The sequence below is a fragment of the Methylobacterium sp. OAE515 genome, assembly GCF_041806315.1.
Lineage (GTDB): Bacteria > Pseudomonadota > Alphaproteobacteria > Rhizobiales > Beijerinckiaceae > Methylobacterium > Methylobacterium tardum.
Genome location: NZ_JBGMUV010000001.1, coordinates 2178444 through 2234108, shown reverse-complemented (window position 1 = coordinate 2234108; position 55665 = coordinate 2178444). Strand labels below are relative to the sequence as shown.

53 protein-coding genes, 1 tRNA gene and 1 riboswitch (2 of these 55 running past the window's edge) are annotated in these 55665 nt (G+C 69.1%); of the genes, 28 read left to right on the top strand and 26 right to left on the bottom strand.

Going from position 1 to position 55665, the window contains the following annotated elements; genetic code table 11:
* Nucleotides 1–905, bottom strand: partial view of a phosphoenolpyruvate carboxykinase gene (locus ABIE45_RS10935; protein WP_192706744.1) — the 5' portion only. The gene continues 715 nt to the left of window position 1, outside the view; the window shows 905 of its 1620 coding nt (coding positions 1–905); the start codon lies at nt 903–905; its stop codon lies off the left edge, out of view.
* A gap of 403 nt (nt 906–1308) precedes the next feature.
* On the opposite strand from ABIE45_RS10935, the gene recR reads away from it, so the two are divergent.
* The 4 genes from recR (at nt 1309) to truA (ending at nt 4453) form a co-directional block, all read left to right on the top strand.
* Nucleotides 1309–1914, top strand: coding sequence for a recombination mediator RecR (gene recR, locus ABIE45_RS10930; RefSeq protein ID WP_192706743.1), 606 nt, complete (start codon nt 1309–1311; stop codon nt 1912–1914).
* Between the two features lie 104 nt (nt 1915–2018).
* A complete protein-coding gene (locus ABIE45_RS10925) occupies nt 2019–2534 on the top strand; it encodes a peptide deformylase (protein WP_192706742.1) in 516 nt (171 codons plus the stop codon).
* Between the two features lie 7 nt (nt 2535–2541).
* Nucleotides 2542–3471, top strand: a complete 930-nt coding sequence (gene fmt, locus ABIE45_RS10920; protein WP_192706741.1) for a methionyl-tRNA formyltransferase — start codon at nt 2542–2544, stop codon at nt 3469–3471.
* A gap of 220 nt (nt 3472–3691) precedes the next feature.
* Nucleotides 3692–4453, top strand: coding sequence for a tRNA pseudouridine(38-40) synthase TruA (gene truA, locus ABIE45_RS10915; RefSeq protein ID WP_192706740.1), 762 nt, complete (start codon nt 3692–3694; stop codon nt 4451–4453).
* On the opposite strand, the gene dapE is transcribed toward truA, so the two are convergent.
* The 3 genes from dapE to ABIE45_RS10900 form a co-directional block, all read right to left on the bottom strand.
* Nucleotides 4435–5613: a succinyl-diaminopimelate desuccinylase gene (gene dapE, locus ABIE45_RS10910; RefSeq protein WP_192706739.1), complete on the bottom strand. Its 1179-nt coding sequence runs from the start codon at nt 5611–5613 to the stop codon at nt 4435–4437. The two genes, truA and dapE, sit on opposite strands and share 19 nt — an antisense overlap.
* Nucleotides 5614–5693: 80 nt before the next feature.
* The gene (locus ABIE45_RS10905) at nt 5694–8039 is read right to left on the bottom strand and encodes an amylo-alpha-1,6-glucosidase (RefSeq protein ID WP_192706738.1); all 2346 of its coding nucleotides are present in this window, start codon (nt 8037–8039) and stop codon (nt 5694–5696) included.
* A gap of 148 nt (nt 8040–8187) precedes the next feature.
* On the bottom strand, nt 8188–9318 hold the full coding sequence (locus tag ABIE45_RS10900) for a glycosyltransferase family 4 protein (protein WP_192706737.1): 1131 nt from the start codon (nt 9316–9318) through the stop codon (nt 8188–8190).
* Nucleotides 9319–9787: 469 nt separating this feature from the next.
* On the opposite strand from ABIE45_RS10900, the gene rpmI reads away from it, so the two are divergent.
* The 5 genes from rpmI (at nt 9788) to ABIE45_RS10875 (ending at nt 15041) form a co-directional block, all read left to right on the top strand.
* Nucleotides 9788–9991: a 50S ribosomal protein L35 gene (rpmI, locus tag ABIE45_RS10895; RefSeq protein ID WP_007561407.1), complete on the top strand. Its 204-nt coding sequence runs from the start codon at nt 9788–9790 to the stop codon at nt 9989–9991.
* Between the two features lie 51 nt (nt 9992–10042).
* Nucleotides 10043–10420 (top strand): 50S ribosomal protein L20, encoded by a 378-nt coding sequence (rplT, locus tag ABIE45_RS10890; protein WP_192706736.1) that lies wholly within the window; start codon nt 10043–10045, stop codon nt 10418–10420.
* A 156-nt stretch (nt 10421–10576) separates the two neighbouring features.
* Nucleotides 10577–11659, top strand: coding sequence for a phenylalanine--tRNA ligase subunit alpha (gene pheS, locus ABIE45_RS10885; RefSeq protein WP_192706735.1), 1083 nt, complete (start codon nt 10577–10579; stop codon nt 11657–11659).
* A gap of 70 nt (nt 11660–11729) precedes the next feature.
* Entirely contained in the window at nt 11730–14150 is a 2421-nt protein-coding gene (gene pheT, locus ABIE45_RS10880) for a phenylalanine--tRNA ligase subunit beta (protein ID WP_192706734.1), read from the top strand.
* A 9-nt stretch (nt 14151–14159) separates the two neighbouring features.
* The gene (locus tag ABIE45_RS10875; protein ID WP_192706733.1) at nt 14160–15041 is read left to right on the top strand and encodes a DUF1186 domain-containing protein; all 882 of its coding nucleotides are present in this window, start codon (nt 14160–14162) and stop codon (nt 15039–15041) included.
* Here ABIE45_RS10875 and ABIE45_RS10870 read toward each other — a convergent pair.
* From ABIE45_RS10870 to ABIE45_RS10860, 3 genes are all read right to left on the bottom strand, one after another.
* Nucleotides 15030–15815, bottom strand: coding sequence for a molybdopterin-synthase adenylyltransferase MoeB (locus tag ABIE45_RS10870; protein ID WP_192706732.1), 786 nt, complete (start codon nt 15813–15815; stop codon nt 15030–15032). The two genes, ABIE45_RS10875 and ABIE45_RS10870, sit on opposite strands and share 12 nt — an antisense overlap.
* Before the next feature lie 104 nt (nt 15816–15919).
* Entirely contained in the window at nt 15920–16441 is a 522-nt protein-coding gene (gene infC, locus ABIE45_RS10865) for a translation initiation factor IF-3 (protein WP_238194347.1), read from the bottom strand.
* A gap of 374 nt (nt 16442–16815) precedes the next feature.
* On the bottom strand, nt 16816–18066 hold the full coding sequence (locus tag ABIE45_RS10860) for a glycosyltransferase family 4 protein (RefSeq protein WP_373622294.1): 1251 nt from the start codon (nt 18064–18066) through the stop codon (nt 16816–16818).
* A gap of 143 nt (nt 18067–18209) precedes the next feature.
* Here ABIE45_RS10860 and ABIE45_RS10855 point away from each other — a divergent pair, with 143 nt between their 5' ends.
* Entirely contained in the window at nt 18210–18977 is a 768-nt protein-coding gene (locus ABIE45_RS10855; protein ID WP_192706730.1) for an alpha/beta fold hydrolase, read from the top strand.
* 29 nt (nt 18978–19006) lie between these two features.
* Here ABIE45_RS10855 and ABIE45_RS10850 read toward each other — a convergent pair whose 3' ends face one another.
* A complete protein-coding gene (locus ABIE45_RS10850; RefSeq protein WP_192706729.1) occupies nt 19007–19291 on the bottom strand; it encodes a DUF1150 domain-containing protein in 285 nt (94 codons plus the stop codon).
* 109 nt (nt 19292–19400) lie between these two features.
* Entirely contained in the window at nt 19401–19829 is a 429-nt protein-coding gene (locus ABIE45_RS10845; protein WP_192706728.1) for an Hsp20 family protein, read from the bottom strand.
* A 405-nt stretch (nt 19830–20234) separates the two neighbouring features.
* On the opposite strand from ABIE45_RS10845, the gene ABIE45_RS10840 reads away from it, so the two are divergent.
* The 7 genes from ABIE45_RS10840 (at nt 20235) to ABIE45_RS10810 (ending at nt 24530) form a co-directional block, all read left to right on the top strand.
* On the top strand, nt 20235–20726 hold the full coding sequence (locus ABIE45_RS10840; protein ID WP_192706727.1) for a hypothetical protein: 492 nt from the start codon (nt 20235–20237) through the stop codon (nt 20724–20726).
* A gap of 76 nt (nt 20727–20802) precedes the next feature.
* The gene (locus ABIE45_RS10835) at nt 20803–21279 is read left to right on the top strand and encodes a Tat pathway signal protein (RefSeq protein WP_192706726.1); all 477 of its coding nucleotides are present in this window, start codon (nt 20803–20805) and stop codon (nt 21277–21279) included.
* 132 nt (nt 21280–21411) lie between these two features.
* Entirely contained in the window at nt 21412–22101 is a 690-nt protein-coding gene (locus ABIE45_RS10830; RefSeq protein WP_192706725.1) for a MotA/TolQ/ExbB proton channel family protein, read from the top strand.
* Between the two features lie 55 nt (nt 22102–22156).
* Nucleotides 22157–22630 carry an ExbD/TolR family protein gene (locus tag ABIE45_RS10825; RefSeq protein WP_192706724.1) on the top strand — a complete coding sequence of 158 codons (474 nt, stop codon included), beginning with the start codon at nt 22157–22159 and terminating at the stop codon, nt 22628–22630.
* 4 nt (nt 22631–22634) lie between these two features.
* On the top strand, nt 22635–23633 hold the full coding sequence (locus ABIE45_RS10820; RefSeq protein WP_192706723.1) for a TonB family protein: 999 nt from the start codon (nt 22635–22637) through the stop codon (nt 23631–23633).
* A gap of 294 nt (nt 23634–23927) precedes the next feature.
* Nucleotides 23928–24257, top strand: coding sequence for a hypothetical protein (locus tag ABIE45_RS10815; RefSeq protein ID WP_192706722.1), 330 nt, complete (start codon nt 23928–23930; stop codon nt 24255–24257).
* Between the two features lie 6 nt (nt 24258–24263).
* Complete coding sequence (locus tag ABIE45_RS10810) at nt 24264–24530, top strand: BrnA antitoxin family protein (RefSeq protein WP_192706721.1); 267 nt, start codon at nt 24264–24266, stop codon at nt 24528–24530.
* A gap of 22 nt (nt 24531–24552) precedes the next feature.
* Here ABIE45_RS10810 and ABIE45_RS10805 read toward each other — a convergent pair whose 3' ends face one another.
* Genes ABIE45_RS10805 through ABIE45_RS10795 form a run of 3 tightly spaced genes read right to left on the bottom strand, consistent with a single transcriptional unit; the run spans nt 24553 to nt 26308 of the window.
* Nucleotides 24553–25035 carry a YaiI/YqxD family protein gene (locus tag ABIE45_RS10805; RefSeq protein ID WP_192706720.1) on the bottom strand — a complete coding sequence of 161 codons (483 nt, stop codon included), beginning with the start codon at nt 25033–25035 and terminating at the stop codon, nt 24553–24555.
* Nucleotides 25032–25235: a hypothetical protein gene (locus ABIE45_RS10800; RefSeq protein WP_192706719.1), complete on the bottom strand. Its 204-nt coding sequence runs from the start codon at nt 25233–25235 to the stop codon at nt 25032–25034. Before ABIE45_RS10800 ends, ABIE45_RS10805 begins: the two co-directional genes overlap by 4 nt.
* Nucleotides 25235–26308 carry an adenylate/guanylate cyclase domain-containing protein gene (locus tag ABIE45_RS10795; protein ID WP_192706718.1) on the bottom strand — a complete coding sequence of 358 codons (1074 nt, stop codon included), beginning with the start codon at nt 26306–26308 and terminating at the stop codon, nt 25235–25237. The genes ABIE45_RS10800 and ABIE45_RS10795 overlap by 1 nt, the downstream gene beginning before the upstream one ends.
* Before the next feature lie 279 nt (nt 26309–26587).
* Between ABIE45_RS10795 and ABIE45_RS10790 the strand changes: the two genes are divergently transcribed.
* Complete coding sequence (locus tag ABIE45_RS10790; protein WP_192706717.1) at nt 26588–27427, top strand: aldo/keto reductase; 840 nt, start codon at nt 26588–26590, stop codon at nt 27425–27427.
* Nucleotides 27428–27440: 13 nt separating this feature from the next.
* On the opposite strand, the gene ABIE45_RS10785 is transcribed toward ABIE45_RS10790, so the two are convergent.
* The 3 genes from ABIE45_RS10785 to ABIE45_RS10775 all read right to left on the bottom strand — a co-directional run bounded on the left by ABIE45_RS10785 (nt 27441) and on the right by ABIE45_RS10775 (nt 31969).
* On the bottom strand, nt 27441–28991 hold the full coding sequence (locus ABIE45_RS10785) for a sensor domain-containing diguanylate cyclase (RefSeq protein ID WP_192706716.1): 1551 nt from the start codon (nt 28989–28991) through the stop codon (nt 27441–27443).
* 276 nt (nt 28992–29267) lie between these two features.
* The gene (locus ABIE45_RS10780; protein ID WP_192706715.1) at nt 29268–31442 is read right to left on the bottom strand and encodes a transglycosylase domain-containing protein; all 2175 of its coding nucleotides are present in this window, start codon (nt 31440–31442) and stop codon (nt 29268–29270) included.
* Nucleotides 31443–31582: 140 nt separating this feature from the next.
* Nucleotides 31583–31969 (bottom strand): ATP-dependent helicase, encoded by a 387-nt coding sequence (locus ABIE45_RS10775; protein ID WP_192706714.1) that lies wholly within the window; start codon nt 31967–31969, stop codon nt 31583–31585.
* 210 nt (nt 31970–32179) lie between these two features.
* Between ABIE45_RS10775 and ABIE45_RS10770 the strand changes: the two genes are divergently transcribed.
* Entirely contained in the window at nt 32180–32581 is a 402-nt protein-coding gene (locus ABIE45_RS10770; RefSeq protein ID WP_373622292.1) for a hypothetical protein, read from the top strand.
* Between the two features lie 157 nt (nt 32582–32738).
* Nucleotides 32739–32948 (top strand): pilus assembly protein PilZ, encoded by a 210-nt coding sequence (locus ABIE45_RS10765; RefSeq protein ID WP_373622290.1) that lies wholly within the window; start codon nt 32739–32741, stop codon nt 32946–32948.
* Between the two features lie 9 nt (nt 32949–32957).
* Here the strand turns inward: ABIE45_RS10765 and ABIE45_RS10760 are convergent, their stop codons facing one another.
* The 3 genes from ABIE45_RS10760 to ABIE45_RS10750 form a co-directional block, all read right to left on the bottom strand.
* Nucleotides 32958–34028: an acyltransferase family protein gene (locus tag ABIE45_RS10760; RefSeq protein WP_192706711.1), complete on the bottom strand. Its 1071-nt coding sequence runs from the start codon at nt 34026–34028 to the stop codon at nt 32958–32960.
* 107 nt (nt 34029–34135) lie between these two features.
* Complete coding sequence (locus tag ABIE45_RS10755; RefSeq protein WP_192706710.1) at nt 34136–34510, bottom strand: restriction endonuclease; 375 nt, start codon at nt 34508–34510, stop codon at nt 34136–34138.
* Between the two features lie 24 nt (nt 34511–34534).
* Entirely contained in the window at nt 34535–35365 is an 831-nt protein-coding gene (locus ABIE45_RS10750) for an alpha/beta hydrolase (RefSeq protein ID WP_192706709.1), read from the bottom strand.
* Nucleotides 35366–35477: 112 nt separating this feature from the next.
* Nucleotides 35478–35583: riboswitch (TPP riboswitch) on the top strand.
* Between the two features lie 70 nt (nt 35584–35653).
* On the opposite strand from ABIE45_RS10750, the gene thiC reads away from it, so the two are divergent.
* On the top strand, nt 35654–37540 hold the full coding sequence (gene thiC, locus ABIE45_RS10745; RefSeq protein WP_192706708.1) for a phosphomethylpyrimidine synthase ThiC: 1887 nt from the start codon (nt 35654–35656) through the stop codon (nt 37538–37540).
* Nucleotides 37541–38071: 531 nt separating this feature from the next.
* A complete protein-coding gene (locus tag ABIE45_RS10740) occupies nt 38072–38410 on the top strand; it encodes a hypothetical protein (RefSeq protein ID WP_192706707.1) in 339 nt (112 codons plus the stop codon).
* A gap of 10 nt (nt 38411–38420) precedes the next feature.
* Here the strand turns inward: ABIE45_RS10740 and ABIE45_RS10735 are convergent, their stop codons facing one another.
* Complete coding sequence (locus tag ABIE45_RS10735) at nt 38421–39245, bottom strand: class II glutamine amidotransferase (protein WP_192706706.1); 825 nt, start codon at nt 39243–39245, stop codon at nt 38421–38423.
* 121 nt (nt 39246–39366) lie between these two features.
* Entirely contained in the window at nt 39367–41136 is a 1770-nt protein-coding gene (locus ABIE45_RS10730) for an N-acetylglutaminylglutamine amidotransferase (protein WP_192706705.1), read from the bottom strand.
* 232 nt (nt 41137–41368) lie between these two features.
* Between ABIE45_RS10730 and ABIE45_RS10725 the strand changes: the two genes are divergently transcribed.
* Nucleotides 41369–41443: transfer RNA gene (locus ABIE45_RS10725), tRNA-Gly, on the top strand.
* Nucleotides 41444–41519: 76 nt separating this feature from the next.
* Here the strand turns inward: ABIE45_RS10725 and ABIE45_RS10720 are convergent.
* The 4 genes from ABIE45_RS10720 to ABIE45_RS10705 all read right to left on the bottom strand — a co-directional run bounded on the left by ABIE45_RS10720 (nt 41520) and on the right by ABIE45_RS10705 (nt 46910).
* The gene (locus ABIE45_RS10720) at nt 41520–42797 is read right to left on the bottom strand and encodes a cytochrome P450 (RefSeq protein ID WP_192706704.1); all 1278 of its coding nucleotides are present in this window, start codon (nt 42795–42797) and stop codon (nt 41520–41522) included.
* 59 nt (nt 42798–42856) lie between these two features.
* Nucleotides 42857–43993, bottom strand: a complete 1137-nt coding sequence (locus ABIE45_RS10715; RefSeq protein ID WP_192706703.1) for a helix-turn-helix transcriptional regulator — start codon at nt 43991–43993, stop codon at nt 42857–42859.
* Nucleotides 43994–44148: 155 nt separating this feature from the next.
* Entirely contained in the window at nt 44149–45942 is a 1794-nt protein-coding gene (locus ABIE45_RS10710; RefSeq protein WP_192706702.1) for a di-heme-cytochrome C peroxidase, read from the bottom strand.
* A gap of 221 nt (nt 45943–46163) precedes the next feature.
* Nucleotides 46164–46910, bottom strand: coding sequence for a glucose 1-dehydrogenase (locus tag ABIE45_RS10705; protein ID WP_192706701.1), 747 nt, complete (start codon nt 46908–46910; stop codon nt 46164–46166).
* Nucleotides 46911–47017: 107 nt separating this feature from the next.
* Here ABIE45_RS10705 and ABIE45_RS10700 point away from each other — a divergent pair, with 107 nt between their 5' ends.
* On the top strand, nt 47018–47392 hold the full coding sequence (locus ABIE45_RS10700; protein WP_192706700.1) for a helix-turn-helix domain-containing protein: 375 nt from the start codon (nt 47018–47020) through the stop codon (nt 47390–47392).
* A gap of 58 nt (nt 47393–47450) precedes the next feature.
* On the opposite strand, the gene ABIE45_RS10695 is transcribed toward ABIE45_RS10700, so the two are convergent.
* Nucleotides 47451–48794 carry an LLM class flavin-dependent oxidoreductase gene (locus ABIE45_RS10695; RefSeq protein WP_192706699.1) on the bottom strand — a complete coding sequence of 448 codons (1344 nt, stop codon included), beginning with the start codon at nt 48792–48794 and terminating at the stop codon, nt 47451–47453.
* A gap of 599 nt (nt 48795–49393) precedes the next feature.
* Here ABIE45_RS10695 and ABIE45_RS10690 point away from each other — a divergent pair.
* From ABIE45_RS10690 to ABIE45_RS10675, 4 genes are all read left to right on the top strand, one after another.
* Complete coding sequence (locus tag ABIE45_RS10690) at nt 49394–50374, top strand: aliphatic sulfonate ABC transporter substrate-binding protein (protein WP_192706698.1); 981 nt, start codon at nt 49394–49396, stop codon at nt 50372–50374.
* Nucleotides 50375–50382: 8 nt separating this feature from the next.
* Nucleotides 50383–51162: an ABC transporter permease gene (locus ABIE45_RS10685; RefSeq protein WP_373622285.1), complete on the top strand. Its 780-nt coding sequence runs from the start codon at nt 50383–50385 to the stop codon at nt 51160–51162.
* A gap of 68 nt (nt 51163–51230) precedes the next feature.
* The gene (locus ABIE45_RS10680; RefSeq protein WP_192706696.1) at nt 51231–52013 is read left to right on the top strand and encodes an ABC transporter ATP-binding protein; all 783 of its coding nucleotides are present in this window, start codon (nt 51231–51233) and stop codon (nt 52011–52013) included.
* A 38-nt stretch (nt 52014–52051) separates the two neighbouring features.
* Complete coding sequence (locus ABIE45_RS10675; protein ID WP_192706695.1) at nt 52052–53008, top strand: aliphatic sulfonate ABC transporter substrate-binding protein; 957 nt, start codon at nt 52052–52054, stop codon at nt 53006–53008.
* Nucleotides 53009–53035: 27 nt separating this feature from the next.
* Here the strand turns inward: ABIE45_RS10675 and ABIE45_RS10670 are convergent, their stop codons facing one another.
* Nucleotides 53036–55665 carry the 3' portion of an efflux RND transporter permease subunit gene (locus ABIE45_RS10670; RefSeq protein ID WP_192706694.1) on the bottom strand. It continues 535 nt past the right edge of the window, so 2630 of the gene's 3165 nt are visible here — the last part of the coding sequence; the start codon falls outside the window, past its right edge — the gene reads right to left on this strand; the stop codon is at nt 53036–53038.

Genomic DNA, 55665 nt, shown 5'->3' with positions numbered 1-55665 from the left:
TCCATCACCGTGCCGAAGCGCTCGGTGGTGGCGTAGATCTCCGGCTCGGCGTTGCGCGAGAGGCGGATGGTCTTGGCGTAGCAGCCGCCCTCGAAGTTGAAGATGCCGGAATTCGACCAGCCGTGCTCGTCATCGCCGAGCAGCTGGCGGGAGCTGTCGTTCGACAGCGTCGTCTTCCCGGTGCCCGACAGGCCGAAGAAGATCGCCGAGCCGCCCTCGGCGTCCAGCGCCGCGTTGGCCGAGCAGTGCATCGGCATGACGCCCTGGCCGGGCAGGATGTAGTTCAGGTAGGTGAAGACCGACTTCTTCATCTCGCCCGCGTAGGCGGAGCCGCCGATCAGCACGAGCTTCTTCGAGAAATCGATGGCGATCACCGTCTTCGACCGGCAACCGTGCCGGGCGGGATCCGCCTGGAAGCTCGGCAGGTCGATGATCGTCATATCCGGCACGTAGGACGCGATCTCGGAGCGATCCGGCCGGATCAGCAGGTTGCGGATGAACAGCGAGTGCCACGCGAACTCGGTGAACACCCGCGCCTTCACCCGGTAGGTCGGATCGGCGCCGCCGTAGAGGTCCTGGGCGAACAGCTCCTTGCCCTCGGCATGCTTCAGAAAGTCGTGGCGCAGGGTCTCGAACTGCTCGGGCGTGATCGCGCCGTTGTTGTCCCACCAGATCTCGTTCTCGGTGCCGGCGTCGCGGACCACGAACTTGTCCTTGGGCGAGCGGCCGGTATGGCTGCCGGTGGTGGCGACGATCGCGCCGCCGCGGGCGAGTTGCGCCTCCTTGCGGGACAGCGCCTCCTCGTAGAGGCGCGGCGCCTCGAAGTTCCAGTGGACGGCCTTGAGGTCGCGGAAGCCGGCCGCCTCGGCGCCGTGGGCCGCGTTGTGATCACCGATGTTGGTCAAGATCGTATCTCCCGGGCCCCTGTTCGACCGTCGACGCGACTGAACCGGACGGGACCGCCGTCCGAATCCGACCGGGAGACGTCCGCGCGGTCGTACAGGTCCGCCGCGCGCAGGATCTCCGTTTCCCGGCTGCTTGCCGCCGCTGCAACGAGTAGGCGGCGAAGCTTCGCTGTCATTATGGGCTCCTCCAGGGGCCCGCAATGTGGACAAACAGGTTAGACCACAGTCGTGGACTCAGGAACCCAAGTCTGTAAGCCGTTTCGCACGTCGTGCAGCAGAACGGTACGGGCGGAGCGGCTCTGGAATACCCATATACCAGAGGTGCGTGCCTGAACCCTTGCGCGCCGCTTGGCGGCGTCTATGCCCGTCCGGACCTTAAGCCCCTCCTCGCCCAAGAGGCACGATGCCCCAAGCCGTCGCCGGCCCCGAGATCGAGCGCCTGATCCAGCTTCTCGCCCGCATGCCGGGCCTCGGACCCCGCTCGGCGCGGCGGGCTGCCCTCCAGCTCATCAAGAAGCGCGACACGCTGCTCGGGCCGCTGGCCGACGCCATGCGGGTGGCGGCCGACCGCATCATCGTGTGCACGAGCTGCGGCAACGTCGATACCTCCGATCCCTGCACGATCTGCCGCGATGCCGAGCGCGATACGACGACGCTCGTGGTGGTCGAGGACGTGTCCGATCTCTGGGCCCTGGAACGCTCGGGCGCCGTGAAGGCGCGCTACCATGTGCTCGGCGGCGTCCTCTCGGCGCTCGACGGCGTACGGCCCGAGCACCTGAACCTCGCAAGTCTGGTTGAGCGCGTGGCCCCGCCCGAGGTGACCGAGGTGATCCTGGCGCTCAACGCCACCGTCGACGGCCAGACCACCGCCCATTACGTGACCGAGTCGATCCGGCATTGCAGCGTGAAGGTCACGCGGCTCGCCCACGGCGTGCCGGTCGGCGGCGAGCTCGACTATCTCGACGAGGGCACCCTGTCGGCGGCAATCCGCAGCCGCACGGCGTTCTGAGGGGCGGGAAGCCGGCGTGAGCCGGTATTTGACCGGTCCACGACCGCATCCTATTCGACGCTGAGCCCGGACCCGTCCCGGCGCCTTCCCTGCCGGTTTCCGCCATGACCATCCGCCCGCTCGTCATCCTCCCCGATTCCGTCCTGCGCCAAAGTTCCGAACCGGTCGGTCCGATCACCGCCGAGATCCGCACCCTCGTCGCCGACATGTTCGACACGATGTACGACGCCCCCGGCGTCGGGCTCGCGGCAATCCAGATCGGCGTGGCGAAGCGCATCGTCACGATCGACACGTCGAAGGAGGAAGGCGTCCGCGACGCGCGGGTCTTCATCAATCCCGAGATCGTCTGGTCCTCGGAGGAGAAGCGGGTCTACGACGAGGGCTGCCTGTCGATCCCCGACTACTACGCCGAGGTCGAGCGGCCGGACCGGGTGCGCGTGAAGTTCCGCGACCTCGACGGCCAGGAGCAGGAGATCGAGGCCGACGGCCTGCTCTCGACCTGCATCCAGCACGAGATCGACCATCTCAACGGCGTGCTGTTCATCGACCACCTGTCGAAGCTGAAGCGCGACCGGGTGATCAAGAAGTTCACCAAGGCGGCCAAGCGCGACGCGGCCTGAGCCGGCCATGCGCGTCGTCTTCATGGGCACGCCGGACTTCGCGGTGCCGACGCTCGCCCGGCTCGCGCAGGACGGGCACGACATCGTCGCAGTCTATACCCGCGCGCCCGCCAAGGCCGGCCGCGGCATGAGCCTGCGCCCCTCGCCGGTCCACGCGCTGGCCGACACGCTCGGCGTGCCGGTCCTGACGCCCGCGACGCTCCGCACGCCCGAAGCCGCCGAGACCTTCGCGGCCCACCAGGCCGACGTCGCCGTCGTCGTGGCCTACGGGATGCTCCTGCCGCAGGCGATCCTCGACGCGCCGAAGCACGGCTGCCTCAACCTGCACGGCTCATTGCTGCCGCGCTGGCGCGGCGCGGCGCCGATCCAGCGCGCCGTCATGGCCGGCGATGCCGAGAGCGGCGTCGGGGTGATGCGGATGGAGGCGGGCCTCGATACCGGCCCCGTGGCCCTGGAGGCCCGGCTCCCGATCGCCCCGGGCATGACGGCGGGCGCGCTGCACGACGCGCTGATGCCGGTCGGCGCCGATCTGATGGCGCAGGCCCTCGCCCGTCTCGACGCGGGCACGCTGACCTTCACGCCGCAGCCGGAGGACGGCGTCGCCTACGCCCACAAGATCACCAACGACGAGGCGCGGATCGACTGGTCCCGGCCGGCGGCTGAGGTCGCCAACCGGATCAACGGGTTGTCGCCCTTCCCCGGCGCGTTCTTCGAGGTCGATCTCGGCAAGGGTCCCGAGCGCGTGAAGGTGCTGCGCGCCATCCCGGCCGCGGGCGCAGGCGAGGCGGGGACGTTGCGCGATAGCGAGGGAATTGTCGCGTGCGGCGACGGCGCCGTCCGGCTTCTGGAGCTGCGGCGTGCGGGAAAAGGCGGCAGCGCCAGCGGAGCGGAGTTCGTCCGGGGCGCCCGTCTCACGCCCGGCGCCCGCCTCGGCTGATGCGCGTAGCCCGATCAAGGTCTTCTGCACTCGGTCCAACCTGTCATCGTGAGCGCAACGAAGCGACCCAGGACAGCGCACCCTGGCGAGGCTTGGCGCGACACTGGATGGCTTCGCTACGCTCGCAAAGACGATCGCGCGCACATCATTCCAAAGCTTTGTGTCATATCGCGAAATCGAACATCAGAGCGCCCTCGGTAGACCTTGAGGGAGCCGGCTGATGCCCCGCTACAAACTCGTCATCGAGTACGATGGCAGCCCGTTCTGCGGCTGGCAGCGGCAGGCCGAGGATCCCACGGTCCAGGGCGCGATCGAGGCGGCCGTCATGCGCTTCTCCGGCGAGGAAGTCCGGCTCACCTGCGCGGGCCGGACCGATGCCGGCGTGCACGCCATCCATCAGGTGGCCCATCTCGACCTCGCCAAGGACTGGCGGACCGACACGGTGCGGGATGCCCTGAACGCTCATCTGCGGCCGCAGCCGGTGGCGATCCTGTCTGCCGAGATCGTGCCGGAGAGCTTCGACGCCCGCCACTCGGCGGTCCGCCGGCACTACCGCTACCGCATTCTCAACCGGCGCAGCCCGGCGGCGCTGACGCGAGCCCATGTCTGGCACGTGCCGTGGCCCCTCGACGCGGCTCGCATGCACGACGCCGCCCAGCGCCTCGTCGGCCGCCACGACTTCTCGGCCTTCCGGGCCGCGGAATGCCAGGCGAACAGCCCGATCCGCACGCTGGAGCAGCTCGACGTCGCCCGCGCGCCGATGGCACTCCACGACGAGATCGTGGTGGCGACCGCGGCGCGCTCGTTCCTGCACCATCAGGTACGGGCCATGGTCGGCACGCTGATGCTTGCGGGCTGCGGCCGCCTTTCCGCGGACGACGTGGCCGAGATCCTGGCCTCGGGCGAGAAGCGCCGGTGCGGACCGCTGGCCCCGGCCGCAGGGCTGACGTTCGTGGGCGTCGACTACGATGCGGGGAAATAGGCCTCGAGCACCCGCTCGTAGATCGCCGTCAGCCGCTCCAGATCGGCGACCGCCACGCATTCGTCGACCTGATGCATGGTCTCGCCGACGAGGCCGAACTCGATCACCGGGCAGGCATCCTTGATGAAGCGCGCGTCCGACGTGCCGCCGGTGGTGGAGAGCATCGGCGTCAGGCCGGTCTCGGCCCGGATCGCCTCCGCGACGAGCGTCACGAAGGCGTCCGGCCGCGTCAGGAAGGCCGGCGCATTCGAGGGCTGAAGGTCCAGGCTGAAGCGCACCGCGTTCCCGGCCGCCTGCTCCAGACGCTGGCGGATCTCGGCGCCCAGGCTCTCGGCCGTCCAGTCGTCGTTGAAGCGGACATTGAAGGTCGCCCGGGCAGTCGCCGGGATCACGTTGGTGGCCGGGTTGCCGACGTCGATCGTCGTGAACTCGAGGTTCGAGGCGTCGAAATGCGCCGTCCCGCGGTCCAGCGGCTCGGCGACCAGCGCCGAGGCGAGGCGCAGCAGGCCCGGGATCGGGTTCTCGGCCTTGTGCGGGTAGGCGACGTGGCCCTGCCGCCCCAGCACGGTGAGCTTGCCGGTGAGCGACCCGCGCCGGCCGATCTTGATCATCTCGCCGAGCCGGCCCGGATTGGTCGGCTCGCCGAGGACGCAATGGTCGAATCGTTCGCCCCGTCGCCGCGCCCAATCGAGGAGCTTGACGGTGCCGTTGACCGCGGGGCCCTCCTCGTCGCCGGTGATCAGGAACGCGATGGAGCCGCCGAAATCGGCGCCGCGCCGTGCCAGAAAGGCGAGCGTGGCCGCGAGCATACAAGCGATGCCGCCCTTCATGTCGGCGGCGCCGCGGCCGTACAGCATCCCGTCGGCGACCGCGCCCGCGAAGGGGTCGTGGCGCCACGCGCCCTCACCCTCCGGCACGACGTCGGTGTGGCCGGCAAAGACGAGGCACGGACCGTCCCGCCCGATGCGCGCGTAGAGATTCGGCGTATCGGCGTATCCGGGCTCGGAGAAGACCGGCCGCTCGACGGCGAAGCCGGTGGGCTGGAGCGCGTCGGCGACCACGTCGAGGGCGCCGCGATCCTCCGGCGTCACGGACGGGCAGCGGATCAGGGCCTGCGCGAGGCGCAGAGCCGCGTCGGGGGCATGATGATCAGCCGGCATGGACCCGTCCTTGGCGGCGTGACATGCCGCGCGGCCCGCTTAACCCGAAGCGGGCCGCCCCGGAACTCCCGTCCCGAGCCCTACTTGGTGACCACGACCTGCACGTCGCCGTGGCGGCGCTGCACCGACACGGTGACGTCGTCGTCGTAGCGCTGGAAGCGGATATCCAGGCGCGAGCCGCCGAGCTTGACGTTGTAGAGGGTCACCCCGTCGAGGAACGCCGGAAGGATCGGGTTCTTGAGCCGGACGCGATTGCGATCGTGGTCGAGTTCGAGACCGAGACAGGCCGCCAGGAACGCGAACGGCGCCGCTGCCGCCCAGGCCTGCGGGCTGCAGGCCACCGGATACGAAACCGGCCCGCGCTGCTTGCGGCGCATGAAGCCGCAGAACAGCTCCGGCAGCCGCTTCTGGTCCTGGTAGAGCGAGGTGTCGAACATCCCCTGGAAGATGCGCGCGGCCTCGTGCTTGCGGTCGTAGCGCGCGAGACCCATCGCGATCAGCGCGTTGTCGTGCGGCCAGATCGAGCCGTTGTGGTAGGACATCGGATTGTAGCGCGCCTCGCCCTTGGCGATCGTGCGCACGCCCCAGCCGTTGAAGCCGTCCTTGCACAGCAGCGTCTCGGCGACCCGGGCCGCCCGCTCCGGCTTGGCGATGCCGGTGAACAGGGCGTGGCCGGCATTGGACGAGCGCACCGCACACTGCTTTTTCGCGCCGTCCAGGGCCAGCGCGTAGGTGCCGATCTCCTCGTTCCAGAACGCCGTGTCGAACTTTTCGCGGAGCGTGGCAGCTTCCAGCGTAAGGCGCTCGGCCATCGGGTCGTGCCCCAGCAGCGCCGCGAGCTTCGCCATGCCGTTCTTGGCCGCGTAGACGTAGCCCTGCACCTCGCACAGGGCGATCGGGCCCTTCGCAAGCTGACCGTCGGTGTGGAAGATCGAATCGTGGCTGTCCTTCCAGCCCTGGTTCTCCAGGCCCTTGTCGGTATCACGGGCGTACTCGACGAAGCCGTCGCCGTCCCGGTCGCCGTAGCGGTCCATCCATTCCAGGGCGAGTTCCAGCGCCGGCCAGATGGCCCGGACGGTCTCGAGGTCGCCCGTTACCGCGTAGTACTCCCAGGCCAGCATCACGAAGAGCGGCGTGCCGTCGATGGTGCCGTAATAGTGTCGGAACGGCACTTCGCCGAGCATCGCCATCTCGCCGCGGCGGGTCTCGTGCAGGACCTTCCCGGGCTGGGCATCGGCCGCCGGATCGACCGCCTTGGCCTGGGTCGAGGCGAGATAGCGCAGCACGCCCCGGGCGAATTTCGGGTCGATCCAGAGCGCCATCATCGCCGTGATGATGCCGTCGCGCCCGAACACCGTGGAGTACCAGGGGATGCCGGCGAACGGGTAGATGCCCTCCGGGGTACGGGTCGCCAGCATGTACAGGTCGGCCGTGGCCCGGCACAGGCCCTCGTTGAACTGGTCGTTCGACGAGATGATCGTGGTGATCCCCCCCGTGAGCGCCCGGAGATCGCGCCGCGAGTCGCGATAGGCGCGGGCGAAGATCGTCCCCTCCCCGAGGTCCTTGAGCTCGCGCCGGGCGCCGCCGGCATTGGCCGCGAGCGTCAGCTTGGCGGCCGCATCCTCGCCGACCATCGAATCGGTCGGGGGCTTGGTGAAGGCCCGGTGCGCCTCGAAGGTCACGCGGATGAACAGGGAGGTCCGGCCGCCCGGCGGGAGCGACACGTCGAAGACCGCCTTGCCGGGCTCGATCGAATCGGGCTGCGGGCCGAAATGCAGTGCCGTCGTCCGGACGATCTCGTCGAGACCAACGTAGCGGAACTGCACCTCGCGGTCGCTCGCCACCAGGACGCCGCGCTTGCCGCGCGCCTGACGGTCGGTCCCGCGAACCTCGAAGAGGTCGCGGAAATCCGCGTCGAAGGTCACCGCGATGCGCAGGCGGCGGTGCTTCGAATCGAAGGAACGCAAGCCGATCCGGTCGTAGCAGGCGCCGCGGAACAGGAACTTGGTGCGCTCGATCGCGATCGTCTCGCGCGGGATCGAGGTTTCGTCGTGGGCGTCGATGCGGATGTCGGGCGTCGTCATGTCGACGCTCAGCGCGCCGTTATCGTCCTGCATCACCGAGGAGAGCATCAGCGGGCGCTGCCCCTCCACCGTGACCTCCAGGCGCGAGAGGTAGCGCGTGTCCTGAAAATACAGCCCCTCCGGGCCGGGCTGAACGCCGATATCGCCGTAGGAATCGAGGACGCCGAACGCCTCGCCGAATTTCAGCGAGCGCAGGGGCCGCTCGACCAGGGAGGTCTGCGCCTCGATGTGATAGGTCGGCAGGACGTCGTCCGCGTCCTGGAATCCATGCGCCACGCTTCCGGCGCTCGCCGCGGTCCGGGCCTTCGCGTCGTGGGCCGCTGCCGTGTTGTCCGCCGCCATGCAGGGCATCTCCGGGTGCAAGTGAGAGGTGCGAATCGAGAGGGCTGCTGCACCCATTCGATGCAGCAGCCCTTGTTCACCCTACGGATGAGTCGCCTTTAAGACGCTAGGCCGAGCCGGACCCGCCTCGCAAGCCCGGTGCCGGGGTTCAGGCCGGCATGGCGGCGACCGGGATCGCCGGGCGCGCGGAGCCGTTGACCTCACCGAATTGCGGCTTGAAGCCGGACTTCGGCAGCTTGATCACGTCGGCGCCGCGGGCGAGCAGGTCCTCGTAGGCGGCGACGTACTTCTTGACCATGCACTCGGCGGTGAAGGCGCTCTCGAAGTGGCGGCGCACGCCGGCGCGGCTCATGGCCTTGACCTTGGCGACCGCCGCCACGGCATCGTCCATGTTATCGCAGAGCACGCCGCCGACGCCGTCCTTGATCACCTCCGGCACAGAGCCGTTGCGGAACGCGATCACCGGGGTGCCGGCCGACATCGCCTCGATCATCACGAGACCGAAGGGCTCCGGCCAGTCGATCGGGAAGGCGAGCGCCAGGGCGTTGCCGAGGAAGTCCTTCTTCTGCTCCTCGTTGATCTCGCCGATGTACTCGACCAGCGGGTGATGAATCATCGGCTCGATGACCTCGTCCCAGTAATCCTGGTCGGCCTTGTCGACCTTGGCGGCGATCTTGAGGGGCGTGCCGGAGCGGATCGCCATCTCGATCGCGCGGTCGGGCCGTTTCTCGGGCGAGATCCGGCCGAGGAAGGCGAGATAGCCGCCCTTTGCGTCCGGGTAGTACGGGCAATTCTCGGCCGGCAGGCCGTGATGGATCGTCGCCAGCCAGTTGGAGGTCGGCGGCATCGGCAGGCGCTGATTGTCGGAGATCGAGACCAGCGGCATGCCCGTGAAGGTGCGGTAGACCGGCATGAAGTCCGGCACGTCGAGCCGACCGTGCATCGTGGTGATGCACTTGTGATTCAGATCCTCGAACATCGGATACTGAAGCAGGTCGATGTGGAAGTGCAGGATGTCGAACTCGTGCGCGCGGCGGTGCACCTGATGCAGCATCGCCAGGTGGCTGGCGGTGTGATCCCGGTACCCGAGCAGGCGCAGCCCCTCCGGCGTGCAGGCGGCGAGCTTTGCAGACGTCTCGGAGTCACCGCTGGCGAACAGCGTGACTTCGTGGCCCTGGCGGACCAGTTCTTCTGTAATCCAGCTGACGACGCGCTCGGTGCCGCCGTAGAACTTCGGAGGGACGGCCTCCGACAACGGAGCGATCTGGGCAATGCGCACGAAGTGTCTCCTGGTTGGCCGAATTTGACGGGGGGTCTAACCCTGTTGGCCTGAGCGGGACATGAATGAAACGGACGGCCAAGGTTATGGTTCCTGGCGCTGCCCGCTGTCGCGCATCGTTTTGTGCAGCGCGCAAGCTGTCCCCGAATTCCCCCGAATCAGATGGGGTGGCGTGCGCGCCGACCCACCCCGAGGCGGCCCCAGCGACCACTCCGTCATTCCAGGACTGCGCAACAGGGCCCGGAATGACGGCACAGACCTTCATGGCCGTCTGAGTGCCCCACCCGTCACGGCGCCCCACGGCCGTTGCCGCCGCGTCAGCTTTCTGTCATAAGCCGCCCCGCGTCGAACCGCCCGGCCGATAGGGCTGCCGTGGCGGCTCGTGCTGCTCCACCAGAAGCATCAGCGCGCGAACCTCATCCGATCCTCCCGGATCGGGCAGAGATCATTTCGCGCAACGGAGAGCCAAATGCCCAAGTTGAAGACGAAATCGGGCGCGAAGAAGCGCTTCAAGATCACCGGCACCGGCAAGGTGATGTATGCCCAGGCCGGCAAGCGCCACGGGATGATCAAGCGGACGACCAAGCAGATCCGCAACCTGCGCGGCACGACGACCCTGTTCGAGGGCGATGCCGCCAACGTGAAGAAGTACTTCCTGCCGAACGCGCGGTAAGTCCTTCAACACCCGTTGCCACTGTCTTTCGTCGAATCCAGGAGATAACCGATGGCCCGCGTCAAGCGCGGCGTGACCAGTCACGCGAAGCACAAGAAAGTTCTGAAGGCCGCCAAGGGCTATTACGGCCGGCGCAAGAATACGATCCGCATCGCCAAGCAGGCGGTCGAGAAGGGCATGCAGTATGCCTACCGCGACCGCAAGAACAAGAAGCGCACGTTCCGCGCGCTCTGGATCCAGCGCCTCAACGCGGCGGTCCGCGAGCACGGCCTGACCTACTCGCGCTTCATCGACGGCCTGGCCAAGTCCGGCATCATCGTCGACCGCAAGGCGCTGTCCGAGCTCGCGATCCACGAGCCGGCGAGCTTCGCCGCCGTCGTCGAGAAGGCGAAGGCCGCGCTGCCGCAGAACACCGCCAAGGCGGCCTGATCCAGGCCTGAGGTGAGACGGACGGAAGGCGCGGCTCCCCAGGGAGCCGCGCCTTCGTCGTTTACGAGGTCCCGCGCCCCGCGCTTGCGCCCGGGCGCCTAACGCGCGAGAGCACGGCCCGACGGCCGACTCCGCCAACCCTGCTCGAAGACAGCGATGACCGATCTCGACACCCTCGAACGCGATCTCCTGGCCCAGGTGGGCGCGGCGTCCGACGAGGCGGCCCTCGACGCGGTCCGCGTCGCCGCGCTTGGCAAGAAGGGCAGCGTCTCGGATCTGCTGAAGACTCTCGGCGCGATGACGCCGGACGAGCGCAAGGAGCGCGGGCCCCTGATCAACGGCCTGCGCGACCGGGTCCAGGGCGCCGTCACGGCGCGCAAGACCGAACTGGCCGAGGCCGCCCTGGAGGCCCGCCTCGCCTCCGAGCGCGTCGACGTGACCCTGCCGGTCCGCGAGGCCCCTGAGGTGCGCGGCCGGATCCACCCGATCTCCCAGGTCATCGACGAGATCACCGCGATCTTCGCCGACATGGGCTTCGCAGTCGCCGAGGGTCCGGACATCGAGACGGACGAGCTGAACTTCACGGCCCTCAACTTCCCGCCCGGCCATCCGGCCCGCGAGATGCACGACACCTTCTTCCTGGCCCCCGACCGGGACGGGAAACGCAAGGTGCTGCGCACCCACACCTCGCCCGTTCAGGTGCGGACCATGCGGGCGCAGACGCCGCCGATCCGCGTGATCATCCCGGGGCGGACCTACCGGCACGACTCCGACCAGACCCACACGCCGATGTTCCACCAGGTCGAGGGACTGGTGATCGACACGAACGCCAACATCGCCAACCTGAAATGGGTGCTGGAGGAATTCTGCAAGGCGTTCTTCGAGGTGGAGGGCGTAAAGATGCGCTTCCGCCCGTCCTTCTTCCCCTTCACCGAGCCTTCGGCGGAGGTCGACATCCAGTGCTCGCGCAAAGGCGGCGAGATCCGCTTCGGCGAGGGCGACGATTGGCTGGAGATCCTGGGCTGCGGGATGGTCCACCCGAACGTGCTGCGCAATTGCGGGCTCGACCCGGACGCCGTGCAGGGCTTCGCCTTCGGCGTCGGCATCGACCGCATCGCCATGCTGAAATACGGCATGCCGGACCTTCGGCCGTTCTTCGAGGCCGACGTCCGCTGGCTCGACCATTACGGCTTCCGCCCGCTCGACGTGCCGAGCCTCGTGGGCGGCCTCACCGGCTGAGCCGCCCCGGCGTCACCGCGATTCTGTTCCTCCGACGGTCGAGCCGATACCGGGCTCTCGAAGGTCCATCATGAAATTCACCCTCTCCTGGCTCAAGGACCACCTCGACACCGAGGCCTCCCTCGACACCGTTGCCGAGACGCTCACGCGGATCGGCCTGGAGGTGGAGGGCGTCGAGGACAAGGCCGCCGCGCTCAAGCCCTACGTGATCGCCCGGATTCTCACGGCCGAGCAGCACCCGAACGCCGACCGTCTCCGGGTCTGCACGGTCGACACCGGCGCGGGCGCGCCCGTGCAGGTGGTCTGCGGCGCCCCGAACGCCCGGGCCGACCTCGTCTCGGTCTTCGCGCCGCCCGGCACCTACGTCCCGGGCAAGAACATCACCCTGTCGGTGGGCACGATCCGCGGCGTCGAGAGTCTCGGCATGCTGTGCTCGGGCGCCGAGCTCGGGCTCGGCGACGACCATGACGGCATCCTGGAGCTCCCGACCGACGCGCCGGTCGGCCAGGCCTACGCCCTCTATGCCGGACTCGACGATCCGGTCGTCGAGATCAACCTGACGCCGAACCGGCCGGACTGCACCTCGGTCCACGGCATCGCCCGCGACCTCGCGGCCGCCGGCCTCGGCACGCTCAAGCGGGCGACGCTGCCGGGCGTGCGCGGTGAGGGTCCCTGCCCGGTCGAGGTCGAGCTGGACTTCGCGCCGGCCGACCGGCACCTCGCCCCTCTCTTCGCCCTGCGCCTGGTGCGCGGCGTCAAGAACGGCCCGTCGCCGGCCTGGATGCAGGCACGCCTGCGCGCCATCGGCCTGCGCCCAATCAACAGTCTCGTCGACATCACCAACTACGTCACCTTCGATCGCGGCCGGCCGTTGCACGTCTTCGACGCCGCCAAGGTCGCCGGCACGCTGACCGTGCGGCGGGCACGCGACGGCGAGAGCCTGCGCGCCCTCGACGGCCGGACCCACGCCCTCACCGACGACACGGTGGTGATCGCCGACGCGAACGGCGTCGAATCAATTGCCGGCATCATGGGCGGCGAGGCGTCCGGCTGCGACGCCGGGACCACGGACGTGCTGATCGAGTCGGCCCTGTGGGACCCGACCAACATCGCCCAGTCGGGCCGCCGCCTCGGCATCATCACCGACGCGCGCTACCGCTTCGAGCGGGGCGTCGACCCGGCCTTCGCGCTCCCCGGCCTCGACCTCGCGACGCGGCTCGTGGTCGATCTCTGCGGCGGCACGCCGACCGAGGCGCGGATCGCCGGCGAAGCGCCCAAATCCGAGCGCAACATCGACTTCCCCTGGACCGAGGTCCGCCGCCTCGCCGGCCTGGACGTGCCGCGCGCCGAGATGCAGCAGATCCTCGAGACGCTGGGCTTCCATATCTCCGGCACCGGGGACCGGGTGACGGTGCTGCCCCCGTCCTGGCGGCCCGATGTCGAGGGCAAGGCCGACCTCGTGGAGGAGGTCGTGCGCATCGCCGGGCTCGATCGGATCGAGGCCAAGCCCCTGCCGCCGCTCGCCGGGATCGGCCGCCCGCTGCTCACCGTGATGCAGAAGCGGACCCGCCTGGCCAAGCGCGCCCTGGCGAGCCGCGGCCTCATGGAGGCGGTCACGTGGTCGTTCGTGCCGCACGACGATGCCGTCCTGTTCGGCGGCGGCGGAGCCGACCTCGTGCTGGCCAACCCGATCGCCTCTGAGCTGTCCGACATGCGGCCGAGCCTGGTGCCGGGCCTCCTGCGCGCGGCCCAGCGCAACGCCGACCGCGGCTACCCGGACGCCGCCCTGTTCGAGGTCGGCCAGTGCTTCGCTTCCGACGAGCCTGAGGGCCAGACCATCCGCGCGGCGGCGGTCCGCCGCGGCGGCGCGACCCTGGCCGGCGCCGGGCGGCACTGGGACGGCAAAGCCGCGACCGTCGACGCCTTCGACGCCAAGGCGGATGCCCTCGCCCTGCTCGGCAGCCTCGGCGTGCCGACGGGCGGCCTCCAGATCACGGCGGGCGGCCCGTCCTGGCTGCATCCCGGCCGCTCGGGCACGCTGCGCTTCGGCCCGAAGACCGAGATCGGCTGGTTCGGCGAGGTGCATCCGCGGACGCTGCAGGCACTCGACCTGAAGGGGACCCTCGTGGCCTTCGAGATCGTCCTCGACGCCCTGCCCCTGCCCAAACACAAGCCCACCAAGGCCAAGGCCGCCCTGGCGCTGTCGGAGTTCCAGCCGCTGTCGCGCGACTTCGCCTTCGTGGTCGGCCGCGACGTGCCGGCGGGCGACATCGTCAAGGCCGCCCAGAACGCCGAGCGCAAGCTCGTGACGGGCGTTGACGTTTTCGATCTCTACGAGGGGCCGGGCGTGCCGGACGGCGCCAAATCGGTGGCGATCGCGGTGCGCCTCCAGCCCTCCGAGCGGACCCTGACTGACGCGGAAATCGAGGCGGTGAGCGCCAAGATCGTCGCCGAGGTCACCCGCCGGACGGGCGCGACCCTCCGGGCCTGAGGCATCGCCATGGACCGGATTGCCCTGCTCATCGCCGACCTCGCGGCGGCCGAATACCGGCCGAAGGCGGCGTTGCGGGAGGCCCTCAACCATCCAGCCGCCGTCGCGGAGGCGACGCTGCCGCTGCTGGAGGCGGCCGCCGACGGGCGCGAGCTGGCTCCGGAGGAGACGAACCTCCTGTTCTGGGGCTTGCACGTCATGGCCCAAGCCCGGAACACGCGCGCCCTGGCGCCGCTCCTCAGGCTGCTCCGGCACGACGAGGAGACTTTGGACGCCGTGCTCGGCGATGCCGTCACGGCAACCCTCGCAAAGGTCGTGGCGAGCCTGTTCGACGGCGATCCGCAGCCGCTGTTCCGGCTGATCTTGGACAGCACGGTGGACGATCATGCGCGTATGGCGCTGATGTGCGCCTGCACCTTCCTGACGCTGGAGGGGCGGATCGACCGGGCCGCGATGCACGACCTGCTGGTCCGGTTCGACGATGCGCAGGCCGCCGTGGAGGACGGTCCCGCCTGGGTCGGATGGGAAGAGACGATCGCGCATCTCGGCTTCCGGGACCTCGCGCCCCGCGCGGCGGCGGCCCGCGCCGACGGACGGCTGACCGACGAGGTCAGCGACGCCGACTGGTTCAAGGAGGCCCTGCGCAAGGCGGAGACGAAGCCGGAAGACCGGGACCGGCTCGGTCCCTACCAGTACGGCTACCTCGACGATCCGGTCGAAGCCCTCGACTGGACCGAGGAAGGCGCAGGCGAGCCGCAGCGCAACCCGTTCAAGGATGTCGGCCGCAACGATCCGTGCCCCTGCGGCTCGGGCAAGAAGTTCAAGAAATGCTGCCTCGGCAAGGTGGAGGCGGAGGGGCCCTGGATGCCGCCGGAGCCGCTAGGCCGCTGACGCGGCCGTTCCGCTAAGCGGGTTCTCGGGATCCCAACTATAGCTCAGCGTCTCGAACCGCATGGCGCGGGCGTCGACCATCAGGAGGCGCCCGACGAGGGGCTCGCCGAAGCCCGCCACGGCGCGCAGCACCTCCATGGCCATCAGCGAGCCCATGACACCCGCGAGCGCGCCCAGCACGCCGGCCTCCGCGCAAGCGGGCACGCTGCCGGGCGGCGGCGGGTTCGGGAAGAGGCAGCGGTAGGTCGGGTTCGGAACACCGTCCGGTCCGGTCTCGTGCGCCCGGATCGTGGTCAGCGTGCCGTCGAAGCGGCCCAGCGCCGCCGTGACCAGCGGGCGCCGCGCCCGAAAGCAGGCGTCCGAGACCGCGTAGCGCGTAGCGAAATTGTCGGACCCGTCGGCGACGAGGTCGTACCTGGCGATCAGGTCAACCGCGTTATCCGCGTCGATCCGGAACGGATGCGAGACCACGGTCACGTGCGGGTTGAGGCGCGCGACCGCGTCGGCCGCGCTCTCGACCTTCGGCCGGCCGAGATCCGGGGTGCCGTGGATCACCTGCCGCTGGAGATTGGAGAGCGAGACCGTGTCGTCGTCGACGACGCCGATCGTGCCGATTCCGGCGGCAGCGAGGTACTGGATCAGCGGCGCGCCGAGCCCGCCTGCCCCGATGACCAGGATCCGCGCGGCCTTGATCCGGGCCTGACCGGGACCGCCGACCTCGGCGAGGACCAGGTGGCGGGCGTAGCGTTCGATCTCATCGGAAGCGAGGGCCATAGGCTGCCCATAATCCGCGGCGCCGCCGATCGGAAGCGCTGAAAAAGACAACGCCGCCCCGGTGAAGAGGCGGCGTGGATCTCAAGTTCCTGGATTCGTGCCGCTCAGCGCGGCGCGAGGATCATGATCATCTGCCGGCCTTCGAGCATCGGCTCGCTCTCGACCTTGGCGATCTCGGCCGTCTCGTGCTTCACGCGCTCCAGGAGGCGCAGACCGATATCCTGGTGAGCCATCTCACGACCGCGGAAGCGCAGGGTCACCTTGACCTTGTCGCCCTCCTCGAAGAAGCGGTGCACCGACTTCATCTTGGTGTCGTAATCGTGCTTGTCGATGCCGGGGCGGAGCTTGATCTCCTTGACCTCGACCGTCTTCTGCCGCTTGCGCGCCTCGTTCTGCTTCTTCTGCTCGTTGAAGCGGAAGCGCCCGTAATCGAGCAGCTTGCAGACGGGCGGCACGGAGTTCGGCGCAATCTCCACGAGATCCAGGCCGACTTCCTCAGCCAGATTGAGGGCGTCGAAGAAGGGGACGACGCCGCGGTTCTGCCCGGTATCGTCAATCAGCTGCACTTCCCGCACCCCGCGAATGTCGCGGTTGGCGCGCGGCCCGTCCTTCTGCGGGGCCGGCATGGCTCTCATCGGTCTACGAATGGCTTAGGTCTCCTGCTGCAACGACGAAACGGCGGACCAGACGACCCCCGAGAGAATCTCCTGACCGCCAGCCGTTCCGGTCTCATCCGGACATACTACGTTGGGGGAAGCGCGGCCAGAGTCAACGGCCTACCATGACAGCGCGCAATAATAACCGGCTGTAACGTCACGACCGGTGACCGCCGGTGGGGCGTCGCGGACGTTCGAGGCGCTCGCCTTCGTGTACTCTCAGATCAGTGCCGGGAGTGACGGCGTGGCGGTAACAGGCGCTCTCCAAGATCGGAGATTTCGCTCGGCGGTCCGACTTATCGGTCCCCGCGCGTCGCGACTTCGGGCACAAGCTGACGCACCGCTTACCGGCCGCGTCCGAGCAGCTCCGCGTAGACCGCGAGCGTGTCGCCAGCCATCCGTTCGAGCGAAAAGTTGGCCTCGACATGCGCGCGGCTCCTCCGCGCCAGCGCATCACGGGCGCTTGCGCCGAGCGACAGGACTTCCGTGAGCGCCGCCGCCAGCGCAGCGGCATCTCCGGGGGGTACGCGCCAGCCGGTGCGCTGGCCGGCGGGTACGTCCGGCGGGGCCAGAACCGTCTCAGGGACGGCTCCGAGATCCGAGACGACCACCGGCGCCCCGAGCGCCTGCGCCTCGACGGCGGAGCGCCCGAAGGCTTCGGGCTCGACGGATGGGACGGCAACCACCGAGGCGGCCCGGTAGGCCGCCGGCATGTCGGTGCAATGGCCGACCCTGCGGACGAGACCGCCCAGATTTCGGGCCGCGATCAGCGCATCGAGCTCGCGCTCGTAGGCGGCGCGGCCCTGCGGGTCGCCGGCCAGCACGACGGCAATGTCCGGGACGCCGCGATCGCGCATCTGCGCAACCGCCTCGATCAGGACGCGATGCCCCTTCCAGGCGGTCAACCGGGCTGCCAGAAGGATCACCCGCTCGTGCGGTGCCACGTTCCAGGCGCGGCGCAGGGCCTCGACGCGGGCCGTGCCGACGGCCACCGGATTGAAGGTGGCCAGATCCGTTCCGCGATGGATGACCCGGACGCGATCGCCGGCCTGCTCGGCGTGAAGCTGGTTGATCAGCGCCGCCGTGTAGTGCGAATTGGCGATCACCACATCGCCGCGGGCCATGACGGAATTGTACAGCACCTTTACGCCGGTCCGGCCGGAATAACTGCCGTGATAGGTGGTGACGAAGGGCAGTCCAAGGCGACGCGCCGCACCCAGCGCGACCCAGGCCGGAGCCCGCGAGCGGGCATGGATGATCTGTACCCGCTCCCGGCGGCAGAGCGCCATGAGCCGCAGCACGTTCACGGCCATCCCAATCGGGTTCTTCGACGCCGCGGGGAACTGGTGCCAGTGCCCACCCTTCGCCTGCAGCTCTCCGATCAGCCGGCCGCCCTCGGTCGCGACCAGGGCGCGCGCGCCGACGGCCGCCAGGGCAGCCGCGACGTCGACGGTCGTCCGCTCCGCGCCGCCGGCGTCCAGTTCCGGGATGATCTGCAGGATCCGCGCTCCGGCGAGGACGCCGACCTCCGTCGGAAAGCCCGACAGACCCCGGCCCTCGTCGCCCATTCGCGGTCCCTCGGCGAGGACGCGCATGCCCCCGGCCGGTATCTGCCAAATGCTCGCTGCCATTGCTCCAGCATCAACGCCGCGCTTTACGGTCCGGTAAACGGAGATTGAAACCGACTCGGTCAAGGAAGGACTTCGTCCGCTCCCAGACGGAGTTATCGGAGAATACGATGACCGAAACCGACCCCGCATTCATCACCGTCGGTACCGGCAGCGCCATGCGCCGCATCGCGGTCCGCGTGCGCGACGGCGCGGGGCCGCCGGTCGTCTGGCTCGGCGGTTTTCGTTCGGACATGACCGCCACGAAGGCGACCGCCCTCGACGAGTGGTCAAATCAGGCGGGGCGCAAGCTGGTTCGATTCGACTATGCCGCCCACGGAGCCTCGAGCGGCACCTTCGCGGATTGCACCATCTCGTCGTGGCTCGAGGACGCGCAGGCTGTGCTCGCGGCCTATGTCGATGCGCCGCCGATCCTGGTCGGCTCGTCGATGGGCGGCTGGATTGCCTGCCTCGCGGCGCGCGAACGCGCGGCACAGGGCGCGAAGACGGCCGGGATGGTGCTGATCGCGCCCGCCTTGGACTTCACCGAGGATCTGATCTGGGATCGCCTGAGCGAAGCCGCCCGCATGATGCTGGTTCGGGATGGCGTCCTGCGGCGGCCCAGCGATTACGCGCCGGAACCGGACCCCATCACCCTGAATCTCATCGAGGATGGCCGCCGGAACTGCCTGCTCGATCGGCCGCTCGATCCCGCCTGCCCGATCCATATCCTTCAGGGCATGCGCGACACCGATGTGCCCTATACGCACGCCCTTAAGATTCTGGGGCGGCTGCCGGCAGAAGGCACGGTTGCCACGCTGATCGCCGACGGCGACCACCGCCTATCGCGGCCGCAGGACATTGCGCGGCTCATCGCGGCGGTGGCCGAAATCGGCTGATCCGGACCCTCATCGGGTCTGCACGCGGGTCAGTGGAGGCTGACAGGCTGCAGGTCGTGCGCGAAGGCGTTGGCCAGCACGACATCCCGCGAGTCGGCGAGCATGATCGGCGCGCCGCTCGCCGAGAGCAGGGCGAACAGATCCAGGCCGGGTGTCAGTTCCGGGGCCTGGGGGAAGAAGCGACGCACCTCGTCGGACCGGATCGGCCGAACGTAGGCGATGTGCCCCTCGCCTAGCGCAGCGAGATCGGCCGGCTGGAAATCGGCCGGGTCGAGATCGGCGGGGGTCAGGGGCGACGGGTTCAGGTCAGTCATCAATGCCCTCCTGGGTGGCAGAGCGTCCACCGTCGGTCCGAGAGGCACCGGCGGATCGGATCTGATGTGGGGATTGTCGCCGGCCAATCAATCGGACGGTCGATCTGTCTCAGCCGCGGGAGCCGATATCGATCTTCCGCACGATGCGGTCGGGCTCCGGACGCACGAGGTCGATGGACAGAAGGCCGTTGGCGAGGTCTGCCCCCAGAACCTCCATGCCGTCGGCCAGGAGAAAGGCCCGCTGGAACTGGCGCGCCGCAATGCCGCGATGGAGGAAATGGCGCTCGCGCTCGTCCACCTGCCGACCGCGAACCACCAGCTGGCTCTCCTCCAGCATCACGTCGAGCTGCTCCCGGGTGAACCCGGCCACGGCCAGCGTGATGCGCAGGCGCTCGGGCTCGCTCTCCGTGCGGGGCAGACGCTCGATATTGTAGGGCGGATAGCCATCGTTGGCGGCCTTGGAAACCCGGTCGAGCGCCTGCTCGATCTCGTCGAAGCCGAGCAGGAACGGGTGCCCGAAGGGCGAGGATCGGGTCATCGCGGCCGTCATCCAGAGAGCGAGGCCTCCGCACTCCGGGACTTGCCGCGCCCCGGGGAACGTTGAGCACCTCGGCGATAGGGAGCCCGCACGGGGCAGCGCTCCGCCGGGCAGGACGCCTCGGCAAGGCAGAGATATGGCCGAGGCCTTGCGAGCCATCAAGGGAGGCCGACCTTTTGTCGGTCAAGCGGCCGGGATGGCAGCAACTGGGAGATTTAGGCACATCTAATTGGGAAGCTTAGGCAATATCCGAAACGGCCACGCTTTCCGGTAACAGTTTGGAACTGCTCTGATTTTCTCGCCAGGCCTTGATCCCAGCGGCGCTGATGGATACTGCCGCGGCTGATCACCGTCCGTCGTACACGGATCTCCTGCAACACCCTGCCACGCGAGGCATCGAAGCCCATGAGCGCGCCCTCGACCCCGGCGGATCATGCGGTGATGCGGCGCGTCGCGGACGTGTGCGGTGATGAGGCCGACATCCTGGCGTTGTCGGTGGCCCGCTTCGTGGCCGCCGGCTACATGACCAGCGATGTGGCCTGCTGGAATGCCGCCTTCGACGGGGCCGAGCAGCTGCTCGGCCCCGCGGAGGGCTGCCGGTTCGTCGCCTGCGTGGTGGCGATCATCCGTGCGCTGCGGGCGGAGCGGGATGACGATTGGTCGTTCATGCCGGCGAGCTGCTGCCGGGTGACCGGGCATGAATGCGCGTTGGTGAACCTGATCAACCGGGGACGACAGCGGCTCTGGGCGGATCTCGAGGAGGCAGCGGCGGCGATCACCGGGCGTGAGACCGCGCCGCGCCTCGTCGCAGCGGTCCGTGCGGCGGTCGGACCGCTGGATGCGGCGGCCGAGCGCCTCGCGCCGGCGGCCAGACCCGGCGGCGTGGTCTTCCATTGAGCTGCTTCTCGTTGAAGGACACCGGTCGGGCGGCGTGCCGCGTGGCTGGGCTGAAGAGGAAGAGGAAATCCGTTCGGTGCTTGCCTTGAGCATTCCCCTGTACCGTCGCCGTATCGGGCGCATCGCCCTCGACACGGCCGCCTGCTTCGCGCTCTCGGCGCTCCTCGTCGTCTCGGCGCTCGCGCAGGACGGGTCCGAGAAGGCGGTGCCGCTCAAGCTTCAGCTCAACAAGGTCGAGACGGCCGGTGAGGCCTGCCGGATCACCATGGTGATCGACAACACCAAAGGCACCGCCCTGAAGTCCTACAAGGTCGACCTCTTCGCCTTCGACACGGAAGGCGTCGCGCAAAAGCGTGTGGCCGTTGAACTCGGACCGCTTCCACCCCGCAAGACCACCGTCAAGATCTTCGATTTCCCCGGCATCGCCTGCAACAAGGTCGGCCGGATCCTCCTCAACGACGTTCTGGCTTGCGACGGCGGCGATTCCGCCCGCGAAGCTTGCCTCGAACGAACCGAGACAGAGACCAAGGCCGGCCTCCCCTTCGACCGCTGATGCGGGTGGCTTGAGGGCCGACGAGACCAAACCGCCCTGCAGCGCGCGCCGCCGGGCGGCGAGCGGCTTTCGCCGCACAATGCGACGGATGCGGCACGAGACCGCGTGAGATCAGAACGCCAGGAGCCCGCGATGGACCCGACACAAGCCCCGATCGAGGCGGCCCACGACTTCTCGTTCCTCGGCCTGTTCCTTCAGGCCGACCCGATCGTGAAGGGTGTGATGATCCTTCTGGTCATCGCCTCGATCGCTTGCTGGACCGTCGTGTTCGAGAAGGTGATCCGCCTTTCCGCCGCCCGGCGTCAGGCGAAGGCCTTCGCGACGCTGGTGCGCTCCGGTGGGAGCCTGGACGGCGACCACCGGGGCATCGCGGGCCACGTGGTGAAGGCCGCGATCGATGCATGGCGCGATCAGGACTCGTCCGAGACCCGCGCGGAGCGTCGCGAGCGGATCGAGCGGGCCATGAAGGGCGCGCTCACCCTCGAGGTGAAGCGCCTGCGGACCGGCCTGTCGCTGCTGGCGACCTCAGGCTCGACGGCGCCGTTCGTGGGTCTGTTCGGCACGGTCTGGGGCATCATGAACTCGTTCTCGTCCATCGCCCGCAGCCAGGACACGTCGCTCGCCGTGGTCGCGCCGGGCATCGCGGAGGCGCTGTTCGCGACCGCGATCGGCCTTGTCGTCGCGATCCCGGCCGTGATGGCCTACAACAAGTTGTCGGCTGACATCGGCGGCGTCCAGAGCACCTTCGGATCCTACATCTCTGTGCTCGGGAACCGCCTCGCGCGCGACCGCGCCGGCGCGCACCGCGCCGCCGCCGAGTAACTCCTCCGCGCGCCTGCCCGTACGGGCCGAACGTAACCGAACCGGAGACGCCCCGATGGCGATGGGATCCATTCGCGCGAGCGACGACGACGATCTCGACGACGCGCCGATGTCCGACATCAACGTGACCCCGATGGTCGACGTGATGCTCGTCCTGCTGATCATCTTCATGGTCGCCGCCCCGCTGATGACCACCGGGGTGCCGGTTCAGCTGCCGAAGACGGCGGCTCCCAAGGTGGCGCAGTCGAAGAAGCCGCAGGAGGTCACCGTCGATAAGGACGGCAATCCGTCGATCGCCAAAGAGGTGTTCACGATGGACAGCATCGTGCCGCGCCTGCGTGAGATGGCGGCCGCCGACAAGGACCAGGTCATCCTGGTCCGCGGCGACCGCGACGTCCCCTACGGCAAGGTCATGGAGGTGATGGGCCTCGTCGGCCAAGCCGGCTTCACCAAGGTGTCGCTGATCGCCCAATCGCCGGGCGGAGCGGCCCCCGCGGCCCCGGCCGCGCCCGCAGGGACTGCCCGCTGACCCGATGAGCACCTTTACGTCGACGGATCTGCCGGCCGGTCTCGGCGAGCGCCGCCCGTCCGGGCTGGTCGCCGCCTTCCTCGTCGCCCTGATCCTGCATGCCCTGGTGCTGGCCGCGGTCATGTTCCTCCGGCTCTCGCCGCCTGCCCCTCCCGGTGAGCAGCAGATCACCGTCGACTTGGCACCGGTCATGACCGACGCGGCAACCGAAGCCCCGGCGGAGCAGCAGATGAGCCAGGCCGCGCCACCGGAGACGAAGCCGGTCGAGCTGCCGCCCGACGAGGCGGTACAGCCGCCGCCGCCCGCCGAGATGGCGGAAGTGAAGCCCGAGGAGACCCCGGCCGTCGAACCGCCGCCTGCCGCCGAGCCGGTGGAAGCCCAGAACCATGTCATCACCTCGACCTCCGAGGCGGCCGAGCCGCTGGCTGCACCCCCGACCGAGGTGGCCAAGACCGAGGAGCCGCCCAAGCCGAAGCCCGATCCCGCCAAGCTCAAGGCCGAGCGCGAGGCGAAGCTGCGGAAGATCCGCGAGGAGAAGATCCGCGAGCAGAAGCGCGAGGAGGCCCGGCAGGAGCGGCTCGAGGAGATCCGTGAAGCGAAGGCGAAGGCCGCGCGCGAGGCGAAGGCGCGTCAAGCCAAGGCTCAGCAGGGCGCCGAAGCCCGCGACTCGGCCTCGGCATCGCGCCAGAACGCGGCCGGCCGTGCGGCGGCCGGCAACGATCCGAGCGCGCTGCGCCAATGGACGGGCGCGATCAGTTCGGCGATCCACGGGCGCATGAATGCGGGTGCCGCCAACGGCACGAGCGGCGGAACGGCGGTGGTCCGGTTCACGGTCATGCGCTCAGGCCAGGTTACGGGAGCCGGTCTCGCGCGATCCAGCGGGGTTGGTCAGATCGATAGCGCCGCACTCTCGGCCGTTCGCGGCTCTCTGCCGCCGGCACCGCCCGGCGTGACCCAGTCGAGCCTGTCGGTGTCGATCCCTCTCAACTTCCGCGTGCGCTAAACTCTCCCGCACAACGCTGCGCGAGCGTGATCCGGCTCGTTGGACTGCGTAGGACTTCCACTGGCGCGGCGAATAGTGTGCGCTGACGTACCGAACGTGCCTCGCAGATTCGCCATCCGACCGACGAGCGTGCTAAGGCTTTCGTGACCTCGCTCCTGTGCGCGTCCGATGACGCTGCGCGGGAGCGATCAATCCGGCCTTGCCCCTCCCCCCTCGAACAGGCCGGACCCGCCCAGTCACCGTCTCGCGCAGCAGGTGCGGCCGGGAACACTGAGCCGGGGCGAAAGGGATAGGATGAGCGACGAGACCGAGTTCGACCTCGACGAGGCGAATGCCATTCGCGACGCGGAAGCCGAAGCGAAGACGCGTGCGGAGAACCGCATCGAGCGGGCGGAGCGCGCCGAGCGCATGGCCCGCGAAGGTGCCCAGGCCATGGCGGAGCACCACGCGGCCATCAAGGCGGTCGACGAGCGGACGGTACGGTTGCGCTCCCTTCGGCTCGCCAGGGAGGCCGCGGACGCGCAGGCGAAAGCCGCCGAGATGGAAGCCAAGGCGGCCGCCAAGAGTGCAGGTAAAGGCGGAGCCAAGAAGGCAGCGCCGAAGAAGACGGCCGCGAAGGATTAGAGGCCGATGGCCGACGATCGCAACCGCCGCCGCTTCACCGATCCCCGCGCGGCGGCCGAAGCCGCCTTCCGGGCCGCCACGACACCGAAGCCGTCCGCACCGCCGCCGCAGCCGGTTTCGCGGCCGGCCGCAGCCCCCGCCGCGATCCCGGGTGCGCGGGAGGTCGTCAGCCTCCGCCTCGACAGCACCGTCCTCGCGCATTTCCAGAAGGATGGGCCGGGCTGGCAGGACCGCATCAACGAGGCGCTGAAGGCACTCGTCGCCGGCGCCTAGGATCGCCGACGGTTATCCACCGTCAGCCGCCGGTCGGACGCTGCCGGAGAATCCGGTTCACCGCCTGATCGAGCGCCGACAGGAACGCCGACCGATCGGCGCGCGAGAACGGTTTCGGTCCGCCGGTGATAGCGCCCGCCTCGCGCAGGGATTGCATCAGATCCCGGGTCGCGAGCGCCATGCCGATCGAGGCCTCGCTGAACGGCTTGCCGGTGAAGGCGAGGACCGTCGCACCGGCTTTCACGCAACGCGCGGCGAGCGGCACGTCGGCGGTCAGCACGATGCTGCCCGGACCGGCCCGCGCGGCAATCCAGTCGTCGGCGGCGTCGAGTTCGGAGCCGACGACGACGCGCACGATCCAGGGCTCGCGCGGCAGGTTCAGCACGCTGTTGGCAACGACGTGGACCGTCAGGCCGTAACGCGCGGCCACCCGGTACGTCTCGTCCTTTACCGGACAGGCGTCGCCGTCGAGGTAGATCGGCGGAGTCGCTCTTTCCGCGCTCATGAACGCGGCACAAGTTTCGAGACGAAGCCTGCCAGGATCAGCAGGACTCCGAGGGCGAATTGCCCGTGCTCGATGTCGCCGCCGACCGAGAGCACGATGGCGCGACCGAACACCATCAGCCCGATCAGCGGCAGCCCGAAGCGCAGGGCCATCTTCACGGTGATCAGAAGCGTCGAACGCCTCGCGCCGGCTTGGGTCATCAACGGGCGGCCACCGCCCGACGCGCGGCCAAGTCCTCGACCGGTACGGTCTCGGCGAGGCCCCGCTCCAGGGTCGCCACGGCCAGCGGCGCGCCGCGGCCACGCAGGGCATGGGCCCCGAGTGAGCGCGCCCGCACGCCCGCCGGCAGGCGCGGAAGCCGCCCGAGAAGATCCTGCGAGATCAGGATACCGACGCCCAGTGGGCGGCACAGGGCTTCGATCCGCGACGTCACGTTCACGGCGTCTCCGAAATAGGCGATCTTGTGCCGATCGACGCCCACTTCGGCCGTGACCACGGAGCCGCCGTGCAGGGCCGCCCGGAGCTGGGGCACCGTCCCGAACCGGGCTTTCCAGGCCGCGGCATCCGCCTCGATCCGATCGAGCACGTCGAACAGACACGTGACGCACCGCGCATCCTTGAGCCCCCGGGCCATCGGCCAGGTCACCATGGCAAGATCCCCGACATAGTCGTCGACGGATCCGCCGTTGCGCCGCACCGGCTCGGCCAGGGTCGCGAAGACGGCACCGAGATATTCCTGCGCTCTCAGATCGCCGTGGGCCTCGGCGAAGGCCGTCGAGCCGACCACGTCGAGGAACAGGAAGACCCGTTCCTCCGCCACCGGCTTGTGGTAGCGGCCGATCATAAAGTTCACGAACACCTCGCCGCCGATGAGGTCGCGCATCCGGATCACGAACACGAGGAGGCCGGACACGGCCAGCGCGTAGGCGAGGACGCGCGCCGTCATGCGGGTCGCGGTGGCCAGATCGTCGGGCGTGAGGGCGAAGGACCAGACAACCAGCCCACCGATGGCGTTGCCCGCCATGATCATCAGCACATAGGCGAGTTCGGCGGCCGGCACGTAGAGCCATGCCGGGAAGCGCCGGATCCGCGCCTGCAGCCCGGCCAGGATCAGGCCACGATCGAAGGCCAGCACCGTCGCGCCGGTGCAGAGCCCGTAGGTGAACCCCGCGAGCGGCGACGCTCCCGCCGCGAAGATGACGTTGTAGAGAAGTCCGGCGCCCGCGGAGGCCAGAAGGATCAGCGCCCAGAACATCCGGTGGGCCGGCAGCATCGGCGCATCTCCAGCATGGCCTACCGATGGACCGCGCCTCGAACCACGCTCCGCGCGGACGCGGGACCGGAAGACGCGGCAGACCCTCGTCGCCCGATTTCAGGCCATGGCCTAAAGTTTAGCGCCGTGGGCATCACCCAGCCATTGCTCAACGCCCCAAGATGGCGCGAGTAAGGCGTGCCGGACGATGAGCGGCAGGGATACTGCACGCCGAGCGGGGCCCGTCAGCCATGAGGCGCGTCCCGTAAATCAGGTCGCGGCAGGGAAGGGAGCGCTGCCATGTACGCCAGGAGCTTCGGTGCGACACGCGTCCCGGTTTCGGTGATCGGCCAGGGCACGTGGCACATCGACAGCGCGGATCGCGCGGATGCGGTTCGCGCTCTGCGGGCCGGCATCGATGCCGGCATGACCCATATCGACACCGCCGAGATGTATGGCGACGCCGAAGCGATCGTCGCCGAGGCGGTCGCGGATTGCCGCGAGGAGGTCTTTCTTGTCTCGAAGGTGGTGCCCGGCAATGCCACCCGCCGGGGTGTCGTGCGCGCCTGCGAAGCCTCGCTCCGCCGCCTAGGAACCGACCGGCTCGACAGCTACCTGTTGCATTGGCCGGGGCAGCACCCGCTCGCGGAGACGATCGCCGGATTTGAGGATCTGCGCCGGGCGGGGAAGATCCTCTCGTGGGGCTTGAGCAACTTCGATGTCGACGACCTCGATCGGGCGCTCGCCATCGCAGGCCCGGACCGGATCGCCTGCAACCAGGTCCTGTATCATCTGAACGAGCGGGCGATCGAGCACGCGGTGCTGCCCTGGTGCGAGACCCACGGTGTCGCGATGGTCGGCTACTCGCCCTTCGGCAGCGGCGAGTTCCCCGATCCCGCAAGCGTCGGCGGGCAGGTTCTGGAGGGCATTGCACGCGCGCACGGGACGACGCCCTACGCCGTGGCCCTCGCCTTCCTGACGCGGAGCCCCGGGACGTTCACGATCCCGAAAACGAGCCGTACCAGCCGGGCGGTCGAGAATGCCGGCGCGGCGGACCTGCATCTTGGGCCGGCCGAGATCGCCATGATCGATTCGCACTTCCCGCGTGGCCCGCGCCCCCGGATGCTGCCGATGCTCTGACCGTCCCCGAGCCTCAGGCACACCGCGCGCGCGAGACCAATTCCTCGGCAGCAGCAGCGCGCACCCGATTGCGGCCCGCCTTCTTGGCCGCGTACAGCGCCGCATCCGCCGCCATGAACAGCGTGTCTGGCGCAGCGCCGGAGCCAGGATCGGCACTCGCGACGCCGATGCTGACGGTGGCGACGCCGCCGACCTCCGGGGCGTGGGCGATCTGCAGGTTGACCACCGCTCTGCGCACCCGTTCGGCCACGTCATAAGCCGCCGCCGCGTCGAGCCCCGGCAGAAGCACCACGAACTCCTCACCCCCGATCCGGAAGCAGAGCCCATCGATCGGATGCGTCCGCCGCAGGCAATCGGCGATCACTTTCAGGACTTCGTCACCGCGGTGATGGCCGAACCGGTCGTTGAACTGCTTGAAGTGGTCCGCATCCACGATCATCAGCGCCAGGGGCGCATCGGATCGGACCGCACGCGTCCACTCCGCAGCGACGTGCTCGTCGTAGCTGCGCCGGTTCGGAAGACCCGTCAGGCCATCCGTCCGCGCTAGGACGGCGAGCGCGGCGTTGGCCTGCTGCGTGGAGGCTTCCGCGAGCGCCCGACGTCCGACTTCCCGATGCAGCAGGATCGTCAGGCTGAAGGTCAGGACGTTCAGGCAGAGGATCAGGACAGCGATGATCGCAGCCTTGTAGATCCAGAGCGCGCGGATGCTCTCGACGCTTGTGGCCACCGTCACGATCAGCGGAAGATCGTGGAGGTTGGAAAACGCGTAGAGCCGCGCCTCTCCGTCGAGACTCGATCGACCCAGAAACTCGCCCTGCTGGTGCGTCCTATAGATCTGGTAGCCGGGGCTGCTTCCGATATTCCGGCCGAGCGCCGCCGGGCGTTCCGGCGCCCGCATCAGCAGCGTCCCGTCTCTGTGAAAGATGTTGATGATGAGACCGTCGTCGAAGCGCAAACGGTCGAACAGCCGCTGGAAGTGCACCAGGACGATTGACCCCGTCACGATACCGGCGAAGGCACCTTCCGGCGTCTCGATTCGACGGCTCATGCGGATGATCTGGCGCCCCGTCATGCGGGAACGGGTCGGACCCGTCAGAAGCAGACCCGCCTGCGGATCGGAACGCAGGGTCTCAAACTCGGGCAGATCGCTCAGATTGAGTTGAGGCGACAGGTTCGGGTCGCTCGTCATTCGGATGTGGCCGTCGACGTCCGTGACGGCGATCGGACCCAGGCCCGACTGCAGAGGCGAGACATTGAACAGGGCTAACCGCCTGAGTTCGGGCTCCAGGGCGGCGATATCCGGCCGGCTCGCCAGACGGGCCGCGTCACGCAGCGACTGATCGTAGGTCCGGATGCTGTGGCCGACCCCCTCCTCGATCACCGCCAGCAGGTTGGCGCCGTTGCGCCGGGCGCCGTGCCAAGCGATGTCGCGCAGGTCGATACACAGATAGGCGCCGAGCAAGGTCAGACAGACGAGCAGGCTCGCGCCGGCCGCGGCGATCAGGCGTGTGGCCCGATCAGCGAGATGCGCACGCAGGGCTATAGCAGCCGATCGCAGGATCATGACCGTCGCGTCACCACGGCTACAGTCGAACGCGCGCTCGCGGTCGCGGTCGCTGAACTTATAATTGACGCGAATACTCGCCCAGGAAGATTGACAAAGACATGACCGAAAAGATTAGCGATCGGTGAACCGGCGTGTCGAACCGCGGCCTGTCAGACGCACCGCGCGTGCACGCTCGGCCTTCTTGGCACGCGGGCCTCGGATCCCGCATGCCTCCGTTCGCCTCATCGCTCTCCGAGACCCGCTTCGGCCCCGGCACCCAAGGACGACCGCTCCTCAGTCACCGATGCCGAACAGCTTCTCGATGAAGTTGCGGTCGTCCTTCTGAGCCCGGCGTGCCGGCGCGGCCGGACGCGGCGCCGGCGCCTCCGGCTCGCCGAAGATCTGGCCGAGTATGCCGGCCGGTGAGCCCGGCGCGGCGCTCGCCACCGAAGCGGTCGTCTCCGGCGCCCTGCGCCAGCGGTTGATGTTGGGCAGCGGAACCGGATTCTGGCCCTTGAGCGCCTGGGTCATGTAGGTCTTCCAGACCTCGGCCGGCAGATTCCCGCCGGTCACCTTCTTGGTCAGCTCGCCGTCGTCATTGCCGAGCCAGACCCCGGTCACGAGGCTCCCCGAGAAGCCGATGAACCAGGCATCGCGGTAATCCTGGGTGGTGCCGCTCTTGCCGGCGAGGTCCCAGCCCGGGATATCAGCCTTCTTGGCGGTGCCGCTGACGAAGGTCTCGTGCATCATCGCGTTCATCATGCCGTCGGCATCGGCGCTGATGACCCGACCGAGCCCGCTGTCGGCACGCTTGTAGAGCACCTTGCCGTCCTGACCCTTCACGCTGGTGACCACGTAGGGGATCACGCCTGTGCCGCCGTTGGCGAAGGCGCCGTAGGCTCCGACCATCTCCAGCAGCGTCACTTCCGACGTGCCGAGGGCAATCGACCCATTGGCCTGGAGCGGCGACGTGATCCCGAGCCGTTGCGCGGTCTGCACCACCGCCTTCGGGCCGACTTCCTGACCGAGACGCACCGCGACGGTGTTCAGTGATTGCGCCAGCGCCGTCCGCAGGGTCACCGGACCCTCGTAGCGGTGCGAGTAGTTCTCCGGCGCCCAGTTGCCGATGCGGATCGGGGCGTCGTCCCGCACGGTGTCGGGCGTCGCCCCGTGCTCCACCGCGGTGAGATAGACGAAAGGCTTGAACGACGAGCCGGGCTGCCGCTTCGCGGTGGTCGCGCGGTTGAACTGGCTCTGAGCGTAGTCGCGGCCGCCGATCAGCGCGCGGATCGCGCCGTCGGGCCGCATCGAGACCATGGCGCCCTGGCCCACGTTGAAACGCGCACCCTTGGCGTTGAGCTCGTCGGTGAGTGCGCGTTCGGCAGCGGCCTGGAGGCCCGTATCGACGGTGGTCTGCACGGTGATGTCGGTGTCGAACTTGCCGACGTAATCGTCGAGTACGTCCATCACGAGGTCCGCGACGTAGTTGGCCGAGCCGCCGCCGCGGGCGTTCGCGGGCTTCGCCGGCTGGGCGAGCGCCACCTTGACGTCCTGCGGCGACGCGAAGGCGAGCTCCTGCATGGCGGCGAGCACCTGGGCGGCGCGCGCCTGGGCGGCGGGCAGGTTGCGGTTCGGGGCGAGCCGCGAGGGTGCCTGCACGAGGCCGCCGAGCATGGCGGCCTGCGCGAGGCTCACCTCCTTGGCGGGCTTGCCGAAATACCGCTGCGCCGCGGCCTCGACGCCGTAGGCGCCGGCGCCGAAATAGACGCGGTTCAGATACAGCTCGAGGATCTCGTCCTTGGTGTATTTGTGCTCCAGCCACAGGGCGAGGATCGCCTCCTGGATCTTGCGCGAGGCGGTGCGCTCCTGGGTCAGGAACAGGTTCTTGGCGAGCTGTTGCGTCAGGGTCGATCCGCCCTGTGCCACGCCGCGCCGGGTTAGGTTCTGGCCGATGGCGCGCAGGATGCCGACCGGGTCGACACCGAAATGCTGGTAGAAGCGCCGATCCTCGATCGCCACGAAGGCGCGGGGCAGATAGGGCGGCAGCTCCTTGATCGAGACCACGCGGCCGCCCGTCTCGCCGCGGTTGGCCAGCAGCGAGCCGTCGCTCGCCAGGATGGCGATGTTGGGCGGGCGCTTGGGCACCGCGAGCTGGTCGATCGGAGGCAGCTGGGACGCGTGGTAGGCGATGAGCCCGGCCAGCCCGATCACGGCCCAGAGGCCGAGCACGACGGTGCCGTAGACGATCCGGCCGAGCCACGAGCGGCGACGCCGGGCGCCACCCGAACGCTTCGGTCGCCCGCCCGTCTTGGCCGGCTGCCGCGCCGTGCCGCCCGATCGCTTCGCCACGCGCTCTCCTGACCCGGGACGGTCCTCCCGGGACAGGCGCAGATCGAGTTCGCCGCGATCCCTCACGCGCCCTTCGGGCACATCGAAGTTCGGCTCAATCCTGCCTCGACCCTTGGCCATGCATCCCGTCTTCGCATTGATCCGAACCGACGCGCGGGTCTCGTGCGACGCGTGACGGTTTCCGCACGCTAAATGCGGCCGTTTAAGGGGCCGTTATCGATGCGGTCCGCACGCGCTCCAGGCTTCGACCCGGAAGAGCGTCAGGATCCCGGCGCCTGGTCGGTGGGGGGCGTCACTCCGAGCACATGCCGGGACTCGGCAAGAAGCACGTCGTGGCGCACGGCTTGCGGACCCGAATCCGGCGTCTCGCGGCCGAGGCGGGCGATGCGAGACAGGAAGAGCCGCCGGCGCAGACCGAGCCATCCGATGCTCTTGGCAAGTGCATGAAGGACCAGGCGGACGGCCTCCGTCCGCTCCCGCTCCTGCACGAGTTCGGTCTTGAGGTGCTCCTCGCGCTGGAGTGCGGCCTCAAGTTCGTGCCGCAGGTCCGCGCTGGCCAGCGCGTCGTTGCGTGCGGCCGTGAGTTGGATCCGGCATTCCTGCAGCGCGCTGAGCAGCAGAAGCTCCTGCGCGGACGCATCTCTCATCAAGGCCTCCTGCGGCGCCGCCTTCGTAACGCGCGATGTCGTCAGAACATGCGAATGTCGGTGGCTGCCGGCGACGGCATAGCGAGCGCCGCCGCTGGCCGGAAGCCGGCTTCCGGATTATTCGGCAGCGTGACCACGAACCAGGGGGGAATCAGGGACGTGCGCCATCGGATCGTTGTGGCCTTCGGAGCCTTATCGCTGGGATCGGCCGTGCTGCACCTCACGCCGGCGCAGGCCTACCAGCTCGACACCGTGAACCTGATCGGCTGCGCCCAGGACGGCGGGGTCTGCCGGATGCCCTACCCGACCAACGTGTATTACGGCGTGCCGGGCCGGACCAACGGTCGCCCGTTCCCGCAGGGCGGCATGGTTCCGTGCAACACGCAGACCTTCGGCGACCCGGCTCCAGGCCAGGCGAAGAGCTGCTGGTACGCGCCGCGGATCACCGCGGGCGGCGGTACCGATCGGAGACGGATCGACGAGGACGACGAGCCGCGCCGCGACACCTATCGCTACGGTCGCGACTACGATCGCCCACCGGCACGCCGCCCGTACGACGAGGATTACGGACCTGCGCGGCGCCGCTACCGGGACGATCCGGACGAGGATTGATCTGCGGCACCGCAACTCGGCCTTCGCGCGCACCCGGCCTGTTAACCGCCGGTCGGCAACATGATGCGGCGCGGAGCCCGGCTTCGCGGGCTGACGTGATCGGTGGGAGGCCATGACGGAAAATCGCCGCAGCGTTTTCCGGAAGAACGCCTTCACGATGGGCAGCCTGCTGCTCGAACGCGGCGCAGTCGGCTGCCTGGTCTGGGACATCACCGAGACGGGCGCGCAGATCGAAGTCGAGGGCGACCACGTCGTTCCGGCCAAGTTCCTGTTGCGCCTGACCGAAGGTGGTGACCCGCGGCCGGTCGCCGTGGCATGGCGGCGAGGCCGCCGGATCGGCCTGACCTTCGCGCCTGTCGAAGGCTGAGCCCGCGCCTCAGCCCGGTTGCAGAGCGGGCACGGATCGGCCGCTGGCCGTGGCGAGGCGAAAGCGCCGGGGTCGCACGAACAGAAAATCGAATGGCGTGCCGCGCACGAGCCGCTCGAGGATCAAGGGCATCAGCACCGCCATCGCGATGACGATCAGGCTCGCCGCGCCGATATCGGCGATCCAACCGCTGCGCACGAGAAGCTCCCGCGTCGCGGCCATCGGCAGCGAGAAGGCGAGATAGATCACGATCGAGCGCTGGCCGCAGGTCCTGATCGCCTCGGCGACCGGACCTCCCAACCGGACGATCAGCGCAGCGGTCACGACGATCGCCAGCGCCCCTGCCGCGCCCAGCGCAAGACTCACGAGCGGCAGGCTGGCCAAGGTCGGGTGATCCGGGTTGCTCCATGGGCTCAGTGCCAGCCACCCTTCCAGGCCAGCCCAAACGGCGAGGCCGCACAGGGCGAGACCGATCCGGCGGCGCGCGGTATCGGCCAGCGCGAAGATCCGACCCGCAAACAGATACCCGGCGAGGAAGTAGACATACCGGGCGCAGAACTCGTCGATGAGCGTCGAGTCGGTGCGGATGTCGGCGATCTGCAGCAGGGCAGCACCCGTCAGCAGCAGACCCGCGGGAACCTGACGGAGCGCCTTGGTTACGACCGAGAACACCGCCAGCAGATAGATGAACCACAGGCTTGAATAGGGTTCGATCAGTGAATGGGCGAGATGCGCCGCGAAGGCCGTCGGCCCGCCGTCGCCCACGATCTTCCCGTACCGCGCGGCCGACTGGATCACGAGCCACAGCAGGTAGAAATAGGCGAAGTGAACGACGCGGCGGTCGGAGAACAGGCGCCAGTCACGGTCGATCACCCGGCCCATGAACAGGCCGGACAGGAGGAAGAAGTCCGGAATCCGAAACGGCTTCGCGAAGGCCACGACCGGATGCAGAAAACCTTCGCCGCCCATGGCGTCGCCGGTGCCGGTCACTGCATGCATCATGACCACGAGGAGGATGCATATGCCTTTGGCGACATCGACCCAGGCGAGCCGATCGCGCGCATCTCCGGTTCCGGCCATCGTCCCGTCCTTGCAGTCGAGGCGATCCTGGACCCGGAACGGTTGACGACAAGGCTCTGCGCCGGCGCGCGCTGTCGACGTGGCGAACGCGCGGTAAATGCCGCCCGTCAGTGCTTGCGCCGTGCTGCGCGCCGGTCACGGGTTGTGCGGGTTGCGGCGTGGAAATCGTCGGGCTTGCCGCGGACCCAGGTTAGGAACCGGGCGATCTCCGGATCGGCCCTGAGAGCCTCCACATCGGCGAGGCGCTTGGCGATCTCGGCTTCGCTGTAGCGGGCATGGATGGCCGAGTGGCAGATCTGGTGAAGCCGGACCGTGCCCCGGTGCGTCCCGCCTTTCAGCTTCGGGGTCAGGTGGTGAAGGCTGGAACGAGCGCCGGGCGGGATCGACCGCTCACAGAGCGGGCAGACCGGATGCGCGCGCGCGGCCGTCCCCGGCGCATCGGGGTCATCGGCGCTCCAGCGCCGTGAGCGCCGTCCGACCACGCACATCCTCCCTCGTTCGACCCGTTACCGCTCCGATTGCGCCGCCGGCGCGCAGCCCCGCGCGAGGCGGCTCCGGAACAGCGCCTCGGCCTCGCGATCGCCGACGCCCAGGATGGAGACGTGGTCGCCCGGAACGAGCTCGATCCGGGCTCGCGGCCCGGCCGCTGCCGCCAGGGCGACCGCAAGCTTGGCCGGCACCACAGGATCGTCGCGGCCCTGAACGATCAGCACAGGCGCCGTCCCGGTGCGGATGCGCAGGTCCGAACGATAGGTGTCGCGCAGGAGCCAGGTCGGGGCCAGCGGGACATGCAGCCGCACGGCATGGGTCATCGAGTCGAACGGCGCCTCCAGATACAAGCCGAGCGGCGCTGTGCGCGCACCGACCGCGACCGCGACGGCGGCGCCCAGGGAATGGCCGTGAAGCAGGATCGGCGCACCCGGCGCCCGAGCGGCCGCTGCAGCCACCGCCGCTATCCCGTCGCGGATCAGCCCCACCTCGCTCGGGTGTCCGGTCGAACCCGGATAGCCGCGATAGGCCGGGGCCAGGACGCCCCAGCCGCCGCGGTGCCAGGGACCGTCGGCGAAGCGGGCACCCTGCGGCTCCGGCCGCGAGCCGTTGCCGTGGAAACTGACGACCACGCCGCAGCCCGGCTGCGGCGGCTTCCACAGCGCGTGCAGCGTCTCGCCGTCCTCGGTGACGAGGGTGATCGCGGCCACACCCGGAACCGGCACTCCGGCGGACGGTGGCCTATAGGCGCCCGAATAGAGGAGCCGGCTCTGGTTGAGGCCGAGCACGACCAGGGCCAGGCCGTAGAAAAGGATGGCCGCGAGAGCCAAGCCGATCAGGAGACGCATATCCGCTGGCTGGAGAGCACGGCATTCGCCGAAGCGCGCGACGGGCCGGGAGGATCTGTTGTCTACGGGTTGCACCCAGCATTGACAAAGCCGCCCGAGAGCCCGAGTCTTGAATCGTTCCGAGGGGGGCCCTGCAGGGGGCTGAGATTGGGCACGCTGCCCTGACCCTTGAACCTGATCCGGCTCATACCGGCGGAGGGACGGGAACCTGCGGTCGCGTGCGCGCGGCCGGCTCTCATCTCAGCCATCGCGTGGACCGGACCGCTCCAGAACGAGGAGAGGCCCACGATGAACGCACCCGTTCTCCCCAAGGACGTGAAAGGCAGCCCCGAGGCCGTGACCACCGGTCCGGTCACCGGATCGCGCAAGGTCTATGCGAGCCCGGCCGGCCGGCCGGACATCCGCGTGCCCTACCGCGAGATTGTCCTCTCCAATCCCAAGGAGGAACCGGTGCGGGTCTACGACCCGTCGGGCCCCTACACCGAGACGGATGCGCGCATCGACCTCAACGCCGGCCTGCCGGGCGTGCGCGAGCCCTGGATCGCCGGTCGCGGCTACGCGGCGGTCGCGCCGCGGGCGGTGAAGCCCGAGGATAACGGCTTCGCGGGCGACAAGCTCGTGGCCGCCTGCCCCGCCGAACGGATCATCCGCAAGGCCGCGCCGGGCCAGATGGTGACGCAGTACGAATTCGCCCGCGCGGGGATCATCACCGAGGAGATGATCTACGTCGCCCATCGCGAGAATGTCTGCCGCGAGAAGATGCTCGAGGGCGCGGAGGCCGCGCTCGCCGACGGCCAGAGCTTCGGGGCGTCGGTCCCGCCCTTCATCACTCCGGAATTCGTGCGCGACGAGATCGCCCGCGGCCGGGCGATCATCCCGGCCAACATCAACCACACCGAGTTGGAGCCGATGGCGATCGGCCGGAACTTCTTGGTCAAGATCAACGCCAATATCGGCAACTCGGCGGTGACCTCCTCGGCCGCCGACGAGGTCGAGAAGCTCGTCTGGTCGATCCGCTGGGGCGCCGACACGGTCATGGACCTGTCCACCGGCCGCAACATCCACAACATCCGCTCGTGGATCATCCGCAACAGCCCGGTCCCGATCGGCACGGTCCCGATCTACCAGGCACTGGAGAAGGTCGGCGGCGACCCGCTCAAGCTCGACTGGGAGGTGTTCAAGGACACGCTCATTGAGCAGGCAGAGCAGGGCATCGACTACTTCACCATCCATGCCGGCGTGCGGCTCGCCCACGTGCCGCTGACCGCCCGGCGCGTCACCGGCATCGTCTCGCGCGGCGGCTCGATCATGGCGCGCTGGTGCCTCGCCGGGCACCGGGAATCGTTCCTCTACGAGCGGTTCGACGAGATCTGCGACATCATGCGGGCCTACGACGTGTCGTTCTCGCTGGGCGACGGCCTGCGCCCCGGCTCGATCGCCGACGCCAACGACGCCGCGCAGTTCGGCGAGCTTGAGACGCTGGGCGAGCTGACCAAGGTCGCCTGGGACAAGGGCTGCCAGGTGATGATCGAGGGCCCCGGCCACGTGCCGATGCACAAGATCAAGGTCAACATGGAGAAGCAGCTGAAGGAGTGCGGCGAGGCGCCGTTCTACACCCTCGGCCCGCTGACCACCGACATCGCCCCCGGCTACGACCACATCACCTCGGGCATCGGTGCCGCGATGATTGGCTGGTTCGGCACCGCGATGCTCTGCTACGTCACCCCGAAGGAGCATCTCGGCCTGCCCGACCGGGACGACGTGAAGACCGGCGTTATCACCTACAAGATCGCTGCCCACGCCGCCGACCTCGCCAAGGGTCACCCGGCCGCGCAGCTGCGCGACGACGCGCTCAGCCGCGCCCGGTTCGACTTCCGCTGGGAGGATCAGTTCAACCTGGGCCTCGATCCGGATACGGCCCGGCGCTACCACGACGAGACCTTGCCGAAGGACGCCCACAAGGTCGCGCATTTCTGCTCGATGTGCGGGCCGAAATTCTGCTCGATGAAGATCACGCAGGATTTGCGTGCCGAGGTGCTGGCGATGGAGGAGGCCGGCGAGGTCGTGGGCGCGTCGCCCGCGATGTCGAAGGCCGAGGCCGAGGCCGGCATGCGGGCGAAGTCGCAGGAATTCCTGGCCGAGGGCGGCAAGCTCTACGTCGACGCCGCCGAGTGAGACGGCGGCACGCCCGGTCCGTTCAGGATTCGGGCGTGCCGCAGCCCGACCCGGCGTGCCGCCGTACGGGGCCTCAATATTGAAGACGGCACCCGGGCAAGAACCTTGGGCATCGTGCAGCGCCGCGAGCATCAGATCCGCGGCGGTGCGGACGTTCGGTTGAGCCCCAGCTCCATGATCCGGGCGCAATCGTCCCCGGACCATCCTGAACGAAGCGGAGCGACTCCAGGGCGGCCGCGCTCAGCCGCAGGCCATTCCCATCCGGCGCGGCCCGGCGGCGGCCGACGCGGCTTCGCAGAGCATCCACGCATCCCGGTCCTGGAAGTTGCACCGGACGTAGCGCTGCGACTGCCCGTGCAGCGCGACGACTTTGAAACGAATGCAGCTCGGATTTATCGCGTGGCGGTAACGAGATGTTCATCGCATCTCCGAACGCCCACAGCCGTCCCGTGGACTGACAGCCGCCCTTAACCGATGATTAGGCAGGTCGCCGGTTCAATCCTCCTATCACAGGATCGCAGGAGACTGGTTATGGAGATCCGCCCGTTAACGACCACGCCATCGGGGCCGCAGGGCCTCGACGCCCTCGGAGCCACGGCTGCCGCCGCAGTGACCCAGAAGGCGCCGGAACCCGAGACCAATGCCGCGCCGCTCGAACCCGCGGTGAAGCTTGATATCGGCACCAATGGCGGCAAAGCGCGCTACATTCAGGACCCGGACACCAGCACGATCGTCTTCCAGGTGCTCGACCCCACGTCCGGCACCGTGATCGATCAGCTCCCGAGCGAGACCGCTCTGCGCAATCGCGCCTACGATTCCGCGCACGGGACGCGCAACTCCCAGCCCGGCAGCCTGTCGCGCGTGGCCTGAGGCTGCCGGGTCAGGCCCGAAGGCGGCGGAGGCGGTCGTCCGAGGCGGTGTTCCGCAGGCCGAACGACGCCAGCGGAAGGATCTCCACGGGCTGATTGCGCCGAGCGATCAGGACGCTGTTCTCCGAGACGGACGTCCACGTGCCGTGGTCGCGATCGAGCGGCTCGGACGCGACGACGACGCCGCCGTCGGACGCGCGGTAGTAGAGGGAGTTGGCCTTGTCGTTGGCTGCGTAACGGAACGCGTAGAGATCGCGTCCGTCCGCGAGAGCGGCCGTGAACCGGAACGGATGTTCGCCCACCAACTCGGTGAGGTGCACGAGTGCGCGCGTCGTGGCCTCCACGGGATCGCGGCGCGGTCCGGACCCCATCAGGCCGCAGCCGAGCAGGCCGAGGAAGATCGCCTCGGAATCCGTCGTGCCGGCACGGGACGGGTAGAGCTCGTCGGGGATCATCGCCTCGACCGGCCGCCGCAGGCGGCTCCAGTCGCCGATATAGCCGTTGTGCATGAACAGCCACGGCCCGCACGCGAAGGGATGGCAGTTCGGTCGGGTGATCGGCGTGCCGGTCGCCGCCCGCACATGCGCGAAGAACAGGTGCGAGTGCAGGTGACGGCACAGGTAGCGCAGGTTGTCGTCAGACCAGGCGGGCTGCACCTCGCGATAGCGACCCGGCTCGGGATGATCTCCGTACCAGCCAAGCCCGAAGCCGTCGCCGTTGGTCGCCGCGGTCGATTCCAGCGCCTGGATGCTTTGCGAGACCAAGCTGTGGGACGGCTCGGTGACGTAATGCTCCAGCGGGATGGTGCGTCCCGCATAGGCGATCCAGCGGCACATCGACGGGGTCCTCCGGGTGCGTGTCGCGAAGCTGATCCGGGACGATCGTGGACAAAGCGCGGCACCTTGAGCGCCGCGTCGATCACAATCATTCGCGAGAACCGTGCCGCGACGGTCAGCCTCAGACGCCGTGGGTCTGCAGCCAGCTCTCCAGAAGGGCGACCTGCCAGAGCTTGGAATTGCCTTTGGGTGTCAGCGTGCCGTCCGGATCGGCGAGCAGGTGGTCGACGTAGGCGCGGTTGAAGATGCCGCGTGCCCGCGCCTCCGGCCTGTCCAGAACGTCGCGGACGAAGTCCAGGAAGGGGCCGCGGATGTGCTTCAGTGCGGGAACCGGGAAGTAGCCCTTCTTCCGATCGATGACTTCGGCGGGAACGACCGCGCGGGCGGCCTCCTTGAGGATGTACTTGCCGCCGTCGCGGACCTTCAGCTCTGCCGGGATGCGCGCCGCCAGCTCGACGAGGTCGTGGTCCAGGAACGGGACGCGCGCTTCGAGACCGCAGGCCATGGTCATGTTGTCGACCCGCTTCACCGGGTCATCGACCATCATGATCTGCTGATCGAGCTGCAGCGTCTTGTCGATGGCGCTGGCGCTTTTTGAGTCCGCGAAGAACGCTTCGAGATACGCGGTGCTGTAGTCGCCGTTCAGCAGGTCCGGCGCCAGCGCCTCGCGCATCTCGTCATGGTCGCGATCGAAATACGCCCTGGCATAATCCGAGACCGGATCCGTCGAGCCCATCAGCTTCGGATACCAATGGTAGCCGCCGAACACCTCGTCGGCACCCTGGCCGCTCTGGATCACCGTGACGTGTTTGGCGACCTCCTGCGACAGCAGCAGGAACGCAACCGCGTCGTGGCTCATCTGCGGCTCGGCCATGGCGGCGATCGCCGCGGGCAGCGCCTCCAGAGTGCGCGAACCGTCCACGGCGAGCTTGGTGTGGTCGGTCTCGAAGGTGCGGGCGATGATGTCCGAGTACTTAAACTCATCACCCTCGACGCCGTTCACGGCGTCGAACCCGACCGAGAAGGTTTTCAGCCCGGTCTGGCCGTTGCGGGCCAGGAGCGCGACGAGGAGCGAGCTGTCGAGCCCGCCCGACAGGAGGACGCCGGTGGGCACGTCGGCGACCTGCCGACGCTCCACCGCGGCGCCGAGGGTCTCGAGGACGGCGTCGCGCCAATCGGCCTCGGTCATGCCGCGATCGGCCTCGCGCGGGCCGATCGTGACCGTCCAGTAGGTTTCCTCGTGCCGGGTGCCGTCCTTCTCCAGGGTCAGGATCGTCGCCGGCGCGAGCTTGCGGACGCCCTTGAGGATGGTCAGCGGCGCCGGCACGCCCGCGTGCCAGCTCATGTAATGGTGGAGCGCCGCCGGATCGATCGCCGTATCGACGTCGCCGGCCGCGAGCAGGGCCGGGAGTGACGAGGCGAAGCGGAAGCGACCCGTCACCGCGCTGTAATATAGGGGTTTGACCCCGAGCCGATCACGCGCGAGCACGACGCGTCCGGAGTCGCGCTCCAGGACGGCGAAGGCGAACATGCCGTAGAACCGCTCGACGCAGGTTGGTCCCCAGGCGTGATAGGCCTTGAGCACGACCTCGGTGTCGCTCGTCGAGAAGAAAACGTAGCCTTTCGCCTCCAGCTCGGCGCGCAGCGCGCGAAAATTGTAGATGCAGCCGTTGAAGACGATCGCCAGTCCGAGGCCCGGATCGACCATCGGCTGCTGACCGGCCTCGGACAGGTCGATGATCTTCAGCCGGCGGTGGCCGAAGACGACGCGGCCGGAGCCGAACAGGCCCTCGCCATCCGGGCCGCGCGCGCGCAGGCAGCCCACCATGGCCTGGACGGCAGCGGGATCGGCCGGTCCATCGAAGCTGATCTCACCGCAGATCCCGCACATCTTCGCTGTGGGCCCTCGTTCCGGCGGCGTGACCGCTCCAACGGAGCGAAACGGCCGGCGCGGCGCGACGTTCCTTGAACGACGCGGGATCGAACACCCGCATGGGTGGCCGGAGGCAGGGTCAAGCGTTTGACGCCGTCGCCGTCCGGCTGCTAGACCATGGCCGTGCATGAGCGCAGGGGTCGCGCGCGGACCGTCGGTTCCGCCCTGATGATCCGTGACGTCCATGTGGGCGGGCGTAGTTCAGTGGTAGAACGTCAGCTTCCCAAGCTGAATGTCGTCGGTTCGATCCCGATCGCCCGCTCCAGCACACCTTTCCGGTAGGATTACAGCCCGTTTGGTGCCGTCGGCTGCGAACGCCGGGGGACTCCGTACCGCTCGGTTCAAGCGGCTTTGGGAGCGCCTGCCGGCTTCTGCGCGTAGGTGATCTTGTAGGCTGTCGGGAACGGCGTGCCGCCGTCCTCGACCGCGCCGTCCGCCTGCAGGCCATCCCGAAGAACGATTCGGCGGATGATTTCCGGAATCATCGCTCCCGCCACGTAGCGGCCCAGGCATTCGTGATGCCCGAAACCGAAATGCAGGAACGCATGATCGGGCCGGGCCGAATCGAACCGCTCGGGATCGGACACCCAATCCGGGTCGAACATCGCCGACAGGCTCAAAGGCAGCACGACTTGGCCCTTCCGGATGCGGGTCTCGCATGCGCTGTCGCGCCCGAGCACGTGATCGGCCTCGGCCTGACGGAACATGAAGGCGACGATCGGCGCGAAGCGCAGGGCTTCCCACACATAGCCATCGAAGGTGGCGGGACTGTCGGCAGCCGCGCGCGCGGCCGCGTGAATGTCGGGGCGCCGGAGGATCTCCGCGAGGGCGTTCACCACCGCCTCCGCGGTCGTCTCGATCGCGCCGATGAGAAGGCCGCCCACATTGATGACCACCCGGTCCATGCCGAAACCGCTCGCCGCCGGAAGATTCAGCCGGAGGAGCCGGGTGAGGATATCGTCGGGTACGGGAGTGCCCGCCTTGAGGGCGGCGAGTCTTGCCGGGATCAGTGACGCGAAAGCGGCGCGCATCTCCTCGCGGGCCCGTTGCGCGGCGCCCTGGACGGCCTCGGCATCGGACCGATCGTCGAAGGGAAGATTGTTGAACTGGTCCAGCTGGTTCACGTAGGACCAGCGCAGCAGGTCGTCGTCCGGGGCCGGTAAGCCGAAATAGCTCTGCACGATCCGCAACGGGACCAGGCGCGAGATCGAGGCGACCACGTCGAGCGACCCGCCTCCCGCGTCGAGGGCGGCATCGGTGATCGCGCCGGACTGCTCACGGATAGCCGGAAGATCCTCCCACGACAGCATGGCGCGCATCACCGCCTTGTCTCGATAATTCACGTCTGTGCCGTCGAGGGCCAGCATGAACTGACCCATCTTGGGCTTGTAGAGCGCCACCGAGAAGATTGTCGGCAGGGACAGGATCTCCGCAATCTCGGCGCGGCGGGCGGCAAGGACGACCGCGCCACAGTCCAGCACCGGCCGCCGCTGACGCAACTGCGCGAAGAACGGCCGCGGTGCGCGTCGGATCCAATCCCGGGCGAGCGGCCAGCGCTCGGCGACGGGCAGGGCTTCGAGGCTGTCGAGACAGGGGGCATCACGGTCGGCTGGGCGCATGGACCTCTTCCAATCTGTTGCGATCCGGCCCGGACGGCCACGCGCTGCGGCGCGGGCCGTCAGTTGAGCGAGATGTCCAGGCCTTCGCGCAGGCGCGCGACGAGCTCGCCCTGCCGGTGCGTTTCGGTTTTCGCGAAGAGGGCGCGCAGCTGCGTGCGCACCGTCGAGATCGCGATGCCGCGCTCCCGGGCATGGGCGTCGAGCGAGCGCCCCGATGCGACCGCGTGGGCGAGGATCGCCTCGGCAGACGTCAGGCCAAACAGGCTCTGAAGACGGACCGCGCCATCCTGGCTCTTGTTGCCGCCGCTGCGGATCACGACGGCCAGCTCGGCCTTGACCCGCGTTCCCGTTCCGGACGGCCGCTTCGACAGCGGATGCAGCGACACGCGAAACGGGGTGCCGCTCTCGGCACAGGTGATCGCGATGTGCTCGGCCTGTGTGATCTTCACGTGGCCGGTCGCCGCCGCGAGGGCCTCGCTGGCCGCTTGCGCGATCCGCCGGGAGCACTGGCCGTCCCTGAGCGCGAGGCTGCCCCTGTCGAGGGACAGGCCGGTGCGTGACTTCGCGAGCTCCTCGGCGGCGCGGTTGGCGTGCGCGACCCGCAGGCGCGAATCGGTCAGGATCACGGCAGCGTCGAGGAGGTCGAGCGCGGCGGCGAGATCTGAGGAGCGCTCGGAGGCCTGGCGCATCAGGGCATAGAACTCGAAGGCCCGGCGCAGGTGCGGCACCAGCATCGCCAGGCGCCGCGCCTCAACGGATCGGAAAGGCCCCGCCTCCTCGTCGCGCATGGCGGCGAGCGTCGCCATGACGTCGGCCTCCTTGGCGAAGTAGCTCACGAGGCTGTGCTCGATACCGAAAGGCCGCACGACCTCCTTGAAGAGAGCCGTCTCGCGGAACTGGACCGGGTCGACACCCTCCTCCGCCCGGATGACCTTGCCCTGGTTCGACAGGATGTAGGGCAGCCGGGGATCCTCCGTGGCGTGCCGGTAGAGGAACGTGCGGTACTGCGTGCGGTCGAAACCCGACACCGCCCACATCGGCTTGCGGCTCCCGTCGAGACTGAACACCGCGAGTTGGCCGACGCGCCCGCCGACGAAGTTCGTGAGATCTCCCAGGAGAGCCGACCATTCCTCAGGCTGGCCGACACGGTCGTAGATGGATCCGACCAAGTGCGAGTAGGCCTCAACGTCCTGCATCGTGGGGCTCCAAAGTTGGCAGCGGGCGTGCGTGCGCGTCGTTTCCCTTTTCGATCAGTATCGGCGGGGCATGGGCGACACCAGACACCAATTAATTCCGATCATACTCCGATCGAACATTTCAGTTTCAACAGAGGTTTAGACGTATTATCGACTTACAAGGTCCGCAGATACTCCAGAAGTTGCCGTCGCTGCGCGTCGTCGAGCCGGTCCGTCCCGTACGCGGGCCCCTCGTGCCCACGGTTCGAGTTTCCCGGTAACGTCGTGTCGAACAGGAACGGGCCGACATCCGAGCGGAAGCCGAGGCGGGCCTCGTCCACATCCCGGCTTCCGACACGGAAGGTCTTGGAACGTCGTTCCGAGGGAAGCAGAAGTTCGTACAGGGTCGGCACCGAGCCGTTGTGCAGGAACGGTCCCGTCGCCCAGATCCCGTCGAGCGGGCGCGCCTTGTAGGCGAGGAGATCGCGGTCCTTGCGCCTGTCGAGGAAATCGGCGACCGCGCCTTTACCGCCGGCTGTCGATACGTCGTTGAGGAGAGGGTTGCCGGACCTGATCGTGGAGGCACCCCGCTTGAGCAGGCGGTCGATGACAACGCCCTGATCGGCGCGGATCCGGGTCAGATCCGGAGCCTTATCGATCGGCGCCAGGATCGCGCCCGCGACGATCGCGGCGACAAGGTCGAGGCTGCGCGTTTCGGCGGGTAGCGGCGGCGTGGTCGCCAGAAACGGCATGCGGACACCCTCAAGGATGCCGGTCTTGGCCCGCCGGTTCGCGGCATTCTCCGCCATCTTCGGATCGGTGCCGATTTCGGCGAGCGGCGTCATGACGACGGTTTGGGCGCGGTTGGATCCCTTCGCAGCGATCGCATGGCAGGACAGACAGAGCTGATCGTAGAAGGTCTTGCCGGCGACGGCGTCGCGCTTCTGGGCCTCGGTGCGCGGCGCGATCCGGTCCGGCCAGACAGGCGCAGTCAGAGCGCCCAGCTGGTTCTCGATCCGCAGCAGGTTGAGCCGGTCCGCCGAGGTCTCGAACCAGAGCGGCGGCAGGGTTGGCTCGCGGATATCGGCGTAGGCGAAGACGCCGAGCACTTCGCCGACGTTGCGGCCGAGGCGCTCCACGGCGAGCTTGTTCGGCGCGGAGCCGTTCCACTGCACCTTATCGTGCCAGGACGTGTCCCACAGGAACGGATAGCTGACGGGTGCATCGGGCTTGGCGATGTTGCGCCGGTCGTGCAGATCCAGGCCTGTCGCCCGGTTGAAGATCATCCCGAACGCGTCGAGGCGCGCCGGCCCCCAGGGCACCGCCGCGCGGCTCGTCTCCACATAGTCCGAGAAATCCTTGGCGAAGCTGTCGAGGCTCTTGCGCAGGCGGGCCCGGTCGGCCTCCGCTGCGCCCGGGTCGTGTGCAGACAGCTCCGGCGGGAGGACGCGGCCTGCGAAGCGCTCGAACCGGTCCGGCTCGCTCGCGGTCAGGGTTAGGGCCCGGCCGAGTTCCTCGATGAAGGCGAACATGTCCGCGTTCGTCGGCCCGCCATCGATTTGGATCGTCTGCCCGCGCAACTCGACGCGGTTCACGTGGCAGGCGGCGCAGGTCATGCCGACCCATTCGCCGCGGTCGTCGACATCCTTCACGAAGCCGATGGGGAGGCCGGTGCGGACGGAGCCGGGCGCACCGTCATAGGGATTCGGCAGGTATCCGAAGCGCGCGAGACTGTCGGCCACGAACAGGCGGCCGCCTTCCGCACTCTCCAGGGACATGAACCACGCGTAGGGCATGATCTGCGAGCCCTGGCTCGCCGTGTAGAACCACGCCCGATCCTGGGCGCTCCAAGACTGATTGAGGAAGTGCGGCGCCGGCCCCGGCTGCTCCGCGCCCGCCGGTGTCGCCGGTCGTGCCGTGAGCATGAGCAGCGTGGCGAACGCAACGCCTGCGATCCTGGATCGAGTCACGATCGCATCTCGGGCATGGCCTGAACCTGCCGCCTCTCAGGTTGCTTCGAAAATTGATTAGACGTCGGTCAATTCAGATGCCTCCCCCGAATGGAGGATAAACAGACTGGGAATTCAAGCGCGAAACAAACTTCCAGTGACAACGAACACTGGATTGGCAACCCGATCTTGCCCGGCGCGCCGGCGCTTGAGGCGGCCCGCGCGCCGATCACCGCCGCGCGTCAGCGCACCCCGCCGCCGACGTTGATGTCCTCACCCGTCACCCAGCGGGCTTCGTCGGACGCGAGGAACGCCACGACGCCCGCGATGTCATCGGGCTGGCCGGCGCGGCCGAGGGGCGTCTGCGCGACCATCCCGGCCTCCATCTCCGAACCGGAAATGCCCGCCGTACGCGTGCCCTCGGTCACCACGTAGCCGGGGCTGACCACGTTGACCCGGATCTTGCGCGGGGCCAGCTCGTTGGCGAGGACGCCCGAGATCGCGTTCACGGCCCCCTTGGTGCCGCTGTAGACCGCCGTGGTAGCCGGATGGATGCTCGCCGCCACCGACGAGATGGTGATGATGCTGCCGCCCTCGCCGAGATGCTCCGAGGCGGCCTGCGTCGCCAGGAGCACCCCCAGCACGTTGACGTCGAAGATTTGGCGATAGTGCGCCTCGGTCACCTCGGCGAGCGCGGCGAATTCATAGACGCCGGAATTGTTGACCAGGATGTCCAGCCGGCCGAACGCCTTCACCGCCGCCTCGATCAGCCCGCGTGCCTGCGCGGCGTTGGAGACGTCGGCCTGGACCGCCGTCGCCCTGCCCCCCGCCGCGGTGATCGCCGCCACGACGGCGTCCGCGCCCGTCCGGCTCGATGCGTAATTGACCACGACCGCGGCTCCATCCTTCGCCAGCGCCTTCGCGATCGCGGCACCGATCCCCTTCGATGCCCCAGTCACCACTGCGACCTTGCCGTCGAGCTTCGACATGTGTGCTAACCTTCGACATGGGCCGGTTCCGGGATGGAAGCGATCGTCCCATAGTTCCGGATTTCGGAACTAATAGAACGGAGTTCAAGGCCCCATATGGGTGAAACATGAGGCCCCTGATTCACCCTGCGATTGAAGACGTTCAGCCCGAGGCGATCCTGCACGCGCTGGCCGATCCCGATCGGGCGGCGATCTTCGCGCGCATCACGCGCGCGGGCTGTGTCGAGGCCTGCTCGGCCGTTTCAGCGCTCGGCGAACGGGTGATCCCGAAATCGTCGCTGTCCAGCCACTTCAAGGTGCTGCGCGAGGCGGGCCTGATCCGGTCCGAGCGCCACGGCGTGGAGATGCGCAACCACTCACGCTTCGTCGAGGTCGATGCCCGGTTTCCCGGCATGCTCGCCGCGATCCTGAACGCCTACGCGGCCCGGTTCGCCCAGGACGGGGCGGCCGAGACCAACGCGGCCGGAACCTGCGGGACCTGAGCTTCCGCCGCTCGATCGTGCCTCGCGGCGTCGGGACGGCTCGCGCCGCCGACGGCGGTCAGCGTGCCGGAACTGTCCCGGGACCGAAGCCCGTGGGCGGGCGCGAGCCGAGATGGCCCCGCAGGGTCCGGCTCTCGTATTCGCTGCGGAAGAGGCCGCGCCGCCGCAGCTCAGGCAGCACCAGCTCGATGAAGTCGTCGAGGCCGCCGGGCAGGGTCGGCGGCATGATGTTGAAGCCGTCGGCGCCGCCGGCCTGGAAGCGCGCCTCCATCTCATCGACGATCTGCGCCGCCGTCCCGACGATCTGCGAGTGGCCGCGGGCGCCCGCGATGCGCAGGTAGAGCTGGCGCAGAGTCAGACCCTCGCGGCGGGCGAGATCGAACATGAGCTGCTGGCGGGACTTGATGCCCTCGGTCTCGGGCAGCTCCGGCACGGGCCCCTCGGGATCGTAGCCCGACAGGTCGTGGCCGCCGATCATGCGGCCGAGCAGTGCCAGCCCGACAACCGGGTCGATCAGGTCCTGAAGCGCCTCGAACTTCGCCCGCGCCTCGGCCTCGCTGCGCCCGACGACCGGGAACAGGCCGGGCATGATCTTCAGGTCATCCGGCACACGACCGAACCCGGCCATGCGCCCCTTGAGATCGCCGTAGAACTCGACCGCCTCGTCCAGCGTCTGGTTCGCGGTGAAGACGATCTCGGCGGTCCGCGCCGCGAGGTCCTTGCCGGGCCCGGAGGCGCCAGCCTGCACCAGCACCGGCTGGCCCTGCGGCGTCCGCGAGATGTTGAGCGGACCGCGCACCTCGAAATGCTTGCCGTGATGGTCGAGGGGCCGGAAGCCGTCCGGCTTCGAGAACTGGCCGCTGGCGCGGTCGATGATCACCGCGCCGTCTTCCCAAGTGTTCCAGAGGCCGAGGACCACGTCCACGAACTCCTCGGCGCGCTCGTACCGGTCGGCGTGGCGGGCGATCCGGTCGCCGCCGAAATTCGCCGCCTCCGCGTCGGTGGCGGATGTGACGAGGTTCCAGCCGGCGCGACCACCGCTGAGGTGATCGAGCGACGCGAACCGCCGCGCCACGTTGTAGGGCTCGTTGAAGCTCGTCGACGTCGTGGCGACGAGGCCGATCCGGCTCGTCACGGCCGCGAGGGCCGAGAGAAGGGTCAGCGGCTCGAAATGGGTCGAGCGCGCCGTGCGCTCGCTCGAGCGGAGGTCCAGATCACGGATACCCGTGCCGTCCTCGAGGAAGATCAGGTCGAATTTCGCGGCTTCAGCCCGGCGTGCCCAGCCGACATAGCGTTCCAGCACCAGCCCGCCGTCGGCCTCGCTGGAGGGATGACGCCAGCCGGCCACATGGTGACCCGTCGCGTAGAAGAACGCGCCGAGGCGCAGGGTGTCCTGTCTCATCGATCCGACCGGCTACGGGGACGGCCCGCTTCGGGCCGCGTCACGGGACGGAGTGTAGCCGACCGAGCCCCGGCCGCGAACCGCCGGTTGCAGCCGCGGTGAAAATCTCGAGCGCTTGAAACGGCCGCGACCTCCAGCGGCGGCCTCACGGACAAGGCCAGGTGATTGAATTCTTCTCGCAGCGCGACCGAACGCCGAAGATTATTGTCTTCAAACTCCAAAGTAGAGAACGCACTTTCGTTGACTCGGGCATGCTCCGACAGGATCTTGTATACACTGTCTGCACCAAGGACCCCGCGGCAACGATGAAGACGCAGAAGCCGTCCGGCAGTGGCCCCGGAGCGACTTTGCGCGAAGGCCGCACGCGCGCCCGCGATCGAGACGCCGCGCCGCGTCACCGCGGATGCACGCGCCTGCCGCGATGTCCGACATCGACGAGCCGCGTCCCGCCGCGCCGGGTGCCGTCGATCGTGCAGCACTGAGCGGCGTTTTCCGTCAACCAGACCGACCAAAACCACGCGCCGGGCGCAGCCTTCGCCTCCCGAGCGGGGCGCCAGAACCGCGCGCAACGCCAACCTCCTGAGCCCTAGGTTATGCCCATGTCCTTGCTCCGCCGATCCGTCCTGGCCGCCGGCCTTGCTCTGGCCGGTCTGGCGAGCCCGTTCGGGCCGGTGGCCCGGGCCGAGGAGCCCAAGGAGATCCGGCTGGACTGGGCCACCTACAATCCGGTCGGCCTGCTCTTGAAGGAGAAGGGCTTCCTGGAGGAAGCGCTGGCCCCGCGCGGGATCAAGGTCCGGTGGGTCCAGTCGCTCGGCTCCAACAAGGCTCTCGAATTCCTCAATGCCGGGGCCATCGATTTCGGCTCGGCGGCTGGCGCGGCAGCCCTCGTGGCGCGGATCAACGGCAACCCGATCAAGGCGATCTACGCCTACTCGCGCCCCGAATGGACGGCGCTCGTTACCCGCAAGGAGACCGGCATCACCAAGCCGGCTGACCTCAAGGGCAAGCGCGTCGCGGTCACCCGCGGCACTGATCCGCACATCTTCCTGATCCGCGCGCTCCAGGGCGCCGGCCTGACCGAGCGCGATGCCAAGCTCGTCCTGCTGCAGCACCCCGACGGGCGCACCGCCCTCGACCGGGGTGACGTGGACGCCTGGGCGGGCCTCGACCCGATGATGGCGGCGGCCGAGATCGAGAACGGCGACGTCCTGTTCTACCGCGACGCCGCCGCGAATACCTGGGGCCTGCTCGACGTCCGGGAGGCCTTCGCCAAGGAAAATCCCGATCTCGTGCGGGTGGTGATCGCCGCCTACGAGCGGGCGCGGGCCTATGCGCTGGCCAACCCGCAGGCGCTCTCCGCCGCTCTGGTCGCGGCCACCAAGCTGCCAGAGTCGGTGATCGCCCGCCAGCTCGAGCGCAACGATCTGTCCCAGCCGGCGGTCGGCCCGGCCCAGGCCGAGTCGATCAAGGCCGCCGGCCTCGCGCTGCAGCAGGCCGGCGTGATCCCCGCCGGCACCGACGTGACGGCCGCGGTCGACGGCCTGCTCGACGCGAGCTTCAATCCCGTCGCCGGGCGGTGAGGCGCGGCGTGCCGCTGCTGCAGCGGGGCGGTCGCGCCGGACTCGGGCTGGTTCTGCCGCTCCTCCTCGCGATCGGATGGGAGATCGCGGTCGATACGGGGCTCGCGTCCGGGCGCCTGCTCCCGCCGCCGAGCCGGATCGGCGCGACGCTGTGGGACCTCGCGGCGTCGGGGGATCTCTGGATGCATGTCGAGGCGACCCTGGTCCGGGTCGGCCTCGGCTTCCTGTGCGGGGCCGCGGCCGGAATCCTGGCCGGCGCGCTGGTCGCCACGGTTCCGGTCCTGCGCTGGCTGGTCGATCCGAGCCTCCAGGCGCTGCGCGCCGTCCCGTCGCTGGCCTGGGTGCCGCTGTTCATCCTGTGGTTCGGCATCCTCGAGACGCCCAAGGTGCTGCTGATCGCCGTGGGCGTGTTCTTCCCAGTCTACGTCGGCGTGTCCGGGGCGATCGCCTCGGTGGATCGGAAGCTCGTGGAGGTAGGGCGGATCTTCCGGCTGTCGCGCCTCGCTCTCGCGCGCCGCATCCTGCTGCCGGCCGTCCTGCCGGCCACGCTCATCGGCTTGCGCACCGGCCTCGGGCTCGGCTTCCTGTTCGTCGTCGCGGCGGAGCTGATGGGCGCCTCCGAGGGCCTGGGCTACCTGCTGGTCGACGGCCAGCAATTCAGCAAGCCGGATCAGATCGTGGCGGCGATCATCGCCTTCGCGGTGGTCGGCAAGCTCGCCGACATGGCCTTGATCACGCTGACACACCCCTTGACGCGCTGGCAGGATACCGTGCGGGAGAACCTGTGACGGCCGATCCGAGACCCGCGCCATTCGAGCCGGCTCCGCGCACCGACCCCGACGGACCAAGGTTACCCGTGCTCAACGTCGACGACCTCTCGAAGACCTATGCCGACGGCACCGAGGCGCTGTCGGGCATCGGCCTGTCGGTCCGGCAGGGGGAGATCGTCGCGCTGATCGGCGGCTCAGGCTGCGGGAAGACGACGCTGCTCCGGCTGATCGCGGGCCTCGATCAGGCGAGCCGCGGGTCCGTGCAGGTCGACGGCGAGGCGATCCGCGCGCCCCATCCGAGCGTCGGCGTCGTGTTCCAGGAGCCGCGGCTCCTGCCCTGGCTCGACGTGGCGGGGAATGTCGGCTTCGGGCTCGCCGCCCTCCCCCGCTCCGAGCGCCGGAGCCGCGTCGCCCACGCCCTCGACCGCGTCGGCCTCGCCGAATATGGCCATCGCTGGCCGCGCGAGCTCTCCGGCGGACAGCAGCAGCGCGTCGCCATCGCCCGGGCCTTCGTGGCCCAGCCCCGGGTGCTGCTCCTCGACGAGCCGTTCTCGGCGCTCGACGCCTTCACCCGGAAGGGACTGCACGAGCAGCTTCTCGACCTCTGGACCGAGTCGAAGCCCACGATCCTGATCGTCACGCACGATGTCGGCGAGGCCGTCACGCTCGCCGACCGGGTCGTGGTGATGCGCCCGCGGCCGGGCCGGCTCGACGAGACCGTGGCGATCGGGCTCAGCCGCCCGCGCGATCCCGTGGCGCCCACCTACGAGGAGGCGGTGCGCCGGGTGCTGGCTGCCCTCGACCGCTCCCTGCGACCGGCCCAGACCGGCCCCCGTCCCACCCCCGAGACTCGCGCCAGCTGGTGGTGAGCCACCGCCGCCCGGCGACCCGATCCATGGATGATTCGATGCCCGTCACGCGCCGTACCCTGCTCACCGGCCTCTCGGCCGCGGTCCTCGCCGGGCTGAGCCGCCCGGCCCGGGCCGCCGCCACGCTGCGCATCGGCTATCAGCGCTCCTCGACCCTGATCGCACTGCTGCGCCAGGACGGCGCCCTGGAGCGCGCCCTGGTCTCCCTCGGCACCGGCCTGTCCTGGCACGAATTCACCAGCGGGTTGCCGATCATGGAGGCGCTGAATGCCGGGCAGATCGACGTCTCGGCCGATGTCGCCGACACCGTCCCGATCTTCGCCCAGGCCGCTGCCGCCCGGATCACCTACATCGCCCAGGAGGCGCCCTCCCCCGAGGCCCAGGCGATCCTGGTGCCCGCCGAGTCCGCGGTGAAAGCGGTGGCGGACCTCAAGGGCCGGCGGGTCGCCGTGACCAAGGGGGCGGGCAGCCACTACCTGCTGCTCGCGGCGCTCGCGGAAGCCAAGCTCACCTTCAAGGACATCACGCCGGCCTATCTGACGCCGGCCGATGGACGCGCGGCGCTCGCCAGCGGCGGCGTCGAGGCCTGGGTCGCCTGGGATCCCTTCCTGTCCGCGGCCCGGCAGCAATCGGGCGCCCGGGTGCTGCGCGACGGGGCCGGATTGTCGCTCTACAAGCGCTACTACCTCGCGGCCGATCCCTACGTCGCCGCCAACGGCCCGGTGCTCGCCGCCCTGTTCGACCGGCTCGCCGAGACCGGGGCCTGGGTCAAGGCGAACCCGGCCGAGGCCGCCTCCCGTCTGGCGCCCCTCTGGAAGATCGAGCCCGAGGTGATCGTGCGCGCCAACGCGCAACGGAGCTACCGGGTCGAACCGGTCACCCGCGCTGGCCTCTCGGAGCAGCAGAAGATCGCCGACGCGTTCCGCGCCGAAGGATTGCTGCCCCGTGCCGTCGATGCCAGCGCTCTGGCCATCTGGACGCCGCCGGCGCGCTGATCCGCATCGCGTTAGACATCGGCGCGTTCAGAGAACCGGTGCCAGCTCCCGAGCCGCCGGCTCGACCTGCCGGAACCGCGCGAAGCGCAGGGCCATCACCGGCAGGATCAGCAGGTTCAGAACCGTCGAGGTGACGAGGCCGCCGAGGATTACCAGCGCCATCGGCCCCTCGATCTCGCGCCCGGGCTCCCCGGCGCCCAGCGCCAACGGCAGCAGGCCGAGGCCGGTGACCAGCGAGGTCATCAGGATCGGCACCATCCGGTCGGCCGCACCCTCGGCGGCGGTGGCGGCGTTCCAGGAACGGTGATCGCGCGTCACCATCTGCTCGTAATGGGCGATCATCATCACGCTGTTGCGCAGCGAGATCCCCGACAGGGTCACGAAGCCCACGACCGAGCCCAGCGACAGCACACCGCCCGTGAGCGCCGCCGCCGCCACACCGCCCACGAAGGCGAAGGGCAGGTTGATCAGCACCAGCAGCAGGTTCGCCGCCGAGCCCGTGACGATGGCGAGCAGCACCACGATGCCGAACCCGGCGAGCGCCGCATGGAGCAGCAGGTCGCGCCGGGCGGCCGCCTGGGCTTCGGCAGCCCCCGAGAAGGTGACGTAGACGCCTCCGGGCAGCCGCACCTCCTTGGCGACCTTGCGCTTGGCCGCCGCCACGAAGCTCGCGATATCGCGCCCGACGACGTTGGCGGTCACCGCCTGGACCCGCTGCGCGCCCAGGTGCTGCACCTGGTACCGGCCGGCGCTCTCGTAGACGTCGGCCACCTGCGACAGGCGGACGTAGCGGCCACCGGGCGTCCGCAGCGGCAGGTCGCCCACCGCGCTGAGGCGCCCCCGCGCCTGGGCGTCGAGGATCACCAGCACGTTGAACACGGCGTTGCCGCGGTAGGTCTGGCCGACCACATCGCCCTGATAGGCGGTGCGGACCGCCTCCAGGACCTCGACCGGGTCGAGGCCCCAATGGCGTAGGTCCACCGGGCGCAGGGCGACAGTGACCTGAGGCAGGCCGGCGGGCGAGGCCTGCTGGACGTCGCGGGCGCCCTTCACCTCCGACAGTTCCTGGGCCACCGAGCGGGCGGCGGCCTCGATCCGGTCGAGGTCGCTGCCGACCACGTTGATCACGACCGGTGCGGTGAAGCCCGAGACCGTCTCCTCGATCCGCTCCGTCAGGAAGGTCTTGAGCGAGAAGGCCGCGCCGGGAAATCCCGCGATCAGCGCCCGGATCGCGGTCTCGACCGAGCGCTGGGCGGACCCGTCGAGGCCGGGCTGCAGATCGATGTGGATCTCGCTGTAATGTGGGCCGGCCGTGTCCTCGCCCGCCTCGGCCCGGCCGATCTGCGACGCCACCGCCCGCACGCCCGGGATCTGCTTCAGGTCCGCGGTGATGAGGGTGCCGAGCCGCTGCGATTCCTGCAGCGAGGTTCCGGGAATGGCCACCATGTGCAGGATCATGTGCCCCTCCCGGAGATCGGGGAGGAAGACCGCCCCGAGGGTCGGGAGGATGGCGGCACCGACGAGCGTCACCAGAAGGCTGCCGAGCATCGCGAGCCGCGGCACCCGGCCGACCAGGGCGAGCAGCCGGAGATAGGCCGCGCGGCTCCAGCGCACGACCGGCGGCTCCCGGAACGGCACGGCCTCGCCACCCTTCAGCCGGCCGGCCAGCAGCAGCAGCGCCAGCGCCGGGGTGACGGTCAGCGCCACGAGGAGCGAGGCGACGACCGCCGCGATGTAGGCGAGCGCCAGAGGGCCGAACAGGCGTCCGGCGACCCCGTTGAGCGCCAGCACCGGCATGAACATCAGGAGCACCGCCAGGGTGGCGTAGGCCACCGAGGTGCGCACCTCCAGCATCGCGGAGAACACCACGCGCGCCGCCCCGCGGCCGGTGCCGCGGGCCGCTCGCAGCCGGCGGGCGACGTTCTCGACGCCGATCACCGCGTCGTCCACCACCTCGCCGATGGCCAGCGCCAGTCCGCCGAGCGTCATGGTGTTGAGGCTCTCGCCCCAGGCCTGGAGGGCCAGGGCGGCGGCGATGAGCGAGAGCGGGATCGCCGCCGCGCTGATCAGAGCGGCCCGCCAATCCGCCAGGAAGACGAGGAGCACGAGAACCACCAGCACCCCGCCGAGCGCCAGGGCCTGGAGGACGTTGCCGGTGGCGACGTCCACGAAGTTCGCCGGCCGGAACAGGTCGGGGCGCAGGCTCACGCCCTCGCGGTCGAGAACCGGGCGCAGCTCGTCCAGCGCCGCCTCCAGCCGGGCGGTCACCGCACGGGTGTCGACCCCGATCTGGGCGCCGACCATCAGCAGCACGCCGGGCGTCCCGTCCACGAGGGCGCCGCTGATCGCGGGCTCGGGCGCGGCCGTGACGGTTGCCACGTCCGACAGGACCACGCTCGCCCCGCCATCGTTATGGAGGACGGTCCGTCCCAAAGCCTCGGGCGTGAGCGACTGTCCCTCGGTCCGCAGCAGGACCCGCTGGTTCGGCGTGTCGACGAAGCCGGCGCCCCGGACACCGGTCGCCTTGCGGGCCGCCGCCAGGACATCGTTGAGGCCGATCTGGTAGCGGATCAGGTCGTCCGGGCGGATCTGGACCTGGAGCGACCGGACCGAACCGCCGTAGATCGACACCTGGGCGATGCCCGGGACGGCCTGCA

Bases quoted from the DNA above. Each gene is read 5' to 3' on its own strand.
- ABIE45_RS10705 (WP_192706701.1), bottom strand. From the start codon at position 46,910: ATGTCGAAGCTCGACGGCAAGGTCGCAGTGGTGACTGGGGCATCGAAG.
- ABIE45_RS10715 (WP_192706703.1), bottom strand. From the start codon at position 43,993: ATGCAGGACGTTGAGGCCTACTCGCACTTGGTCGGATCCATCTACGAC.
- ABIE45_RS10800 (WP_192706719.1), bottom strand. From the start codon at position 25,235: ATGACCCAAGCCGGCGCGAGGCGTTCGACGCTTCTGATCACCGTGAAG.
- ABIE45_RS10700 (WP_192706700.1), top strand. From the start codon at position 47,018: ATGAGGCCCCTGATTCACCCTGCGATTGAAGACGTTCAGCCCGAGGCG.
- ABIE45_RS10875 (WP_192706733.1), top strand. From the start codon at position 14,160: ATGGACCGGATTGCCCTGCTCATCGCCGACCTCGCGGCGGCCGAATAC.
- ABIE45_RS10740 (WP_192706707.1), top strand. From the start codon at position 38,072: ATGGAGATCCGCCCGTTAACGACCACGCCATCGGGGCCGCAGGGCCTC.
- ABIE45_RS10720 (WP_192706704.1), bottom strand. From the start codon at position 42,797: ATGCGCCCAGCCGACCGTGATGCCCCCTGTCTCGACAGCCTCGAAGCC.
- truA (WP_192706740.1), top strand. From the start codon at position 3,692: ATGCCCCGCTACAAACTCGTCATCGAGTACGATGGCAGCCCGTTCTGC.
- ABIE45_RS10765 (WP_373622290.1), top strand. From the start codon at position 32,739: ATGGGCAGCCTGCTGCTCGAACGCGGCGCAGTCGGCTGCCTGGTCTGG.
- ABIE45_RS10820 (WP_192706723.1), top strand. From the start codon at position 22,635: ATGAGCACCTTTACGTCGACGGATCTGCCGGCCGGTCTCGGCGAGCGC.
- ABIE45_RS10730 (WP_192706705.1), bottom strand. From the start codon at position 41,136: ATGTGCGGGATCTGCGGTGAGATCAGCTTCGATGGACCGGCCGATCCC.
- ABIE45_RS10805 (WP_192706720.1), bottom strand. From the start codon at position 25,035: ATGAGCGCGGAAAGAGCGACTCCGCCGATCTACCTCGACGGCGACGCC.
- ABIE45_RS10780 (WP_192706715.1), bottom strand. From the start codon at position 31,442: ATGGCCAAGGGTCGAGGCAGGATTGAGCCGAACTTCGATGTGCCCGAA.
- ABIE45_RS10690 (WP_192706698.1), top strand. From the start codon at position 49,394: ATGTCCTTGCTCCGCCGATCCGTCCTGGCCGCCGGCCTTGCTCTGGCC.
- ABIE45_RS10750 (WP_192706709.1), bottom strand. From the start codon at position 35,365: ATGCGTCTCCTGATCGGCTTGGCTCTCGCGGCCATCCTTTTCTACGGC.
- ABIE45_RS10735 (WP_192706706.1), bottom strand. From the start codon at position 39,245: ATGTGCCGCTGGATCGCCTATGCGGGACGCACCATCCCGCTGGAGCAT.
- thiC (WP_192706708.1), top strand. From the start codon at position 35,654: ATGAACGCACCCGTTCTCCCCAAGGACGTGAAAGGCAGCCCCGAGGCC.
- ABIE45_RS10790 (WP_192706717.1), top strand. From the start codon at position 26,588: ATGTACGCCAGGAGCTTCGGTGCGACACGCGTCCCGGTTTCGGTGATC.
- ABIE45_RS10810 (WP_192706721.1), top strand. From the start codon at position 24,264: ATGGCCGACGATCGCAACCGCCGCCGCTTCACCGATCCCCGCGCGGCG.
- rpmI (WP_007561407.1), top strand. From the start codon at position 9,788: ATGCCCAAGTTGAAGACGAAATCGGGCGCGAAGAAGCGCTTCAAGATC.
- ABIE45_RS10785 (WP_192706716.1), bottom strand. From the start codon at position 28,991: ATGATCCTGCGATCGGCTGCTATAGCCCTGCGTGCGCATCTCGCTGAT.
- fmt (WP_192706741.1), top strand. From the start codon at position 2,542: ATGCGCGTCGTCTTCATGGGCACGCCGGACTTCGCGGTGCCGACGCTC.
- ABIE45_RS10695 (WP_192706699.1), bottom strand. From the start codon at position 48,794: ATGAGACAGGACACCCTGCGCCTCGGCGCGTTCTTCTACGCGACGGGT.
- recR (WP_192706743.1), top strand. From the start codon at position 1,309: ATGCCCCAAGCCGTCGCCGGCCCCGAGATCGAGCGCCTGATCCAGCTT.
- ABIE45_RS10850 (WP_192706729.1), bottom strand. From the start codon at position 19,291: ATGACTGACCTGAACCCGTCGCCCCTGACCCCCGCCGATCTCGACCCG.
- ABIE45_RS10830 (WP_192706725.1), top strand. From the start codon at position 21,412: ATGGACCCGACACAAGCCCCGATCGAGGCGGCCCACGACTTCTCGTTC.
- ABIE45_RS10795 (WP_192706718.1), bottom strand. From the start codon at position 26,308: ATGCTGCCGGCCCACCGGATGTTCTGGGCGCTGATCCTTCTGGCCTCC.
- ABIE45_RS10825 (WP_192706724.1), top strand. From the start codon at position 22,157: ATGGCGATGGGATCCATTCGCGCGAGCGACGACGACGATCTCGACGAC.
- rplT (WP_192706736.1), top strand. From the start codon at position 10,043: ATGGCCCGCGTCAAGCGCGGCGTGACCAGTCACGCGAAGCACAAGAAA.
- ABIE45_RS10925 (WP_192706742.1), top strand. From the start codon at position 2,019: ATGACCATCCGCCCGCTCGTCATCCTCCCCGATTCCGTCCTGCGCCAA.
- ABIE45_RS10870 (WP_192706732.1), bottom strand. From the start codon at position 15,815: ATGGCCCTCGCTTCCGATGAGATCGAACGCTACGCCCGCCACCTGGTC.
- dapE (WP_192706739.1), bottom strand. From the start codon at position 5,613: ATGCCGGCTGATCATCATGCCCCCGACGCGGCTCTGCGCCTCGCGCAG.
- pheS (WP_192706735.1), top strand. From the start codon at position 10,577: ATGACCGATCTCGACACCCTCGAACGCGATCTCCTGGCCCAGGTGGGC.
- infC (WP_238194347.1), bottom strand. From the start codon at position 16,441: ATGCCGGCCCCGCAGAAGGACGGGCCGCGCGCCAACCGCGACATTCGC.
- ABIE45_RS10905 (WP_192706738.1), bottom strand. From the start codon at position 8,039: ATGGCGGCGGACAACACGGCAGCGGCCCACGACGCGAAGGCCCGGACC.
- ABIE45_RS10760 (WP_192706711.1), bottom strand. From the start codon at position 34,028: ATGGCCGGAACCGGAGATGCGCGCGATCGGCTCGCCTGGGTCGATGTC.
- ABIE45_RS10855 (WP_192706730.1), top strand. From the start codon at position 18,210: ATGACCGAAACCGACCCCGCATTCATCACCGTCGGTACCGGCAGCGCC.
- ABIE45_RS10675 (WP_192706695.1), top strand. From the start codon at position 52,052: ATGCCCGTCACGCGCCGTACCCTGCTCACCGGCCTCTCGGCCGCGGTC.
- ABIE45_RS10840 (WP_192706727.1), top strand. From the start codon at position 20,235: ATGAGCGCGCCCTCGACCCCGGCGGATCATGCGGTGATGCGGCGCGTC.
- ABIE45_RS10815 (WP_192706722.1), top strand. From the start codon at position 23,928: ATGAGCGACGAGACCGAGTTCGACCTCGACGAGGCGAATGCCATTCGC.
- pheT (WP_192706734.1), top strand. From the start codon at position 11,730: ATGAAATTCACCCTCTCCTGGCTCAAGGACCACCTCGACACCGAGGCC.
- ABIE45_RS10860 (WP_373622294.1), bottom strand. From the start codon at position 18,066: ATGCGCGTCCTCGCCGAGGGACCGCGAATGGGCGACGAGGGCCGGGGT.
- ABIE45_RS10775 (WP_192706714.1), bottom strand. From the start codon at position 31,969: ATGAGAGATGCGTCCGCGCAGGAGCTTCTGCTGCTCAGCGCGCTGCAG.
- ABIE45_RS10845 (WP_192706728.1), bottom strand. From the start codon at position 19,829: ATGACCCGATCCTCGCCCTTCGGGCACCCGTTCCTGCTCGGCTTCGAC.